Annotated in this window: 57 protein-coding genes and 1 tRNA gene (1 of these 58 only partly in view); 38 read left to right on the top strand and 20 right to left on the bottom strand. The window is 71.1% G+C overall.

Going from position 1 to position 56,013, the window contains the following annotated elements:
• On the top strand, positions 1-1,525 hold the 3' portion of the coding sequence (gene lon / locus ACIBTU_RS37130; protein ID WP_399131147.1) for an endopeptidase La. The gene continues 887 nt to the left of window position 1, outside the view; the window shows 1,525 of its 2,412 coding nt (coding positions 888-2,412); the start codon falls outside the window, past its left edge; its stop codon occupies positions 1,523-1,525.
• 66 nt (positions 1,526-1,591) lie between these two features.
• Here lon and ACIBTU_RS37125 read toward each other — a convergent pair whose 3' ends face one another.
• A complete protein-coding gene (locus ACIBTU_RS37125) occupies positions 1,592-2,419 on the bottom strand; it encodes a lysozyme (protein ID WP_399131146.1) in 828 nt (275 codons plus the stop codon).
• Between the two features lie 320 nt (positions 2,420-2,739).
• Between ACIBTU_RS37125 and ACIBTU_RS37120 the strand changes: the two genes are divergently transcribed.
• Positions 2,740-3,240: a MarR family winged helix-turn-helix transcriptional regulator gene (locus ACIBTU_RS37120; RefSeq protein ID WP_399131171.1), complete on the top strand. Its 501-nt coding sequence runs from the start codon at positions 2,740-2,742 to the stop codon at positions 3,238-3,240.
• A 16-nt stretch (positions 3,241-3,256) separates the two neighbouring features.
• Here ACIBTU_RS37120 and ACIBTU_RS37115 read toward each other — a convergent pair whose 3' ends face one another.
• Positions 3,257-4,045 carry a protein phosphatase 2C domain-containing protein gene (locus ACIBTU_RS37115; RefSeq protein WP_399131145.1) on the bottom strand — a complete coding sequence of 263 codons (789 nt, stop codon included), beginning with the start codon at positions 4,043-4,045 and terminating at the stop codon, positions 3,257-3,259.
• Positions 4,046-4,462: 417 nt separating this feature from the next.
• On the opposite strand from ACIBTU_RS37115, the gene ACIBTU_RS37110 reads away from it, so the two are divergent.
• From ACIBTU_RS37110 to ACIBTU_RS37090, 5 genes are read left to right on the top strand one after another with little or no spacing between them, the layout of a single operon-like run.
• Positions 4,463-7,348: a nitrate- and nitrite sensing domain-containing protein gene (locus ACIBTU_RS37110; protein ID WP_399131143.1), complete on the top strand. Its 2,886-nt coding sequence runs from the start codon at positions 4,463-4,465 to the stop codon at positions 7,346-7,348.
• Complete coding sequence (locus tag ACIBTU_RS37105; RefSeq protein WP_399131142.1) at positions 7,345-7,830, top strand: roadblock/LC7 domain-containing protein; 486 nt, start codon at positions 7,345-7,347, stop codon at positions 7,828-7,830. The genes ACIBTU_RS37110 and ACIBTU_RS37105 overlap by 4 nt, the downstream gene beginning before the upstream one ends.
• Positions 7,827-8,237, top strand: coding sequence for a DUF742 domain-containing protein (locus ACIBTU_RS37100; RefSeq protein ID WP_399131141.1), 411 nt, complete (start codon positions 7,827-7,829; stop codon positions 8,235-8,237). The genes ACIBTU_RS37105 and ACIBTU_RS37100 overlap by 4 nt, the downstream gene beginning before the upstream one ends.
• Positions 8,218-8,844, top strand: coding sequence for a GTP-binding protein (locus ACIBTU_RS37095; RefSeq protein WP_399131140.1), 627 nt, complete (start codon positions 8,218-8,220; stop codon positions 8,842-8,844). The genes ACIBTU_RS37100 and ACIBTU_RS37095 overlap by 20 nt, the downstream gene beginning before the upstream one ends.
• 54 nt (positions 8,845-8,898) lie before the next feature.
• Positions 8,899-10,152 carry a styrene monooxygenase/indole monooxygenase family protein gene (locus ACIBTU_RS37090; protein ID WP_399131139.1) on the top strand — a complete coding sequence of 418 codons (1,254 nt, stop codon included), beginning with the start codon at positions 8,899-8,901 and terminating at the stop codon, positions 10,150-10,152.
• A gap of 9 nt (positions 10,153-10,161) precedes the next feature.
• Here the strand turns inward: ACIBTU_RS37090 and ACIBTU_RS37085 are convergent, their stop codons facing one another.
• The 6 genes from ACIBTU_RS37085 to ACIBTU_RS37060 form a co-directional block, all read right to left on the bottom strand.
• Entirely contained in the window at positions 10,162-11,310 is a 1,149-nt protein-coding gene (locus ACIBTU_RS37085) for an NlpC/P60 family protein (RefSeq protein WP_399131138.1), read from the bottom strand.
• Between the two features lie 136 nt (positions 11,311-11,446).
• Positions 11,447-11,659: a hypothetical protein gene (locus ACIBTU_RS37080; protein WP_399131137.1), complete on the bottom strand. Its 213-nt coding sequence runs from the start codon at positions 11,657-11,659 to the stop codon at positions 11,447-11,449.
• Positions 11,660-11,770: 111 nt separating this feature from the next.
• A complete protein-coding gene (locus ACIBTU_RS37075) occupies positions 11,771-12,115 on the bottom strand; it encodes a hypothetical protein (protein WP_399131136.1) in 345 nt (114 codons plus the stop codon).
• On the bottom strand, positions 12,102-12,617 hold the full coding sequence (locus ACIBTU_RS37070; RefSeq protein WP_399131135.1) for an Imm50 family immunity protein: 516 nt from the start codon (positions 12,615-12,617) through the stop codon (positions 12,102-12,104). Before ACIBTU_RS37070 ends, ACIBTU_RS37075 begins: the two co-directional genes overlap by 14 nt.
• A 41-nt stretch (positions 12,618-12,658) precedes the next feature.
• A complete protein-coding gene (locus ACIBTU_RS37065) occupies positions 12,659-13,063 on the bottom strand; it encodes an SMI1/KNR4 family protein (RefSeq protein ID WP_399131133.1) in 405 nt (134 codons plus the stop codon).
• Positions 13,060-13,317, bottom strand: coding sequence for a hypothetical protein (locus tag ACIBTU_RS37060; protein ID WP_399131132.1), 258 nt, complete (start codon positions 13,315-13,317; stop codon positions 13,060-13,062). Before ACIBTU_RS37060 ends, ACIBTU_RS37065 begins: the two co-directional genes overlap by 4 nt.
• Before the next feature lie 57 nt (positions 13,318-13,374).
• Between ACIBTU_RS37060 and ACIBTU_RS37055 the strand changes: the two genes are divergently transcribed.
• On the top strand, positions 13,375-13,788 hold the full coding sequence (locus ACIBTU_RS37055) for a hypothetical protein (protein ID WP_399131130.1): 414 nt from the start codon (positions 13,375-13,377) through the stop codon (positions 13,786-13,788).
• A gap of 79 nt (positions 13,789-13,867) precedes the next feature.
• Here ACIBTU_RS37055 and ACIBTU_RS37050 read toward each other — a convergent pair whose 3' ends face one another.
• Together ACIBTU_RS37050 and ACIBTU_RS37045 are read right to left on the bottom strand one after the other, a co-directional pair.
• Positions 13,868-14,593 (bottom strand): TetR/AcrR family transcriptional regulator, encoded by a 726-nt coding sequence (locus ACIBTU_RS37050; protein WP_399131129.1) that lies wholly within the window; start codon positions 14,591-14,593, stop codon positions 13,868-13,870.
• A gap of 35 nt (positions 14,594-14,628) precedes the next feature.
• Positions 14,629-15,573, bottom strand: coding sequence for a diiron oxygenase (locus ACIBTU_RS37045; protein ID WP_399131128.1), 945 nt, complete (start codon positions 15,571-15,573; stop codon positions 14,629-14,631).
• Between the two features lie 119 nt (positions 15,574-15,692).
• Here ACIBTU_RS37045 and ACIBTU_RS37040 point away from each other — a divergent pair, with 119 nt between their 5' ends.
• Both ACIBTU_RS37040 and ACIBTU_RS37035 read left to right on the top strand, forming a co-directional pair.
• Positions 15,693-16,796: a ferritin-like domain-containing protein gene (locus ACIBTU_RS37040; RefSeq protein ID WP_399131127.1), complete on the top strand. Its 1,104-nt coding sequence runs from the start codon at positions 15,693-15,695 to the stop codon at positions 16,794-16,796.
• 63 nt (positions 16,797-16,859) lie between these two features.
• Positions 16,860-17,699 (top strand): hypothetical protein, encoded by an 840-nt coding sequence (locus ACIBTU_RS37035; protein ID WP_399131126.1) that lies wholly within the window; start codon positions 16,860-16,862, stop codon positions 17,697-17,699.
• A 24-nt stretch (positions 17,700-17,723) separates the two neighbouring features.
• On the opposite strand, the gene ACIBTU_RS37030 is transcribed toward ACIBTU_RS37035, so the two are convergent.
• From ACIBTU_RS37030 to ACIBTU_RS37005, 6 genes are all read right to left on the bottom strand, one after another.
• Complete coding sequence (locus ACIBTU_RS37030) at positions 17,724-19,196, bottom strand: penicillin-binding transpeptidase domain-containing protein (protein ID WP_399131125.1); 1,473 nt, start codon at positions 19,194-19,196, stop codon at positions 17,724-17,726.
• Positions 19,193-20,575 carry an FtsW/RodA/SpoVE family cell cycle protein gene (locus ACIBTU_RS37025; RefSeq protein ID WP_399131124.1) on the bottom strand — a complete coding sequence of 461 codons (1,383 nt, stop codon included), beginning with the start codon at positions 20,573-20,575 and terminating at the stop codon, positions 19,193-19,195. The genes ACIBTU_RS37030 and ACIBTU_RS37025 overlap by 4 nt, the downstream gene beginning before the upstream one ends.
• A 40-nt stretch (positions 20,576-20,615) precedes the next feature.
• A complete protein-coding gene (locus ACIBTU_RS37020; protein ID WP_399131170.1) occupies positions 20,616-21,026 on the bottom strand; it encodes an SH3 domain-containing protein in 411 nt (136 codons plus the stop codon).
• A gap of 135 nt (positions 21,027-21,161) precedes the next feature.
• Positions 21,162-22,433 (bottom strand): ATP-binding protein, encoded by a 1,272-nt coding sequence (locus tag ACIBTU_RS37015; RefSeq protein ID WP_399131123.1) that lies wholly within the window; start codon positions 22,431-22,433, stop codon positions 21,162-21,164.
• The gene (locus ACIBTU_RS37010) at positions 22,430-23,191 is read right to left on the bottom strand and encodes a hypothetical protein (RefSeq protein WP_399131122.1); all 762 of its coding nucleotides are present in this window, start codon (positions 23,189-23,191) and stop codon (positions 22,430-22,432) included. The genes ACIBTU_RS37015 and ACIBTU_RS37010 overlap by 4 nt, the downstream gene beginning before the upstream one ends.
• A 122-nt stretch (positions 23,192-23,313) precedes the next feature.
• The gene (locus tag ACIBTU_RS37005; protein WP_399131121.1) at positions 23,314-23,553 is read right to left on the bottom strand and encodes a hypothetical protein; all 240 of its coding nucleotides are present in this window, start codon (positions 23,551-23,553) and stop codon (positions 23,314-23,316) included.
• Between the two features lie 202 nt (positions 23,554-23,755).
• Between ACIBTU_RS37005 and ACIBTU_RS37000 the strand changes: the two genes are divergently transcribed.
• Positions 23,756-24,565 carry a nuclease-related domain-containing protein gene (locus ACIBTU_RS37000; RefSeq protein ID WP_399131120.1) on the top strand — a complete coding sequence of 270 codons (810 nt, stop codon included), beginning with the start codon at positions 23,756-23,758 and terminating at the stop codon, positions 24,563-24,565.
• Positions 24,566-24,879: 314 nt separating this feature from the next.
• On the opposite strand, the gene ACIBTU_RS36995 is transcribed toward ACIBTU_RS37000, so the two are convergent.
• Together ACIBTU_RS36995 and ligD are read right to left on the bottom strand one after the other, a co-directional pair.
• A complete protein-coding gene (locus ACIBTU_RS36995) occupies positions 24,880-25,770 on the bottom strand; it encodes an ATP-dependent DNA ligase (protein ID WP_399131119.1) in 891 nt (296 codons plus the stop codon).
• On the bottom strand, positions 25,767-26,648 hold the full coding sequence (gene ligD / locus ACIBTU_RS36990; protein ID WP_399131118.1) for a non-homologous end-joining DNA ligase: 882 nt from the start codon (positions 26,646-26,648) through the stop codon (positions 25,767-25,769). Before ligD ends, ACIBTU_RS36995 begins: the two co-directional genes overlap by 4 nt.
• Positions 26,649-26,729: 81 nt before the next feature.
• Here ligD and ACIBTU_RS36985 point away from each other — a divergent pair, with 81 nt between their 5' ends.
• Positions 26,730-27,788: a Ku protein gene (locus ACIBTU_RS36985; RefSeq protein ID WP_399131117.1), complete on the top strand. Its 1,059-nt coding sequence runs from the start codon at positions 26,730-26,732 to the stop codon at positions 27,786-27,788.
• Positions 27,789-27,809: 21 nt separating this feature from the next.
• Here ACIBTU_RS36985 and ACIBTU_RS36980 read toward each other — a convergent pair whose 3' ends face one another.
• Together ACIBTU_RS36980 and ACIBTU_RS36975 are read right to left on the bottom strand one after the other, a co-directional pair.
• Positions 27,810-28,970 (bottom strand): acyltransferase family protein, encoded by a 1,161-nt coding sequence (locus ACIBTU_RS36980; protein WP_399131116.1) that lies wholly within the window; start codon positions 28,968-28,970, stop codon positions 27,810-27,812.
• A 309-nt stretch (positions 28,971-29,279) separates the two neighbouring features.
• Positions 29,280-29,351, bottom strand: a tRNA-Arg gene (locus ACIBTU_RS36975).
• A 114-nt stretch (positions 29,352-29,465) separates the two neighbouring features.
• Here ACIBTU_RS36975 and ACIBTU_RS36970 point away from each other — a divergent pair.
• From ACIBTU_RS36970 to ACIBTU_RS36845, 26 genes are all read left to right on the top strand, one after another.
• Positions 29,466-29,951 carry a response regulator gene (locus ACIBTU_RS36970; protein ID WP_399131169.1) on the top strand — a complete coding sequence of 162 codons (486 nt, stop codon included), beginning with the start codon at positions 29,466-29,468 and terminating at the stop codon, positions 29,949-29,951.
• 119 nt (positions 29,952-30,070) lie between these two features.
• Positions 30,071-31,078 carry an ArgS-related anticodon-binding protein NrtL gene (nrtL, locus tag ACIBTU_RS36965; RefSeq protein ID WP_399131115.1) on the top strand — a complete coding sequence of 336 codons (1,008 nt, stop codon included), beginning with the start codon at positions 30,071-30,073 and terminating at the stop codon, positions 31,076-31,078.
• Between the two features lie 25 nt (positions 31,079-31,103).
• Positions 31,104-32,495, top strand: coding sequence for a diaminopimelate decarboxylase (gene lysA, locus ACIBTU_RS36960; protein ID WP_399131114.1), 1,392 nt, complete (start codon positions 31,104-31,106; stop codon positions 32,493-32,495).
• A gap of 103 nt (positions 32,496-32,598) precedes the next feature.
• Complete coding sequence (locus ACIBTU_RS36955; RefSeq protein ID WP_399131113.1) at positions 32,599-33,891, top strand: homoserine dehydrogenase; 1,293 nt, start codon at positions 32,599-32,601, stop codon at positions 33,889-33,891.
• Between the two features lie 14 nt (positions 33,892-33,905).
• Positions 33,906-34,964 carry a threonine synthase gene (gene thrC / locus ACIBTU_RS36950; RefSeq protein WP_399131168.1) on the top strand — a complete coding sequence of 353 codons (1,059 nt, stop codon included), beginning with the start codon at positions 33,906-33,908 and terminating at the stop codon, positions 34,962-34,964.
• Between the two features lie 287 nt (positions 34,965-35,251).
• Complete coding sequence (gene thrB / locus ACIBTU_RS36945; RefSeq protein ID WP_399131112.1) at positions 35,252-36,178, top strand: homoserine kinase; 927 nt, start codon at positions 35,252-35,254, stop codon at positions 36,176-36,178.
• 404 nt (positions 36,179-36,582) lie between these two features.
• Positions 36,583-38,598: a transcription termination factor Rho gene (rho, locus tag ACIBTU_RS36940; protein ID WP_399131111.1), complete on the top strand. Its 2,016-nt coding sequence runs from the start codon at positions 36,583-36,585 to the stop codon at positions 38,596-38,598.
• A gap of 290 nt (positions 38,599-38,888) precedes the next feature.
• Positions 38,889-39,989, top strand: a complete 1,101-nt coding sequence (locus ACIBTU_RS36935) for an LCP family protein (RefSeq protein WP_399131110.1) — start codon at positions 38,889-38,891, stop codon at positions 39,987-39,989.
• A 145-nt stretch (positions 39,990-40,134) separates the two neighbouring features.
• Positions 40,135-40,356, top strand: a complete 222-nt coding sequence (rpmE, locus tag ACIBTU_RS36930; protein WP_399131109.1) for a 50S ribosomal protein L31 — start codon at positions 40,135-40,137, stop codon at positions 40,354-40,356.
• A 105-nt stretch (positions 40,357-40,461) separates the two neighbouring features.
• Positions 40,462-41,538: a peptide chain release factor 1 gene (prfA, locus tag ACIBTU_RS36925; protein WP_399131108.1), complete on the top strand. Its 1,077-nt coding sequence runs from the start codon at positions 40,462-40,464 to the stop codon at positions 41,536-41,538.
• Positions 41,539-41,576: 38 nt separating this feature from the next.
• Positions 41,577-42,422 (top strand): peptide chain release factor N(5)-glutamine methyltransferase, encoded by an 846-nt coding sequence (prmC, locus tag ACIBTU_RS36920; protein WP_399131107.1) that lies wholly within the window; start codon positions 41,577-41,579, stop codon positions 42,420-42,422.
• Positions 42,423-42,469: 47 nt separating this feature from the next.
• Complete coding sequence (locus tag ACIBTU_RS36915) at positions 42,470-43,117, top strand: L-threonylcarbamoyladenylate synthase (protein WP_399131106.1); 648 nt, start codon at positions 42,470-42,472, stop codon at positions 43,115-43,117.
• Positions 43,114-43,785, top strand: coding sequence for a protein-tyrosine-phosphatase (locus ACIBTU_RS36910; RefSeq protein WP_399131105.1), 672 nt, complete (start codon positions 43,114-43,116; stop codon positions 43,783-43,785). The genes ACIBTU_RS36915 and ACIBTU_RS36910 overlap by 4 nt, the downstream gene beginning before the upstream one ends.
• A gap of 90 nt (positions 43,786-43,875) precedes the next feature.
• A complete protein-coding gene (glyA, locus tag ACIBTU_RS36905; protein ID WP_399131104.1) occupies positions 43,876-45,132 on the top strand; it encodes a serine hydroxymethyltransferase in 1,257 nt (418 codons plus the stop codon).
• Positions 45,133-45,313: 181 nt separating this feature from the next.
• Positions 45,314-46,639 carry an MraY family glycosyltransferase gene (locus ACIBTU_RS36900; RefSeq protein ID WP_399131103.1) on the top strand — a complete coding sequence of 442 codons (1,326 nt, stop codon included), beginning with the start codon at positions 45,314-45,316 and terminating at the stop codon, positions 46,637-46,639.
• A gap of 145 nt (positions 46,640-46,784) precedes the next feature.
• The gene (locus tag ACIBTU_RS36895) at positions 46,785-47,126 is read left to right on the top strand and encodes a hypothetical protein (protein ID WP_399131102.1); all 342 of its coding nucleotides are present in this window, start codon (positions 46,785-46,787) and stop codon (positions 47,124-47,126) included.
• Between the two features lie 385 nt (positions 47,127-47,511).
• Positions 47,512-47,949, top strand: coding sequence for a hypothetical protein (locus ACIBTU_RS36890; protein WP_399131101.1), 438 nt, complete (start codon positions 47,512-47,514; stop codon positions 47,947-47,949).
• 225 nt (positions 47,950-48,174) lie between these two features.
• Entirely contained in the window at positions 48,175-48,996 is an 822-nt protein-coding gene (gene atpB / locus ACIBTU_RS36885; RefSeq protein ID WP_399131100.1) for a F0F1 ATP synthase subunit A, read from the top strand.
• Positions 48,997-49,069: 73 nt separating this feature from the next.
• Positions 49,070-49,294 (top strand): ATP synthase F0 subunit C, encoded by a 225-nt coding sequence (gene atpE, locus ACIBTU_RS36880; protein WP_018521144.1) that lies wholly within the window; start codon positions 49,070-49,072, stop codon positions 49,292-49,294.
• Positions 49,295-49,336: 42 nt separating this feature from the next.
• Positions 49,337-49,882, top strand: coding sequence for a F0F1 ATP synthase subunit B (locus tag ACIBTU_RS36875; protein WP_399131099.1), 546 nt, complete (start codon positions 49,337-49,339; stop codon positions 49,880-49,882).
• Entirely contained in the window at positions 49,879-50,700 is an 822-nt protein-coding gene (locus tag ACIBTU_RS36870; protein ID WP_399131098.1) for a F0F1 ATP synthase subunit delta, read from the top strand. The genes ACIBTU_RS36875 and ACIBTU_RS36870 overlap by 4 nt, the downstream gene beginning before the upstream one ends.
• A 115-nt stretch (positions 50,701-50,815) precedes the next feature.
• Positions 50,816-52,408, top strand: coding sequence for a F0F1 ATP synthase subunit alpha (gene atpA, locus ACIBTU_RS36865; RefSeq protein WP_399131097.1), 1,593 nt, complete (start codon positions 50,816-50,818; stop codon positions 52,406-52,408).
• A gap of 20 nt (positions 52,409-52,428) precedes the next feature.
• Positions 52,429-53,346, top strand: coding sequence for a F0F1 ATP synthase subunit gamma (locus ACIBTU_RS36860; protein WP_399131096.1), 918 nt, complete (start codon positions 52,429-52,431; stop codon positions 53,344-53,346).
• Positions 53,346-54,782, top strand: a complete 1,437-nt coding sequence (gene atpD / locus ACIBTU_RS36855; RefSeq protein WP_399131095.1) for a F0F1 ATP synthase subunit beta — start codon at positions 53,346-53,348, stop codon at positions 54,780-54,782. The genes ACIBTU_RS36860 and atpD overlap by 1 nt, the downstream gene beginning before the upstream one ends.
• Before the next feature lie 114 nt (positions 54,783-54,896).
• A complete protein-coding gene (locus tag ACIBTU_RS36850; RefSeq protein WP_399131094.1) occupies positions 54,897-55,271 on the top strand; it encodes a F0F1 ATP synthase subunit epsilon in 375 nt (124 codons plus the stop codon).
• Between the two features lie 146 nt (positions 55,272-55,417).
• A complete protein-coding gene (locus ACIBTU_RS36845) occupies positions 55,418-55,873 on the top strand; it encodes a DUF2550 domain-containing protein (protein ID WP_399131093.1) in 456 nt (151 codons plus the stop codon).
• Positions 55,874-56,013: the final 140 nt, after the last annotated feature.

The following is a 56,013-nucleotide window of genomic DNA, read 5'->3' as shown; positions in this document are numbered from 1 at the left end:
CGACACCGTCCTCGAACTGCCGTGGAACGACCGCACCGAGGACGCCTACGACATCCAGGGCGCCCGCTCCGTCCTCGACGCCGAGCACTTCGGGCTCGACGACGTGAAGGAGCGCATCACCGAGTACCTGGCCGTGCGCAAGCGGCGCGCGGACCGCGGGCTCGGGGTCGTCGGCGGACGGCGCGGCGGCGCGGTGCTCGCGCTCGTCGGCCCGCCCGGCGTCGGCAAGACCAGCCTCGGCGAGTCCGTGGCCCACGCCATGGGCCGCAAGTTCGTCCGCGTCGCCCTCGGCGGCGTCCGCGACGAGGCGGAGATCCGCGGCCACCGGCGTACGTACGTCGGCGCGCTGCCCGGACGGATCGTGCGCGCGATCAAGGAGGCCGGGTCCATGAACCCGGTGGTCCTGCTCGACGAGATCGACAAGGTCGGCTCGGACTTCCGGGGCGACCCGGCGGCCGCCCTCCTCGAGGTCCTCGACCCGGCGCAGAACCACACCTTCCGCGACCACTACCTGGAGGTCGAACTCGACCTGAGCGACGTCGTCTTCCTGGCGACGGCGAACGTGCTCGAAGCCATCCCGGAGGCCCTGCTCGACCGCATGGAGCTGGTCCGCCTCGACGGCTACACCGAGGACGAGAAGGTCGTCATCGCCCGCGACCACCTGGTGCCCCGCCAGCTGGACCGTGCGGGTCTCGGCAAGGACGAGGTCGTCATCGGCGAGGACGCGCTGCGCAAGCTGGCCGGCGAGTACACGCGTGAGGCCGGTGTCCGCAACCTGGAGCGGGCCGTCACACGCGTGCTCCGCAAGGTCGCGGCCCAGCACGAACTCGGCGAGCGCGAGCTGCCGTTCACCGTCGCCGAGGGCGACCTGCGCGAGCTGGTCGGGCGGCCGCACCACGTGCCCGAGTCCGCGCAGGACCCGGCCGAGCGGCGCACGGCGGTGCCCGGTGTCGCGACCGGTCTCGCGGTGACCGGGGCGGGCGGCGACGTCCTCTTCGTCGAGGCGTCCCTCGCCGACCCGGAGACCGGCGCGGCCGGACTGACCCTGACCGGTCAGCTCGGCGACGTCATGAAGGAGTCCGCGCAGATCGCGCTCTCCTTCCTGCGCTCGCACGGCGCGGAACTGGAGCTGCCCGTCGCGGACCTGAAGGAGCGCGGCGTGCACATCCACTTCCCGGCGGGCGCGGTCCCGAAGGACGGGCCGAGCGCCGGCGTCACCATGACGACGGCCCTCGCCTCGCTCCTGAGCGGCCGGCAGGTCCGTACGGACGTGGCGATGACCGGTGAGGTGTCGCTGACCGGGCGCGTGCTGCCCATCGGCGGCGTGAAGCAGAAGCTGCTCGCCGCGCACCGGGCCGGGATCACGACCGTGATCATCCCGAAGCGCAACGAGCCGGACCTGGACGACGTCCCGGCCGAGGTCCTGGAGAAGCTGGACGTCCACCCGGTGACGGACGTCCGCCAGGTCCTGGAGCTGGCCCTCGCGCCCGCCTCGGCGAACCTGGAGGTTCCCGTCGCGGCGTGACGCCCGCAGACCGGAGGCCCGGCCCCACGTGGGGCCGGGCCTCCGGCATGTCGGTCGGCCGCCGGATCAGCCGAGGGCCAGCGCCTGGACGCGGTCCAGGGCGCCGTTGAACTTGTTGTGGTCGCCGACCGTCGGGCCGGAGGACGTGTACTGCCACATCGTGTAGTAGCCCCAGCCGGCCGGGAGCGTGCCCACGGTGGAGGAGTACCGGGCGATCCACAGCGGGTTGTACGCCGCGAAGCCGCCGTAGTTGCCGGTGCACTGGGTCCACCAGCTCGTCGCCGTGTAGATGACGGCGTCGCGGCCCGTGCGGGCCTTGTACTGGTTCAGGAAGTCACGGATCCAGGTGACCATCCCGCTCTGCGTCTTGCCGTAGCAGGCGGCGCCGTACGGGTTCCACTCGATGTCGAGCGCGCCCGGCAGCGTCTTGCCGTCCCGGGACCAGCCGCCGCCGTGGTCCACGAAGTAGTTGGCCTGGGTGGCGCCGCTCGTCGTGTCCGGCGTCGCGAAGTGGTACGAGCCGCGGATCATGCCGACGTTGTAGGAGCCGTTGTACTGCTGCGCGAAGTACGGGTTCGTGTAGTACGTGCCCTCGCTGGCCTTGACGTAGGCCCAGCGCACGCCGCTGTTCCAGAGGGTCGACCAGGCCACGTTGCCCTGGTGGCCGCTGACGTCGACGCCCTCGGTCTGGGTGGCGCGGGTCATGGGCGGCTCGCCGGTGTCGCCGTCGTGGGCGGCGACCCCCATGCCCATGTGGGCCTCACCGCGCTGGGGGACGTCGCCCGCCTGCGCCGCACCGGGCAGGGCGAGCAGGAGGGAGAGGGCTGCGAGCAGGGTGCCGGCCACGCCGAAGCGGGTCCGGCGACGCGTCGTTCCGGGTCTGTGCACGGGCATGTGCGTGCCTCCGTAGGCCTCGTGGGGGATCAGGTGGGTGGGCTGATCAGGGACCTGTGCCGTTCCGTGCCGGTCGCGCTGTGCCGTCGGGTGCCGCGGGTGGGGGTTCGCCTGCCGACCTGGTGGTGTGTCCGTTCCATGATGATGGTGTGGACATGCCATGCATCACGCTACGCACGTAGACCCGAGCGAGGGAAGAGGGCCTGGAGGGTGCCGTTGGTCTACTCCTGCGAAATACTGGCGGAGCTGCGGCGATGACGCGCGGCGGCGAGAACTTTCAGACAGGGAAACTCGGGGAACCTCAGTCCATGGCTGCTGACGTGCACGAAGACGGGAACGGCGGGCGACGGGGCGCGGAACAGGACGCGTCCTCCGAGGGCGCGCCGCAGGGCGTGGATCACGAGTTCCTCGCCCTGGAGCGGGAGTTGACCTACTTTCTGCGCCGCGCCCGCGCCAACTCCGGCGAGATGGCCCGGGAGGTGCACCCCGATCTCGAACCCTCCGCGTACGGGCTGCTCGCCCGGCTCGAGGAGTGCGGCGCCCAGCGCGCCACCGAGCTCGCCGGCTACATCGGGGTCGGCAAGGCGACGATGAGCCGCCAGCTGCGCGCCCTGGAGGAGCTCGGCTTCGTCGGCCGCGAGCCCGACCCGGCCGACGGCCGCGCCTGGCTCGTCTCGCTCACCGAGCGGGGCCGCGAGGACTTCCGCCGCGTCCGCGACGCCCGCCGCGCGCGGTACGTGCGTCAGCTGGCCGACTGGGACCGCCGCGAGGTCGCGGAGCTGGCCCGCCTGCTGCACCAGCTGAACGCGGGCGCCGAGTAGGCGTCGCGGCGGGCGCTCACAGCTCCGCGTACACCAGCGAGGCGTCGTCGTGCGTCTTGCTGCGCCGCAGATACGTACGGGCCCGCTCGTCCGCGTCCTCCAGGGCGCGGACCCGGGCCACCACGGCCTCGGCGCCCTCCTTGCGGATCAGGGTGAACAGGTCCGACCAGTCGCCCTCGTGGAACTTCTCCACCCAGCGCGTCACCCCGTCGGTCAGCGCGGCGAGCGCCCGGACCTCGGCGCGGGGGAGCGTGCCGGTCACCGCGCGGCGGGCGACGTCCGGGTCGGCGGCCGCGGTGAAGAAGCCGCCCTCCTTGTTGCGCACCGTCGCGTCGGCCACGGCATCGGAGACCAGGGAGGCGCGCGGCACCCGGTCGAGCCGGTCGTCGAGCAGCGCGGTGACCGTGCCGTCCGGCGCCTCGACGAGCAACGCCGAGTCGGACAGGACGAGATGCTCCAGGCGCTCCGCGTCCCAGCGCGCGAGCACGACGGTCGCCTGTGGCGTACGAGGGTGAGAAAGGTCACACGTGCCGCGATGGGCGTCCGCGGTCCGGGCGATCGCGGTGGCCAGGATGTCAAACAACGTCATATCCCGGCGCGAAGCGGACAGTTCCGCGAGGGCGCCGCCGAGGCGGGCCGTGAACCAGGGGACGGAATGCAGACAGCCGGCGTCGCCGGAGGGTGGCGTGACCCCGTCCAGGACCACGAGCGATCCACCCTGCCCGGATGCCGGAAGCGCTACCGATGCGTAGTCCTCGTTCGGGCGCTCGGGGTCACCGGGTTCCGTCGTCAGTTCGATGCGCATCCAGCCAGTCTGCCTGAGTCTGCACGGGGCCTTCACAGGTGTGGCGAACCTCGGTACGACCAGGTGACCTGGCGTGTGCGGCGCCGGAATTGGGGCGGAATGATCAGCTCCGGCGAGGCGTGGCGGGGCATCTTGCCAAAGCCTTCCGAAGACGTCCAACCGGCGCGCGGCGGACCCCCCGCGCCCGGGCCCGGGGAACTTGCTCGCCAACTCCCGCACGATGTTCACTCCTTCGGGTGGCGGGCCAGGTGATGTACGCCTCCTGCTCACCGGCACTGGAATGGTCTGGAGCCATACCAGACGGGCGCGCGTGTTGACGGAGCGTCACCCGTGCCCAGGGGTAGGACGAGTCAGGAATGCGAGCACCAGACGTTGCGGAAGACCTCCGGCGGTAACGGGTCCCTTGGCGTGGGCGGGGTGGGTGCGACGGGCTCCGTCACGGAGCACGGCACGTCCTCCGCGCCCGGTGGCACGGCGCCCTCCCCGGCCCCGACGCCCTCGCAGCCCCCGGCCCCGCCGGTCGGCAAGGGCCGCAAGGCCCGGGTGCGCAACCGGCTGATCGTCGCCGTCGCCGTGGTCGCCGCCGCGATCGCCGGCGCCGCGGCCCCCGCGATCCTCGCCGCCTCCGGCCAGGTGGGCGAGTCCCAGGGCCTCGTCGACGACGCCCAGCGCACCCAGAGCGCCCTCGCGCTGTCCCGTTCCCTGGCCGACGAGCGCGACGAGGTCACCGCCTTCATCGCCGCCGGACGCCCCGAGGGCAAGGGCCTCAGCGAGGAGCGCAGCGGCCGCGTCGACCGCCAGGTCGAGGAGCTGCGCGCCGACGCCGAGGGCCCGCTGACCCGCACCCTCGACGAGATCGCCGCCGTCCGCCGCGCCGCCCTCACCGGCAAGGACACCGCCCTCAAGGCGAACTCCGCCTACTCCGCCGCCATCGCCGGCCTGCACCGGCTCGCCGAGGACCTCGCCGACAGCACGCCTCCCCGGGCCGGAGCGGGCGTCCGCGCCTTCGCCGACCTGGACCGCGCCGTCGAGCAGGCCTCCGCCGCCCGCGGCCTGCTGCTCGCCGCGTACGCGGTGCCCCGGCCCACCTCCTCCACGACGGTCGTCGACCCCGTCACCGGGCTCCCCAAGACCGTCGTCTCGGACGCGGCGGGCGGCGGCGCCGAGGAGCGTGACGGGCTCACCGCCGCCGCCCAGCTCGCCCAGGTCCGCTCGCGGGCCGCGCTCGACGACTTCCGCGAGTCCGCCCCGGCCGCCACCGTCACCGCGTACGACTCGACGGTGAGCGGCCCCGAGGTCGAGCGGGCCGACAAGTACCTCGCCGCGCTCACCGACGCCCCCACGCTGTCCGCCGCCGAACTGGAGTACAGCAGCAAGAAGGTCGACGACGCGCTCACCGCGCGGGTCGACCAGATGCGGGGTGCCGAGGCCGGGCTCGGCGACCAGCGGATCAAGGACCTGGAGCAGCTGCGCGACGACGACGTCACGGCGCTGGAGATCCGGTTCGCGCTGGCCGGCTTCTGCCTGCTCGCCGCCGTCGGCTTCGCGATGGGCGCCGCCCGCTCGCTGACCCGGCCGCTGGCCGTGCTGCGGATCGGCTCCGCGCGCCTGGCCGCCGAGCCGGGCACCGGCGAGCCGATGAAGTTCACCGGGCGCAACGACGAGTTCGCCCAGGTCGTCCGCTCCGTCAACGCCCTGCACGCGCACGCCCTCGCCCTCCACGAGCGGCTCGGCAGCCTCGAGTCCGACCGCAAGCACCTCATCGGCGAGCGGCAGCGGATGGCCGACGACCGCGACGCGCTGCGCGCCGACCGCGAGGCCCTGCGCGCCGAGCTGGCCGACGCCGCCGACCGCCTGGACAAGGCCCGCCACTCCATCCACGGCACCTTCGTCAACCTCGCCCTGCGCACCCTCGGCCTCGTCGAGCGCCAGCTCGGCGTCATCGAGGGCCTGGAGGAGCGAGAGCAGGACCCCGAGCGCCTCGGCACCCTGTTCAAGCTCGACCACTTCGCCACCGTCATGCGCCGCCACAGCGAGAACCTGCTGGTCCTCGCCGGTGCCGAGCACGGCCAGCAGCACGCGGGCGCCGTCCCGCTGGTCGACGTCGTCCGCGCCGCCGTCTCCGAGATCGAGCGGTACGAGCGGGTCCGGATCGCCGCGCTGCCGCCGCACGCGCACGTCGCCGGGTTCGCCGCCGACGACCTCAGCCACCTCGTCGCCGAACTCCTGGAGAACGCGACCTCGTTCTCGCCGCCGGACGCCACCGTCGAGGTCTCCGGCTGGCTCCTGGAGAGCGGCGAGGTCATGCTCTCCGTCCAGGACGAGGGCATCGGCATGGCCGAGGACCGGATGCGGGAGCTCAACTCCCGGCTCTCCTCCTTCACCGCGGAGCAGGCCCACGACCCGGCGGACGCCGAAGGTCTCGGGCTCGGCCTCTACGTCGTCGCGCGGCTCGCCGCCCGGCACGGGATCCGGGTCCGGCTGCGCGAGCAGAAGCAGGGCGGTGTCGCCGCCGTCGCCGTGCTGCCCACCGCGCTGCTCGCCGCCGCGCCCTCCGTGTCGGCGCCGCCGGCCGTGCCGGTGCCGGGCGGCGCCCCGGCCGTGCACCTGCCCGGTTCCGAGGCCGAGGCCAACTCCAACGTGCTGGACGGCCGCAGCGCCGACGGCTCCGAGAGCGCGGACCCGCTCATCGCGGCGGCCGAGCAGGCCGTACGCAAGGCGGAGACCACCGAGCCCGTCGAGCCGCTCGCGCCGGTGGAGCCCGAGCCCGTGGCGACGGACGAGGCCGCACACGAGATCCCCGTGGAGCGTCCGGCCGAGACCACGATGGAGCTCATGGCACCGATACCGGCTCCCGCGGCCGCGCCCGTCACCGCCGGCGAGCCCGACGCGCACCAGCGCACCCCGGACGAGACCACGACCACCACCGGGACGCTGACCACGATCAGCACGCTCCCCGAGCCCGAGCCCGAGCTCGAAGCCGCGCACGAGATCCAGACCCGGCCGGAGCCCGACCACGCTCCCGAGCCGGCCACCGCCGAGGTGCCCCCGCAGCGCACCCCCGAGTCCGCCCCGGCGCACCAGCGCCTCACGGACAAGGGCCTGCCCAAGCGCACCCCGAAGGCCGCCGCCCAGGCGCCCGCCGCGAAGCCGCGCACCGGCTCCGTGGACGCGGACGCGCTGCGCCGCCGGCTCGGCGGATTCCACCGGGGGGCGCAGGAAGGCCGCAAGGACGTCGCGGCCGAGATCGAAGAACGTATCGGAGAAACCAAGGGGGACACCGCCGAGGAGGCAAGCAGTTGACTGCGCCCACCCCTGTATCCAGCGCACTCAGCAGCGCAGCGCGCAATCTGCACTGGCTGCTGACCAATCTGGTCGAGGAGGTGCCTGGGCTGTTCTCCGTCGCGGTCGTCTCGTCCGACGGGCTGCTCCTGCTCTCCTCCGACCCGGGGCACAACGCCGAGGGTCCCGCGGACCACAGCGGCGGCCCGAAGGGTTCCAGCGCCGACCTGGCCACGATCGTGTCCGGCATCGGCAGCCTCACCATCGGCGCCGCCAAGCTGATGGACGGCGGGGGCGTCAAGCAGACGATGGTGGCCATGGAGGAGGGTTCCCTCTTCGTCATGTCCATCAGCGACGGTTCTCTGCTCGGCGTGCACGCCACCCCGGACTGCGACATGAGCGTCGTCGCGTACCACATGGCGCTCTTCGTCGGCCGTGCCGGGCACGTCCTCACCCCCGAACTCCGCAGCGAACTGCGCCAGTCGATGGAGAGCACCCGATGACACCCGGCAGTACGAGTACCGGCAAACTCCCCGTACGCGGGTCCGACCGCAAGGCCGCCCGCGTCCGCCCCTACTCCCTGACCGGCGGCCGGACCCGCTTCGGGCACGTGCTGCTCGTCGAGACGTTCGTGGCGGCCCTCGAAGCGCCCGACGAGCGCCTCGAAATAGGGAAAGGCACGCTCGCGGGCGTCATGCCGGAGATGCGGGCCATCGTGGAGCTGTGCCGTCGCATGCGCACGGTCGCCGAGATCGCGGCGCTCCTCAAGATGCCCCTCGGTGTGGTCCGCGTCCTTCTGAGCGACCTCGCCGACCAGGGAAAGATCCGTGTGTACGGAACCGGTCACGGCCCGGGACAGCCGGACCGCGCGCTGCTCGAAAGGGTGCTGAGTGGACTCCGTCGTCTCTGACGTCACCGAACTCCTCGAGGACGAGGAGCAGTTGCAGGCCTGGCAGACCGACAGGAGCCGGGCCCCGATCGCCACGAAGATCGTCGTGGCGGGCGGGTTCGGCGTCGGCAAGACCACCCTGGTGACCGCCGTGTCGGAGATCCAGCCCCTCCAGACGGAGGCGCTGATGACCCGGGCCAGCGAGGACACGGACGATCTGTCCGCGACCCCCGAGAAGGCCACCACGACCGTCGCCATGGACTTCGGCCGCATCACGCTCGACGACGACCTGGTCCTGTACCTGTTCGGCACGCCGGGCCAGCAGCGGTTCTGGTTCATGTGGGACGACCTGGTGCGCGGCGCGATCGGCGCCGTCGTCCTGGCCGACACCCGCCGGCTGTCCGACTGCTTCCCGGCCCTCGACTACTTCGAGAGCTGCGGGCTGCCCTACGTCGTCGCGGTCAACCACTTCGACGGGTCCGAGGAGTTCGAGCCGGACGACGTGCGCGAGGCGCTCACCGTGCCGCCGCACGTCCCCGTCCTGGTCATGGACGCACGCCGCCGCATATCCGTGATCGAGACGCTGCTCTCGCTGGTCGGCCACGCGCTCGACGCCACCCCCGCGTAGACCCCGCCGGGTCACACCCCTTCATCATCAGTAAGCAAGTTAGAGGCAGTCGATATGTCGCGGAAGATACTCGTCGTCGGAGCCGGCCAGTCCGGTCTCCAGCTCGCCCTGGGCCTCCAGTCCCACGGGTACGAGGTCACTCTGATGTCCAACCGCACCGCCGACGAGATCCGCTCCGGCCGGGTCATGTCGACGCAGTGCATGTTCCACACCTCGCTCCAGCACGAGCGTGACCTGCAGCTCAACTTCTGGGAGTCGCAGGCCCCGAAGATCGAGGGCCTCGGCGTCTCCGTCGCCGCCCCCGGCTCGCACGACCCGGGCCCCACCCAGCGGGCCATCGACTGGGTCGGCAAGCTCGACGGCTACGCGCAGTCCGTCGACCAGCGCGTGAAGATGGCCGGCTGGATGGAGACCTTCGCCCAGCGCGGCGGCCAGCTCGTCATCCACGGCGCGGCCGTCTCCGACCTCGACTACTTCGCCCGCACCTACGACCTGGTGCTGGTCTCGGCGGGCAAGGGCGAGCTCGTCTCCATGTTCGGCCGCGACGCCTCCCGCTCCCCGTACACGGAGCCGCAGCGCGCCCTCGCCGTCTCCTACGTGCACGGTCTCGGCCCGCGCCCCGAGCACCCCGAGTTCGACGCGGTCCGCTGCAACATCGTGCCCGGTGTCGGCGAGATGTTCGTCATGCCGACCCTCACCACCTCGGGCCGCGCCGACATCCTGTTCTGGGAGGGCATCCCCGGCGGCCCCGTGGACGCGTTCAAGGGTGTCAAGGACCCCTCGGAGCACCTCGCGCTCACGCTGGAGCTGATGGAGAAGTTCCTGCCGTGGGAGTACGCCCGCGCCACGAAGGTCGAGCTGACCGACGCCAACGGCACGCTCGCCGGCCGCTACGCGCCGACCGTCCGCAACCCCATCGGCCGGCTCCCCTCGGGCGGCGCCGTCCTCGGTGTCGCCGACGTGGTCGTCGCCAACGACCCGATCACCGGCCAGGGCTCCAACTCGGCCTCCAAGTGCGCCGCCGCGTACCTCTCCGCCATCGTCGAGCACGGTGACAAGCCGTTCGACGAGGACTGGATGCAGTCCGCCTTCGACCGCTACTGGGACACCGCGCAGCACGTCACCAAGTGGACGAACGCGATGCTGCAGGCCCCGCCGGAGCACGTGCTGAACCTGCTCGGCGCCGCCGGCCAGCTCCAGCCCGCCGCGGACCGCTTCGCCAACGGGTTCAACGACCCGGCCGACTTCGAGAACTTCTTCTACGAGCCGGCCAAGACCGAGGCGTACCTCGCGTCGCTGACGCAGTAGCCCCTCTCTCTATTCGGTGGTGGACGGCGGCGCGCCCGGGTCGGAGTACCCGGTGTCGTCGCCGTCCGTCGCTCCCTCCGGCAGAGCGGGGGCCTTGTAGCCGGGCATCGGGTCCGCGCCGGGGTCCGGCCGGACCGCGCCGAGGACGGGGTTCGCCGCGATCGGGGACACCTTGACCTTCGCCCCGGGGCGCGGCGCCTGCACCACCATCCCGTCGCCGAGGTACATCGCGACGTGCGTGGCCTCGGGGAAGTACACGACGAGGTCCCCGGGCCGCAGCTCCCCGATCGGCACCCGGCGCAGCTGGGCCCACTGCTCCTGCGAGGTCCGCGGGATGGTCCGCCCCGCGTGCTCCCACGCCTGCGAGGTGAGCCCCGAGCAGTCGAAGGAGTCCGGCCCCTCCGCGCCCCACACGTACGGCTTCCCGATCTGCTCGACCGCGTACGACAGGGCCGCGTCACCGGCCTTCGAGGGCGAGCGCGGAGCCGAGCTCAGCGCCCCGGACGCCACGAACTCCCGCTGCGCGTCCGCCGTCCCCTTCTTCTCCAGCCGCGCCAGCTCGGCGAGTTGATCGGTGCTGAGCGAGGCGAGCAGCTCCTCGACCTCCTTGAGCCGCCCCTGAACGGCGTCCCGCTCCTTCCGCTTCCTCTCCGTGAGCTGCAACTGCCGGTCGAGCGCGGCCCGGGCGGTGGTGGCGAGCCCGTCCGTCTTCTTCTCCCGCCCCACCAGCCGGGCGATCGCGGCCTGCTGCTCCTTCGCCGCGCGCCGCAGCACATGCCCCTGATCGAGGGCGTGCTGCGGATCGCGGGCCAGCAGCAGGGTCACGTACGGGGAGATGTCACTGCTGCCCTGGTACTGCTCCCGCGCCATCCGCCCGGCCGCGACCCGGCTGCGGCTGAGGTCCCCCCGGGCCCGGGCCAGTTCTTCGCCGAGCTTGTCGGCGGCCTTCTTCCGCTCCTTCAGCTTCTCCTCGGTGGCGTTGTACACCTCGGTGGCCTGCTCGGCCTTCCGGTACAGCCCCTGAAGATCCGTCAGCAGCTCGGCCACCGGCCGCTCCTGCCCGGAGTCCGGACCGGGCGCCGCGCCCGCGGAAGCCGGCTGGAGCACCGCCCCCGCCACGGCCGCCGTGCACACCCACCGCACCAGCCTGCCTGACACCTCATCACCTCCGGTGCGGGCCAGCCCCTGTGCCCCGCACCGTGAACACCAGCAGACCGTCGTACGACCGGCGCGCGGAGCTGAGCGACCCGGCCCAACCCCGCCACCCGTACAGGTCCCGCCCGGCGAGCCGCCTTTACTCGGCGCCCTTCCTCTTGGACCACGGCCACCGGATCTCCCGCCCGGCCTTCCCGTCCGGCGCGAACACGTACCGCCACCGCGTCACGAGCTGCACGGCCTTCCCACTCGGCACGGGCTCCCGCACATACACGAGCACGGTCTGCCCGCCCTCCTCCTGGGGGACCGGCACCTTGTACACCTTGGGCGGATTCCCGGTAGCGGTCACCATCACAGCCAGCGTCCGCCCATCGAGCGGCCCCCCGACAAAGGGGATCTCTTCACTCTTCACGGCCCCAGTCTCTCCCGTCACAGCCGATACGGGTGGACCTCGGCCCCGGGATCAACGGCTCGGCCAGACGGGAAAGGTACGCGTACGGGCCACGGCGACGCCCGCCGCCCGGAATCTCAGCAACGACCCCTCGGACGCCACGACGACCCAGACGCCGTCCTCTCCGTCCTCTCCGCCGCCACCCGTGACCCGGACGGCCTTCCTGCCCGGATGCTCCCAGCCGCGCACCCGTACGTCCCGCGCCTCAGGGAACCGCAGAAAGAACTCGAAACCCTCGCTCCCGCGCTCGCGGGCGAAACCGAGGGTGACGGAGCGCTCCCGCTCGTCGAGGTGAACGTAGAACAGGTCGCTGCCATCCATCAGCTCCCGGAAGCCGTCGGCCTCAGAGCCGTTCATAGAAGGTCTTCTCGCTGGGGTCGGGGACGGTGGAATGACGCTTCGCGTCGACGGCACTGCGGAAGAGATGCGGTCCGTCGTCCGCCCCGCCGGGCCCGGCCCGGAACCCGCTGAGGTGCCCGGCCAGCACGTCAGTGTGACTGGTGAACCGTAGAAGGGAGCGGCCCTCACGGTCCGAGACCTCGACCCGCATCCGGTGCTCGCCGCCACCGAGCTCCGTCAGCGCGAACGACGCGAGGACCGGCGGATCCCACCCGTCCATCTCCAGCTCCTCCACCGCGAGGAACTGCAACTGCCCCTGCACGCTGTCGACCCCGGCGGCCGCCCACTCCTCCGGCAAAGGCAGGGGAGGCGCGGGCAGATCGAGCCGCAGCGTCAGGGTGGGCCCGCGCCAGTCGAGGTGCACGGAGCGGAGGCGGAGGGAGGCCAGGGGGAGCGGGGCGGTGCCGTAGAGCGGGGCGAGGAGGTCGCTGTTGCGTACGGAGAGGTGAGGGCTGGGCACGTGCGGGTCACCCTTCTGTCGCGGCGATCAGTCCGGTCGTCTCAATCATTCCGGTACCAGTCCTCGCCGTCGCTCTCCAGGGCGCTGCGGAGATAGCGGTCCAGCGAGGGCGCGACCCACGTGCGGCTGTCGGTCTCGTGGTCCCAGACGAAGACGTCGTCCCGCTCGGGGGTGCGGACGAAGGCGAACTGATCACCGCCGCCGTTGTCGCCGAAGAACATCAGGGCGTCGAACGGCATGTACAGATCACGGAAATCCGCCTGCGACCGGAACGACGCGTTGTCCTCGAGGATTCGCTTGGCGCTCCATACGTACTCGGTGCCGTAGTCGTCCTCGATGCCGTCCGTCTCCAGCAGCAGCTCCCGCAGTGCTGACGGGAGTTGTTGTCCGAGTTGCTCCTCGATGCGGTTCAGAGCCTCGGGGAGCGCCGGATCCTTCGGACTCATGGCGTGTCACGCAGGCGGCGTGCGATGTCGATGTCGACTTGGAGGGCGCTGAAGCGTGGCGGATCGCGGTCGGGGTCCAGGACCACGACGTGCAGCGTGTCCCCGACCTGCGGCGGGGCCACATTCGGGTCGCGCCACGACGGGTGTTTCACCTGATCGATGAATCCGGGCGAACCCTGTGCGTCCACGCGGGACCCGACGGGGGCCGCCCCGACGACCGTCACGTCGAGTTCCTCATGGGTACGGAATGTCATTTCGGTCCTCCGTAGATCGACACCCAGCTCCGCCCCTGCGTGAGTTCGTCGGGCACGATGCCCCGCACGGGCGGGAACACCATCCCGTCCACGCCGTCCGCGCAGTCGAGCGCCACCCCGCACGGCACACCGGCGGCCGGTACGGCCACGTCGAGCAGCCTCGCACCCAGCCTGTTCGTCGGAGAAGGCCAGGACGAAACGGATGCCGTTGAAGTCCGCGGTCAGCAGCCCGCGCTCCTCCTCCGGGCCCGGCTCGTCGCTCAGCGGCACCAGCACGGCGGTACGCCGGAACTCGCCCAGGAGACGGGCGAACTCCCGCTTCCGGGCCACCACTTCCGGGTCGTCGAGCGCGGCGGCGCCGGGAACGTCGTTCTGCGCCGCGGGAGCTTCCGGCGGTGCGGGTTCTTCCTGGGCGGGCACCGCCGCCGGTTCACCGACGCCCTGCGCCGGCTCTCCGGCCGCGTCGGCTGATGGCGCCGGATCGGCCGGCCCGCTCATCTCGGCGTAGTCGGCGAGGCGTGATCTAGGTGTCTTCTGCCGCCCGCAGCGGTCACTGCAAATGTGCGCCCTCGTCCGTCAGGCCCAGCACCCGCCGCACCAACCCCGCGACCGGCCCGTCCGGGGGCTCCAGCGTCAGGGCCCGGCGTACGGCTTCCGCGGTTTCGGGGTCGCGGGTCGCCGCCGCGGTCAGGATCGCCAGGAACTGGTCGACGAGGCCGTCGCGGAGGTCGTTCAGGGGTGGCTGCTTGTCCTCGTCCAGCCAGATCAGGGAGGCCGCCTCGACGGAGGTGATCCACATGCGGACCGTCATGCGCAGACGCGGGCCCGGTCCGGTGGCGGACAGATGGGCCAGGATGTGGGCGGCGGCCGCGCGGCGCACGCCGTCCACGATCGCCGTCGTCCGGGACGTCTCGACGACGCTGCCGCCCTGGAGCAGCGCGGCGAAGCCCATGTCGTGCTCGTCGACGAAGGCCAGATAGCGGTCCAGGGCGCGGGCCAGACGCGTGGTGAGCGGGCCCTCGGGCGGCTCGGCGAAACACTGCTCGAGCGCGTCCGCCGCCGTACGCAGCGCCGCCTCGTACAACTGCTGCTTGCCGCCCGGGAAGTAGCGGTAGACGAGCGGCCGGGAGACCCCGGCGGCCTCCGCCACGTCGTCGAGCGAGACCTCCTCGGGGGCCCGGTGCGCGAACAGGGACAGCGCCGCCTCCAGCAGCTGCGCGCGCCGCTCCTCGACGCTGAGCCGTCTGTAGGCGGGCGTACCGGTTGCCGAGGTCATGGTGCGAAGAGTAACCGGCATGTCCCGGTCCGTCCTCAGGCCAGCAGCCCGGAGGAGCGCCACAGTTGACGCCCGACACCGCGCAGCACGCCGAGGTCCTCCAGGAAGTCGGTGAGCCGCCGGGCGCCGGTCTGCATGACCTCGCGGCGGTGCCCGCTGGCCTTGACCTCGGCCAGGGCGCGCCGCCGGTCCAGGCCCACGTTCGTGTAGACCTCCGGGTTGATGAAGGCGATGGAGAAGACGCGGGCGAACTCCCCGGAGGTGAGCCGGGTGAACTCGCGCGACCAGCGCGGGGCCGTCACCATCTGGCGCCGCAGCTCCTCACGCGCGTACCGCACGTGCCGGGCCTCCTCGACGACATGGATGCGGGTGACCCCGCGGATCAGGGTCTGCACCCGCTCGTCCGGGAACGTCAGGCGCTGCATCCAGTCCAGGATCTCCTCGCCGAGCAGCGTCGCGGTGAACGAGCCGGGCGTCGTCGACACCGTCTTGAACAGGCGGCCCAGGTGGTGGTGGACGGGCGCCACCGGATAGTGCGGGGTGCCGCCGCGCGTGATGAGCCGGGCGAACATCTTCGAGTGCCGGCACTCGTCCTCGATCTCGGTCAGCGCGTACCGCACGTGCGCGCTCGTCGCCGCCTTGTCGTAGACGTGCCGGACCAGCAGCTGCATGAGGATCAGCTCGAACCAGATGCCGAGCGAGGCGAGCGCCGCCGCCTCGTGCCGGGACAGCGCGATCCGCTGCTCCTCGCTCATCCGCTTCCACAGGGGGGTGCCGTACAGCGACACGAGCTCCGGCGGCCAGAACCACTTGCCCTCCTCGAAGGGCGCGTCCCAGTCCAGCTCCACGTCCGGATCGAAGGAGTGCTTCGCGGAGGACTCCAGCAGCCGCTCGGCCACCCGCTCACGGCTCCTGAGCAGGCCGAGCGCGTCCCGCAGCCCTTCCAGCGCCGCGTCGTCGGCCGGTGTCGTGGTCGTCATCCCTGACTCCGCATCCCTGGGGGCGAGTTCACTCTTATGAGATGCCTTGTCAGCAAGGCCGTCAATGGTTTGCGCACGACTTGTTGACCCCGCGTCCAACAGCGTGTGAACCTGCCGGTATGTCGACGCACGAGCTCTACACCAGGGCCCCGAGCGACCTCAACTGGCAAGTACCGTCGGCCAGTTCGGCCCGCTTCAGCTGGGAATACGACGACGGACGCGACCGGCTGCTCGCCTTGTACCAGAAGGGCAAGGACAAGCAGTGGGACGGCGCCAAACGCATCGACTGGGACCTGGAGGTCGACCCCTGCGACCCCCTCGGCACCCCGGACGAGGCGATGTCCCTGTACGGCACGCCCCACTGGGCGAAGATGACCGAGCGGGACCGGGGGGAGCTGCGCAAGCACTACGCGTCCTGGCAGTTCAGCCAGTTCCTGCACGGGGAGCAGGGCGCGATGGTGTGCGCGGCGCGCATCGTCGAGTCCGTGCCCGACCTCGACGCCAAGTTCTACTCCGCGACCCAGACCATGGACGAGGCGCGGCACGCGGAGATCTACGGGCGCTTCCTCCACGAGAAGATCGGGATGCTCTACCCGATCGACGACAACCTCCAGGCACTGCTCGGCGACACCCTGCGCGACTCCCGCTGGGACATGCCCTACCTGGGCATGCAGGTGCTCATCGAGGGCCTCGCGCTCGCCGCGTTCGGCATGATCCGCGACACCACGGACAAGCCGCTCCCGAAGCAGATCCTCGCCTACGTGATGCAGGACGAGGCCCGTCATGTCGCGTTCGGGCGGATGGCGCTCCGTGACTACTACCAGCAGCTGACCGACGCCGAACTGCGCGAACGCGAGGACTTCGTCATCGAGGGCTGCTACCTGATGCGCGACCGGCTGCGCGGCGTCGAGGTCCTGGAGGACTTCGGCATCCCCCGGGCGCAGGCCGAGGAGTACACCGAGCAGTCCGAGTTCCTGGCCCTGTTCCGGCAGTTGCTCTTCTCCCGGATCGTGCCCTGCGTGAAGGACATCGGCCTGTGGGGCAAGCGGCTCCAGGAGGCCTACGTGGACCTCGGCGTCTTCGAACTCGGCGACTCGAACCTGGACCAGCTCATGGCCCAGGACGAGGAGGTCGCGGAGAAGCTGGACGCGGAGCGGTTCGCGGAGGAGGAGCGGGGGCGCGTGGAGGAGGTCGAGGCGGCGATCCGGGCCGGCGAGAGCTGAGGACCGGTCGAAGGGCTGGTCGGGCGGCACGGGGTGTCGGTGGCATGCAGTAGCGTCTCGATCGTGTCCACGCCACCTCCGCCCCAGCCCCAGCAGCCGAACCCGTACGGCCCGCCGCCGCAGCCGCAACCGCCGTACGGGCAGCAACCGCCGTACGGTCAGCAGCCCTACGGTCAGCAGCCGTACGGTCAGCCGCAGGCGTACCCGGGGTTCCCGCAGCAGCCGGGAACCCCCTACCCCGCCCCCTTCGGCGCCCCGCCGCCCCCGAAGAAGCGCACGGGCCTGATCCTCGGCATCGTCGCCGGAGTCGTGGCCCTCGGGATCGTCGGCATCGGCACGCTCGCGTACATCGGTTCCCGGGTCGGGGGCGGCTTCCCCGAGGCCGAGTACAAGCTGACGCTCCCGCAGACCGTGCTCGACGGGAAGTACGAGCTCGCGCAGGACATGTCCGAGGAGAAGGGCCAGGCGCTGGAGAAGGAGGCCGACGACTCCTGGGACGCGCGCGACACCAAGGCCGTCGTCGGGCAGTACACGCTCGGCGGCGACGCGTCCAAGGGCGTGCTCGTCGTGTCCGGCATGTACGGGCGGTTCAAGAACACCGACCAGGCGCGGGACAACATGATGAAGGGCGGCGGCGAGGCGGAGAACGCCGAGGTCGCCGTCGAACCCCGTGACTTCCACCCCGCCGGCAGCGACGTCACCATCACCTGCGAGGTGCTCACCCAGTCCAGTGGGGCGGGACAGCTGACCATGCCGATGTGCGGGTGGGTGGACGGCAACACCGGCGCGTCCATCGGCGAGGTCGACACGGAGTCGATGTCGAAGGACCCCGAGGACGTGGACCTGGCCGCTGCGGCGGCGACCGCCGCGAAGGTCCGCACCGAGCTCCGTCAGCGCCTCTGACCTGCCGGGACGACCCCGGGACCCTCAACCCCCCGCCGAGCGGAGCACCGCTTCCATGACCGCGCGGGCGATGGGCGCCGCGTTCCCGCCGCCGCTCACGTCCGCCCGGTTCGCCTCCGCGTCCTCCACCACCACCGCCACCGCGACCTCCGGCTGCGCGGCCCGGGCCGACTGGGCGTAGGAGATGAACCAGGCGTACGGCGTGCCCTCGTTGTTGACGCCGTTCTGGGCCGTGCCCGTCTTGCCGCCCACCGTCGCCCCGGGGATCCGCGCGTTCGTACCCGTGCCGTCCTCGACGACGTCGACCATCATCTTCTGGAGCTGCGACGCCGTGTAGGGCGACATGGCCTGGCGGTACGTACGGCTGCCCGTGGTGGAGATCGCGGTGCCGCCGCCCGTCGTCGTACGGTCGACGAGATGCGGCGCCATCACCGTCCCCCCGTTCGCGACCGCCGCCGCCACCATCGCCATCTGCAACGGCGTCGCCCGCGTGTTGAACTGCCCGATCGAGGACAGCGCCAGCTGCGACTGGTTCATGTCGGTGTCGAAGTTGGAGCGGGACACGATCATCGGGACGTGCACGCCGGGGTCGTTGAAGCCGAAGGCCCGCGCCGTCTCCACCATGTCGTCCAGGCCCACGGCGACCCCCAGCCTCGCGAACACCGTGTTGCACGAGATGCGCAGCGCGTCCTCGAGCGTCGCGTCCTCGCAGGCGGCGGAAGCCGACTCGTTGCCGAGCCGGGTCCTGGTCCCGGGCAGTGTGTACGGCACCGGCGTCCGGGTCGGTGTGCCGATCCCGTCCACCACCTCGTGCTCCAGCGCCGCCGCCGCCGTGACGACCTTGAACGTCGAACCGGGCGGATACGTCTCCCGGATCGCCCGGTTGAGCATCGGCCGCTCCGGATCCGCGTTCAGCCGCCGCCACGCCCGCTCCGCCGCCGTCCCCGTGCCCGCGAAGTCACCGGGGTCGTACGAGGGCGCCGTGACCAGCGCGAGGATCCGCCCCGTCGCCGGTTCGATGGCCGCGACCGCCCCCTTCTTCCCGCCGAGCCCCGCGTACGCCGCCTCCTGCGCCCCCGCGTTCAGCGTCGTCGCCACGTCCCCGCCCGGCTCCCGGGACCGCGACAGCTCCGGCCAGAAGGGGAACGGGGAGAGCAGCGGATCCGTACCCGACAGGAGGCCGTCCTCCGAGCCTTCCAGGAACGAGGAGCCGTACGTCTGCGAGGCGTACCCGGTGACGGGGGAGTACAGCGGCCCGTCCTTGTACGTGCGCTCGTACCGCAGCGCCTGCTTGCTGTCCCTGGCGCCGGTGACCGGATGGCCCTGCACGAGGATGTCGCCGCGCGGCTGCCCGTACTGCGCGATGCTGCCGCGTCGGTTGGCCGGGTTCGCGTCGAGGGAGCCGGACTGGAAGACCTGGACGCGGGTGGAGTTGACCAGCAGCGCCACCAGCAGGATCAGGCAGAAGACCGCGGCGCGGCGGATGTACCGGGTCACCGCCCGGCCCCCGGCCCGACGGCGGGCAGCGCTCTGCGGGCCGAGTCGCTGATCCGCACGAGGATCGCGACGATGACCCAGTTCGTGACGACGGACGAACCGCCCTGCGCGAGGAACGGCATCGCCATACCGGTCAGCGGGATCAGGCCCGTCACCCCGCCCGCGATCACGAAGACCTGCAGCGCCACGATCGAGGCGAGCCCCGTCGCGAGCAGCCGGCCGAACGGCTCGCGCAGTTCGAGTCCGGCCCGCAGGCCCCGCTCCACGAGCAGCGCGTAGAGCAGGTAGATCGCCGTCAGCCCGACCAGACCCAGTTCCTCGCCGGCCGTCGCCAGGATGAAGTCGGACTTCGCGGCGAAGCCGATCAGGATCGAGTGCCCGAGCCCGAGTCCGGTGCCGAGCATCCCGCCCGCGGCGAACGCGAACAGCGACTGCGCGAGCTGCCCCGGCCCGTCGCCCGCCGCGATCGAGGCGAACGGATGCAGCCAGATCTCGACGCGGCCGTGCACATGCGGCTCGAAGGAGGCGACGACGAAGGCGCCCGCCGCGGCGAGGAGCAGTCCGATCGCGATCCAGCTCGCCCGGCCCGTCGCCACGTAGAGCATCACGATGAACAGGCCGAAGAAGAGCAGCGAGGTACCGAGGTCCGTCTCCAGGATCAGGACGCCGACGCTGAGCAGCCAGATCGCGAGGATCGGCGCGAACACCCGCATCGTGGGGAGCTGGAGCTTCCAGATCCGGCGGCCGGTGTGGGTGAGCGCGTGGCCGTTCGCCGCGAGGTAACTGGCGAAGAAGATCGCGAGGAGCACCTTCGCGAACTCGCCCGGCTGGATGGAGAATTCACCGATCCGGATCCAGATGCGGGCGCCGTTCACCGCGGGGAAGAAGCCCGGCAGGATCATCAGGGCGAGCGCCGCCGCCACCGACAGGTACGCGTACCGCTGGAGCACCCGGTGGTCGCGCAGCAGCATCACGAAGACGATGAAGAGGGCGACGCCGATCGTCGACCACACCAGCTGGGTGGGGGCGGCCTCGTCGCGCGGGGTCTCCAGGTCGAGGCGGTAGATCAGCACCAGACCCAGCCCGTTGAGGAGCACCCCGATCGGCAGCAGCAGCGGATCGGCGTACGGGGCGCGCAGCCGGACCGCGATGTGCGCGAGGAGTGCGAGCACGCCGAGCCCGGCGCCGTAACCGGCGGCGCCGGGCGGGACCGCGTCGCTCCTGGCGAGGCCCACGGCGCAGTAGCCGTAGACGCTGAGCAGCACCGCCAGGACCAGCAGGGCGAGTTCGGTGCCCCGGCGTCCGGGGACGCGCACGGCGGGCACCGAGGGGGGAGCCTTCGTTCCCGGTGAGCCCGGTGTACCCGTGGGTGCGGTCATACCGGGAACGTAGCAAGCAAGTGCCGGATATCCGGTTATGTCAGCACCAGCGGGGCGCCCGCCCGATGTTGTCGATGTACTTCGCCGAGCCCCAGGCCCACGTGCCGTCGGTCAGCAGGTACCAGAGGTGGTTGCCCTCGACGTTGTCGCCGCCCGTCTTGCAGAAGATGGGGACGATCGCGTTGTACGGCTCCACGCGGACCACGCGGGAGCCCCGGGTGGGGGCGTCGCGCAGCAGGAGCCCGGACCTGGCCGTGACCCGGCCCTTGTAGACGGGCGCGTGGTGGCCACCGCCGCCACCGCCCCATTCGCCGCTACCGCTACCGCTATTGCTACCGCCACCGCCACTGCCCCAGTCGCCGTCCGCCAGGGCGGGCGACGCGGTCGCGGCGAGCGTCGCGACGGCGGCGACGGCTATGCCGATGCGGGTGCTGACGGTCCGTACGGACATGCGAGCCATGAGGTCTCCTCCTGGGACGGTCGTGAAGCGGAGCCGGAAAGCTCCCCACCGCCCAGCCAAGCCGCACCGCCTCCCGCGCGCACGGCGACCGCCGCCGCCGGGGTGAGCACCCGTACGGCCGAGTTCCTATCCGGGCCGTACGGCCGGCTCCTCGTACGGGAGGGTCAGCGTCGCCACCGCCCCGCCGTCCCGCGCGTTCGTGAACCGCAGGCGGGCGCCCAGGACTTCGGCCTGGCCGAGGGCGATCGTCAGGCCGAGACCGTGGCCGCGCGCCCCGCCCTCGGTGCGGAACCGCTGCGGGCCGTGCTCCAGCAGATAGTCCGGATAGCCCGCCCCGTGGTCCCGGACCGTGATGACCGGCCCGTCCACCGTCAGCTCGACCGGCGGGCCGCCGTGCCGGTGCGCGTTGGCCACCAGGTTGCCGAGCACGCGCTCGAGCCGGCGCCGGTCCGTCACCACGCACACGTCACCGACGACGGTCACCGCCGTCTCGGCGCCCGCGAAGCGCACCACCCGCTCGACCACCGGCTCCAGCCAGGTCTCGTCCAGGTCCACGCGCTCGCTGCGCGCGTCAAGCCGGGAGATCTCCAACAGGTCCTCGGTGAGCGTGCGCAGCGCCGCCACCCGGTCGCGCACCAGCTCGGTCGGGCGGCCCGGCGGCAGCAGCTCCGCCGCCGCGTGCAGCCCGGTCAGCGGCGTCCGCAGCTCGTGCGCCACGTCCGCCGTGAACCGCTGCTCGGTGAGGATCCGGCCCTGGAGCGACGCGGCCATACTGTCGAGCGCGACCGCGACGGCGGTCACCTCGTCCTGATGCCGTGCGGGGTCCTTCGTACGCGGATCGCCGACCCGCGCGTCCAGGTCCCCGGCGCTGATCTTGCGGGCGACCCGGGCCGTCGTGTGCAGCCGCCTCGTCACGCGGGTCACCGCGAACGCGCCGACGAGCAGCGTCGCGCCGATCGCCAGCACCGAGGAACCCAGGATCGCGTTGTCGAGGCCGTCGATGGTGCGGGCGCCCTGCGCGTAGTCGATCCGCACCGCCAGGGCCCGCCCGCCGGAGGCCGGCCCAGCCGCCCACATCGTCGGCGCCGCGTCGTGGTCGCCGATCATCGTGCCGCGCTCACCCCGCGCGGCGAGATCGTGCAGCGCGTCCGGCAGCTCCGCCGGGTCCACGCCCGCGCCGGGCGGCAGCCGGCCGCCCGACTCGTAGCGCCGCGCCGCGTCGTCCAGGAGCGACAGGGCGCGGTCACGGGCCTGGCTCACCGTCTGGTCCGTCACGGAGACATGCACGAGGACGCCGAGCAGCGCGGCCAGCGCGCAGCACATCACGGTGATGAACGCCGCCGCCTTCCAGGTCAGCGAGGCGGTCCAGGCGGGCGGCCGCAGCCGGCGGCGCCTCATGAGCGGCTCGGGTACGGAGACGGGGCGGCGGAGGGCGTCCCCGAGGGCGTGGCCGTCGGCGTGCCGGGCGGGCCGGTGCGGATGATCTCGTCCCGGGTCGGCAGCATCGCCTTCTGATGGCTGTCGTACGACCAGGAGGTGCGGTACTCGTACCCCGGCAGGTCGGCGGCGGCCCGGACCACGAGGATGCGGCCGGCCAGCTGCACGTTGATGACCGCGTCCTTGTCGTCCATGATCTGCGTCAGCCGGCCCTCGCGGTACACGTAGACCTGCGTGTAGAGCTGGCGCTTCGGGGCGCGCACCGCGACCAGCAGATCCGGCTTCCCGTCGCCCGTCAGGTCCGGGTAGTACGCCCTGAGCACCGGGCAGTCGGTCGTGCCGGTCGTGCCGGACGTGCCGGATCCGTGGGGCCCGGCGGTCGCGCACGCGTCGAGCCGGTCTACGACGTCGGCGTAGTCCTTGCGGTCCGCGTGCATGCGGGCGCGCACGACCGCCAGCGGGTCCACCTTCCGCAGGTCGCCACCGGGCACGTCGATCCCCTTGACGACGGCGGTCTCGCCCGCGCCGTAGTCGTCGGCGGGGCGGGTCGCGGGCGGCAGCTTCGGCCACAGGGTCCGCGGGCCCACCGCCGTCGGGGTCGGCCCCGCGCTCTCCAGACCGCCCGCGCTCCCGCAGCCGGTCAGGGCGGCCGCGCCGATCAGGAACAGCACGGCCCCGGGCACGGTGCGGGCAGCGCTGCCGAGGCGCCTGGACGTCACTGCACTCCTGCCTGTGTCCTCACGATGGCCGGCCCGTCCTTCGGACCGCTTCGGATCCTATGGGGGCGGAAGTCCTTTCTATTCACCCGGAGCAGGCTCCGCACCTCGGGGACCGGCGGCGGTCACTGGTCACTGCGTCCGCGCCGCACCGAGGCGTACACGAGCCCGCCGGCCCCGGCCGCCGTCATGGCACCGCCCGCGAGCACGAAGTACGGGTTGGGCCCCTCCACGGGCTGCTCGGTGGCGGACGGCTCCTCGTGCGCCGTCGCCGGCGTCTGCGCGACGGCCACGCCTGCGGGCGCGAGCAGCACGCCGCCGGTGACGACGGTGAGGGCGGCGCGGCGCAACAGGGCGGGACGCATGAGGGAACTCCGTAGGTCCGGCGGGTCATTTCCTTGCAAATTGAGCGAACACCCAAACCGTAGAAGCCGACCGTCACGACAGCTCGGCGGCCGTGTAACAGTGAGCCCGCGCTCTCCGCCCGATGCGATGAAGGCGCGCGGTCGCCTTCTTGCAGTGCGGCAGCCTTGCTGCTCCCATGGTCAGGGGGTGATGGGTATGGGTATGAGCGGAATGCGCGTCGTACCGACCTGGCGGCACGGCCAGGAGCGGCTCCATGTCATCGGGGAGGACGGGCGCGACGTCGCCTGGTACGACAGGGACGCGGCCCGGGTCACGCTGCTGGGGTCCGACGAGACGGTCCGCGAGGCGGTGCTCGCCGCGCTCGGCCCGTTCGTCACGGGCCAGGTCACGGTCGGCCCGCCGCCCGTGCCGACCCCCGCCGAGCTGGCCCGGCTCGGCCTCCACCCCGACGACGACCTCGCGCCGAACCGGCCCGGCGAGGCGCTCCTCGTCGACCTCGACCGCGATCCGCCGGCGCACGGGCTGCTCCGCACGGACCCGCGCCGGCACGCGCTGGCCGCGCAGCAGCGGGTGGGGGAGCTGCTCGACGGGTTCGACGGCGCGGGCTGGCGGGTCCTGCACTCGGTGCCGCTGCCCGGCGCCGCCCGCATCCATCACCTGCTGATCGGGCCCGGCGGCCTGTTCGCCGTCCACGTCCTGCCGGCCCGCAGGCGCCGGGTACGGATCGACGACCCGCTGGTCGGGGCCGGCCGCGGTGAGCCGCGTCCGCTGCTGCGCCGGGTCCGGTCGGACGCGTCCCGCGCCACGTTCGCCCTGACGGCCGAGGTCCGCCCGGCGCTGGTCCTGGTCGACCCCGCGGCCGTGGAGGTCCCGGCCCCGCCCCGCGACGTCCGCCTCCTGACCGACACGGACCTCTCGGCGCTGTCCCGCGCCGGGGGCCTCCTGAAGCCGGCGGACGTCGAGGCCCTCCACGCGATAGCCCGAGACCGCCACACCTGGCTCCGCCTCTGACCCGCCCCGCCCCGTCCCCTGTCCGCCGGTCCGTCCCGCGACTGCGGCCGCGGTGGGGGCTGGTCGCGCCCACGCGGCGGAGCCGCATATCGATACAGCCCCGCGCCCCTGAAATGCAGACCCTTCGGGTCGCATTTCCCCGAGAAAGGTGCGGGCCCGTCTCGGGCGAGGGAAGGCGCGGCGAAGCCGCTGCCTTCCAGGGAGAGGCTGCGCGCAGCGCATGCCTCAGGGGCGCGGGGAACTGCGCGACCAGCCCCCACCGGGGCCGCACCCGGCGACGCACCGCACCGCCCCCCACCGAATCCGCGCCCCGCTCACCGAAACCGCACCGCATCCGCGGAAAACGCCCCGTGCCGAGTGGACCGCTGCCGAACCTCCAGCACCGGACGCCCTTCCTCCGGCAGCACCCGGTACGCCACCTCACCCACCCCCACCGCGGTGACGACGGCCTCCCCACCGGCCGCCCGGGGCAACACCCGCCCCGCCTCCCCCCGAAGCCCCACGGACAACGGAGTCGTCAGCACCGGCGTCCCGTCCCCGGGCAGCACGACGACCAGCGCGCGCGGCCCGCTCAAGGACCCCGTGTACCCGACCACGACCGCGTCCCGCGTATCGCTGTGCCGCAGCTTCAGCCACCCCCGCCGCCCACCCGGGTACGGATCGCCGACCCGCTTGGCGACCAGCCCCTCGATCCCGCGCTCGGGCAGCGTCTCGTACCAGGTCAGGGCCGTCTCCCGGTCGGTCGTCGACGGCACCGCCTGCAACGGAGGCCCGAGCGGCCCCAGCACCTCGACCAGCCGCGCCCGCCGCTCTGCGTACGGCCGTCGCCGCAGGTCACCGCCGCCGTCCGCCAGCAGATCGAACGCCGCGTACGACGCCGGGAGCTCCCGCGCCAGCACCCGGGCCCGCGCCCCCGACGCGGCCGCCGCCCGCCGCTGCACCGCCGCGAAGTCGGTGCGCCCGTCGTGCCAGACGACGACCTCCCCGTCGAGCACGGTCCCGGCGGGCAGCGCGAGCGCCGCCGCGACGAGATCCGGGAACGCCCGCGCCACCAGCCGCCCCGAGCGGGCCTGGAGGACCACGTCCTCCGCCTCCCGGATCACCACCATCCGGTGCCCGTCGAACTTCGGCTCGAACGCCCAGTCCGTCCCGCCCGGCAGCGCGTCCACGGATCGCGCGAGCGCGACCTCGACCCGCGCGGTCACGGGATCCGCCCCGCGCGGTTGAGGTTGATGAGGGGGCCGAGCAGATCCCCGTACCGTTCGAGCCGGGGCGCGATGGCGTCGGCCAGGAAGACCAGCTCCCGCGCGTCCGTGCAGGACTCGACCTCCGCCCAGGTGACGGGCGCGGACACGGTCGGCTCGGGCCGGGCCCGCAGCGTGTAGGGGGTGGCGGTCGTCTTCGCGGCCGAGTTCTGGCTGTGGTCGACGAACACCTTCCCGGGCCGCAGTTTGCGCGCCATCCGGTGCACGACGAGTGCCGGAAGCTCTGCCTCCGCCTCCTGCGCGAGCGCCTTCGCGTAGGCGCTGACCCGCTCGGACGGCGTCGGCTCCAGCGGCGTCAGCAGATGCAGCCCCTTCGAGCCGGAGGTCTTCGCGTACGCGTGCAGCCCGTCCGCCGCCAGCCGCTCCCGCAGCCACACCGCGACCTCGCAGCACTGCACGACATCCGCCGGCGCCCCCGGATCGAGGTCGAACACCAGCCGGTCCGCCCGCCCCGGCGCGTCCGCCTGCCACTGCGGCGTGTGGAACTCCGTGACCAGGTTCGCCGCCCACATCAGCGAGGCGAGATCCTGGACGAGGATCTGCCGCGCGGGCCCCTGGGAGTGCGGCACCTGCGCGGTCTTCACCCAGGTGGGTGTGCCCGGCGGCACGTTCTTCGCGAAGAAGCGCTGCCCGTCCGGCCCGTCCGGATAGCGCAGGAAGGACACCGGCCGGTTGTACAGGTGCGCGAGCAGCGGGCCTGCCGTGGTCGCGTAGTAGTGCAGCAGCTCGCCCTTGGTGAACCCGGACGCGGGATAGATGACCTTGTCCAGATTGCTGAGCGTCAGCCGCCGCCCCTCCACTTCTGTGATGGGCGCCATACCGTAATACTCTGACAATCCGCCCCATCAGCAACTGTCCGGCAAACCTCGCAAACGGCGGCGCGAACCGGGAGGTACACCGTGCGCTCCATCTGGAACGGCGCCATCTCGTTCGGCCTGGTCAGCATCCCCATCAAGCTGGTCAACGCCACCGAGAACCACTCCATCAGCTTCCGCCAGATCCATCTGGAGGACGGCGGCCGCATTCGCTATCGCAAGGTGTGCGAGCTGGAGGAGAAGGAGGTCCCGGGCGCCGAGATCGGCAAGGGGTACGAGGAGGCCGACGGGTCGATCATCCCGATCACCGAGGACGACCTCTCCCAGCTGCCGATCCCCACGGCCCGCACGATCGAGATCGTCGCCTTCGTGCCGGCCGACCGGATCGACCCGCTCCAGATGGACACGGCGTACTACCTCTCGGCCAACGGCGTCCCCGCCGCCAAGCCGTACACCCTGCTCCGCGAGGCACTGAAGCGCAGCCAGAAGGTCGCCATCGCCAAGTTCGCCCTGCGCGGCCGTGAGCGCCTCGGCATGCTGCGCGTCGTCGACGACGTCATCGCCATGCACGGACTGCTCTGGCCGGACGAGATCCGGGCCCCCGAGGACGTGGCCCCGGACACCCAGGTCACGGTCCGCGACGCCGAACTCGACCTGGCGGACGCCCTGATGGACACCCTCGGCGAGGTCGACCTCGACTCCCTCCACGACGACTACCGCGACGCGGTCGAGGAGATGATCGCGGCGAAGGCCTCCGGCGGCGGCACCGAGGAGACCCCGTCCGCCCCCGCGGCCGAGGGCGGCGGCAAGGTCATCGACCTGATGGCGGCCCTGGAGAGCAGTGTCCGCGCGGCGAAGGAGGCACGCGGCGCCTCCGGCGACGAGGGCGAGGACGTGGCCGAGGTGACCCACCTCGCGAGCCGCTCACGCACGCCCGAGAAGCGGGCCCCCGCGAAGAAGACCACGACGGCGAAGAAGAGCGAGCCCGCGAAGAAGTCGACCGCGGCGAAGAAGTCCACGGCGAAGAAGACGGCGAGCACCCCGAAGAAACAGGCCGCCTCCGCGAAGAAGTCGACGAGCACGGCTACGACGAAGAAGACGACGGCGAAGAAGACCGCCCCGCGCAAACGCGCCTCCGCCTGACGCGGGGCGGGACGGCGCCGCTCACTTCCGCCGCGCGGCGCCCACCGGCTCTCTCCGGAACGCCCACTCCATCTTGGGCTCCATCACGAACCGGAACGTGCGCTGCACCGGCGTCGTGCACAGCACGGTGATGACGGCCATCGCGAACACCGTCACGACGATCTCGCCCCACGGCGTGTGCACCCACGCCACGTCGTACCAGTCGCCCCAGCGGGACCCCTTCGCGAGGAACCCGTGCAGCAGATACCCGTACAGCGTCCCCGCGCCCAGCGCCGTGAACCACAGCTTCCGCCCCGGCACCCACGCGAAGAAGCAGGCCACCAGAACGACCGAGCAGCCGAACATCGCCAGCGTCATCACGGCCCCGCTCCACCCGGGCGCCGCCAGCTCCTGCGCACTGTCCCGCCGGTAGAACCAGGCCGCGTTCATCCGCGGAGCGGCCCAGTACGCGAACAGCAGCGCCGCCGCGAACACCGGCACCGCCGCGATCCGTGCCTCCCTGCGCCGCACCAGACCGAAGTGCTCCTTCTTCAGGCACAGTCCGAGCACGAAGAACGGCAGGAACTGCAGCACCCGCTGCAGATCGAGATCGTCACCGATGTCGGGGGAGACGGAGGCGAGCGCGGCGATGGCGAGCGCCACCGGCAGTGGCCAGCGGATGACCTTCCACAGCGGCGTCGTGAGCCGCCACACGAAGAGCGCGCCCAGGAACCAGGTCAGGTACCAGGGGTCGAGCAGACTGATCGCGTGCTCCGGGTCGTCCCCGGCCGTCCGCTTGAAGAACGTGTACACCACTTCGAAGACGACGTACGGCACGACCACCCCGGTGACGAGCCGCTTCAGCCGCCCCGGACTCGCGTCGAACGACCGCGAGAAGTACCCGGAGATCACGATGAACGCGGGCATGTGGAACGTGTACACCATGATGTACAGCGCGGCCGCGGCCCGGCTGTCCCCGCGCAGCGGCTCCCAGGCGTGCCCCATGGCGACCAGCACGATCGCCAGGTACTTGGCGTTGTCGAAGAACGCGTCCCGCGCCTTGCCGGGCTTGGCCGCCCGGCCGCCGGCAGCCTTCGCGGACCCCGTGGGTCCCGTGGGCCTGGTGGGAGACGAGGGTGCCGCCGTGACGTTCTGGGCGGGCAGCGGGCTCCTGGCCGCCGCGACCCCGACCGGCTCGCTCACGATCCCTCCCGTATGAAACCCCGATCGATGGAACCTGAGCGCCCGATCGCGCATCTTCCAGGGTTTGCGAGGTTCAAATGGCTGCGAGACATCCAAGGCACCGTAGTCACCCCGAGTCCCCGCCGTAAACCCGAAGCCCCTCCGCGTGGCACGCCTCACTGTGCCGGGCAGCTGTGCCTAAGGGGCCGCCCTGCCCGCCGAGTTCGGCCCGGGCGGTCCGCCGGGCCCACTGCTCCGGCACATGAAAAAAGACCCCGTCCGCAGCGTTTCCGCTGTGAACGAGGTCTTCGTCAGGCACCCAATTCAAGGTGCCCCCGGCAGGATTCGAACCTGCGCACACGGCTCCGGAGGCCGTTGCTCTATCCCCTGAGCTACGGGGGCGTGCGCCTCGCGGTGCGGGGCGACGGGTAGAACCCTACCAGCTCCCACCGGCTCCTCATGAACAGGTATTTCGGTGCGTGAGCGTGCCGTCGAGCTCGCCTGTAGGGGGTGGAAGTGGGGAAAACCCGGACGCCGCGGGTGGGGCCGACCTACTCTCGAGTGGTGCCAGGCGCGTCCGGCCGGGTCCTTGTCGTCGATGACAACAAGGTGATCCGGCAGCTGATCAGGGTCAATCTCGAGCTGGAGGGCTTCGAGGTCGTGACCGCGGCCGACGGTGCCGAATGCCTGGAGGTCGTGCAGCAGGTGCGGCCCGATGTCATCACGCTCGACGTGGTGATGCCCCGCCTCGACGGCATGCGCACCGCCTCCCGGCTGCGCGCGGACACCCGGACCAGTGCCCTCCCCATCGTCCTGGTCAGCGCCTGTACGCAGTACGAGGTCGAGAGCGGGCTCGAGGTCGGCGTCGACGCCTTCCTGTCCAAGCCCTTCGAGCCGGCCGAACTGGTGCGTGTTGTCCGGCGGTTGGCCGAGCGCGGTCGCGCGCCGCGCCGGACGCGTCCCGTCAGCGGCTCAGAGGAGACCGAACGAGCCGGGCGGTAGAGAAGGGGAGAGAGTAAAGGGAAGGGGACCGGGCGGATGTCCGGGGAAGCGTCCGCATCGCGGACCATCCGCTAAACCGAGTCGCCTACCCACCCCCCTCCTCGCCTACGCTTGACCCCGTGACCCCCATCGAGCTCACTGACACCGTCCTGCGCGCCGTGCGCCGCGCGGTCGAGGACGGTGAGCTCGGCATGGGCGCGGTCGAGAGCGTGGACTCCGGGCGGGCCCGCGTCGTGGTCGAGCGGCCACGGCCCGGCGGGCACGGGGACTACGCCACGAACGTCGCACTGCAGCTCGCCCCCGCCGCCGGCCGGCCCCCGCGCCAGGTCGCCGAGATCCTGTCCGCGCGGCTCGCGGACAGCCCGGGGATCGAGGCCGTGGACATCTCCGGCCCCGGGTTCCTCAACGTCGTGCTCCGGCCGGGCGGCTCCCCGCTCGTCGCGGACGTGCTGCGCCGCGGCTCCTCGTACGGGCACTCCGACGCGCTGCGCGGGGAGCGGATCGTCCTGCGGATCCCGCGCGAGCCCCGCGCCGAGACCGTCGCCGACGCCGTCGCCCGCATCGCCCGCACCCAGGGCGCCGAGGTGACCGTCGAGCACGCGGCCCGCGCCGACGAGGTCACCCTGCGCCCCGTGCCCGCCGACCCGCACGGCCTCGGGACCGATGCCGGCCGCTGGGCCCTGCTGCACCCCGCCGCCCACGACCATGCCCGCACCACCACCCCGGAGGACCGCGCCGCCCACCTGGCCCAGCGCGAGTCCAACCCCCTCTTCCGCGTCCGCTACGCCCACGCCCGCACCGCCGCCCTCGGGCGGAACGCCGCGGACCTGGGCTTCACCGCCGAGCCCGGCGACGTACCGGACCAGGAGCCGCTGCTCGGCCTGCTCGCCGACCACCCCCGCGTCCTGCTCGCCGCCGCCCGGCACCGCGCCCCCGACCGGCTGGCCCGGCACCTCGTCTCCGTCGCCGACGCGTTCCTGACCGACCTGCACCCCGCCACGCTGCCGATCGGCGGGGAGAAACCCTCGGCCGCCCACCGTGCCCGGCTCGCGCTCGCCGAAGCCGCCGGGACGGTGCTGGCCGGCGGCCTGACCCTGCTCGGCATCGACGCCCCCGCACATCTCTAAGAACAGAAGTGAGCGCACCGCAGCCATGAGCCGTTCCGCACACCCCGCAGGCCCCCGCCACGCCGACGTCCTGCCCGAGGGTCACTACACCGCTCCGCCCGCCGACCTGAACGCGCTGGACGCCAAGGTCTGGGCGCGCACCGTCCGCCGCGCCGAGGACGGCGGCGTCAGCGTCGGCGGGGTCGAAGTGGCCCGGCTCGCCGAGGAGTTCGGCACCCCGGCGTACTTCCTCGACGAGGCCGACTTCCGCGCCCGGTGCGCCGCCTGGCGCGACGCGTTCGGCCCCGACGCCGACGTCTTCTACGCCGGCAAGGCCTTCCTGTCCCGCGCCGTCGTGCGCTGGCTGCACGAGGAGGGGCTCAACCTGGACGTCTGCTCCGGCGGCGAGCTCGCCACCGCGCTGTCCGCCGGGATGCCCGCCGACCGCATCGCCTTCCACGGCAACAACAAGTCGGAGGCGGAGATCACCCGCGCCGTCGAGGCCGGCGTCGGACGCATCGTCCTCGACTCCTTCCAGGAGATCGTGCGCGTCGCCCACATCGCCGAGAGCCTCGGCAAGGTGCAGCGCGTGCAGATCCGCGTGACCGTGGGCGTCGAGGCCCACACCCACGAGTTCATCGCCACCGCGCACGAGGACCAGAAGTTCGGCATCGCGCTGGCCGACGGCCAGGCCGCCGAGGCCGTGCGCCGCGCCCTCAAGCTCGACGGCATCGAGCTCATCGGCATCCACAGCCACATCGGCTCGCAGATCTTCGACATGGCCGGCTTCGAGGTCGCCGCCCGCCGCGTCGTCGGACTGCTCGCCGAGATCCGCGACGAGCACGGCGTCGAGCTCCCCGAGATCGACCTCGGCGGCGGCCTCGGCATCGCGTACACCAGCGACGACGACCCGCGCGAGCCGCACGAGATCGCCAAGGCGCTGAACGAGATCGTGACGCGCGAGTGCGAGGCGGCCGCGCTGCGTACGCCCCGCATCAGCGTCGAGCCGGGCCGCGCCATCGTCGGCCCGACCGCCTTCACGCTCTACACGGTCGGCACGGTCAAGCCGCTGGAGGGCCTGCGCACGTACGTGTCCGTGGACGGCGGCATGTCCGACAACATCCGCACCGCGCTGTACGACGCCGAGTACACGGTCGCACTCGTCTCGCGCCGCTCCGACGCCGAGCCCGCCCTGGTCCGGGTCGTCGGCAAGCACTGCGAGAGCGGTGACATCGTGGTGAAGGACGCGTTCCTGCCCGCGGACGTCGCTCCGGGCGACCTGATCGCCGTACCGGCCACCGGCGCGTACTGCCGCTCCATGGCAAGCAACTACAACCACGCGCTCCGCCCGCCCGTCGTCGCCGTCCGGGACGGCGAGGCGCGGGTGATCGTCCGCCGCGAGACGGAGGAAGATCTCCTGCGCCTCGACGTCGGATAATGAAATACCTGTCTCATCATCCGGACCGGGGACAGAAACCCCGGTCCGGTGCGTGAGACTGGACCCACCGTAGGTACAGAGAAGTAGAGGGAAACGAGGTCGGATGATGCGTACGCGTCCGCTGAAGGTGGCGCTGCTGGGCTGTGGGGTAGTCGGCTCAGAGGTGGCGCGCATCATGACGACGCACGCCGACGACCTCACAGCCCGGATCGGCGCCCCGGTCGAGCTCGCGGGTGTCGCCGTGCGGCGTCCCTCCAAGGTCCGTGAGGGCATCGACCCGGCCCTCGTCACCACCGACGCCACCGCGCTCGTCAAACGCGGCGACATCGACGTGGTCATCGAGGTCATCGGAGGGATCGAGCCCGCCCGCACCCTCATCACCACCGCCTTCGAGCACGGCGCCTCCGTCGTCTCGGCCAACAAGGCGCTGCTCGCCCAGGACGGCGCGGCCCTGCACGCCGCCGCCGTCGAGCACGGCCGCGACCTGTACTACGAAGCGGCCGTGGCCGGCGCGATCCCGCTGATCCGCCCGCTGCGCGAGTCCCTCGCGGGTGACAAGGTCAACCGCGTGCTCGGCATCGTCAACGGCACCACGAACTTCATCCTCGACAAGATGGACACCACGGGCGCCGGCTACCAGGAGGCCCTGGACGAGGCCACCGCGCTCGGTTACGCGGAGGCCGACCCGACCGCCGACGTCGAGGGCTTCGACGCCGCCGCCAAGGCCGCCATCCTCGCCGGGATCGCCTTCCACACCCGCGTCCGCCTCGACGACGTGTACCGCGAGGGCATGACCGAGGTCACTGCCGCCGACTTCAAGTCGGCGAAGGAGATGGGCTGCACCATCAAGCTGCTCGCCATCTGCGAGCGCGCCGCCGACGGCGAGTCCGTCACGGCCCGCGTGCACCCCGCGATGATCCCGCTCGACCACCCCCTGGCCTCCGTGCGCGGCGCCTACAACGCCGTGTTCGTCGAGTCCGACGCCGCGGGGCAGCTCATGTTCTACGGCCCCGGCGCCGGTGGCGCGCCGACCGCCTCGGCCGTGCTCGGCGACCTCGTCGCCGTCTGCCGCAACCGCCTCGGCGGTGCGACGGGCCCCGGCGACTCCGCGTACACGCAGCTGCCCGTCTCGCCCATGGGAGACGTGGTCACGCGGTACCACATCAGCCTCGACGTGGCCGACAAGCCCGGCGTTCTCGCGCAGGTGGCGACGGTCTTCGCCGAGCACGGTGTCTCCATCGACACCGTGCGCCAGTCGGGGAAGGACGGCGAGGCCTCCCTCGTCGTCGTCACCCATCGCGCGGCGGACGCGGCCCTCACCGGGACCGTGGACGCGCTGCGTCAGCTCGACACCGTGCGCGGTGTCGCCAGCATCATGCGTGTTGAAGGGGAGTAGCAGGGATGACCGGAATGACCCACCAGTGGCGCGGCATCATCGAGGAGTACCGGGACCGGCTCCCGGTGACCGACACCACGCCGGTCGTGACACTGCGCGAGGGCGCCACGCCGCTCGTCCCGGCCCAGGTGCTCTCCGAGCGCACGGGCTGTGAGGTCCACCTGAAGGTCGAGGGCGCCAACCCGACCGGCTCCTTCAAGGACCGCGGCATGACCATGGCCATCACCAAGGCCAAGGAGGAGGGCGCGAAGGCCGTCATCTGCGCCTCCACCGGCAACACGTCGGCGTCCGCCGCCGCCTACGCCGTGCGCGCCGGCATGGTCTGCGCCGTGCTCGTCCCGCAGGGCAAGATCGCGCTCGGCAAGATGGGCCAGGCGCTGGTCTACGGCTCGAAGATCCTCCAGGTCGACGGAAACTTCGACGACTGCCTGAACCTGGCCCGCGCGCTGTCCGAGAACTACCCGGTGGCGCTGGTCAACTCGGTCAACCCGTACCGCATCGAGGGCCAGAAGACCGCCTCGTTCGAGATCGTCGACGCCCTCGGCGACGCGCCCGACATCCACGTCCTGCCGGTCGGCAACGCGGGCAACATCACGGCGTACTGGAAGGGCTACAAGGAGTACGCCGCCGACGCGGTGTCCACGCGCACCCCGCGCATGTGGGGCTTCCAGGCCTCCGGCTCCGCGCCGATCGTGCGCGGCGAGGTCGTCAAGGACCCGTCGACGATCGCGACCGCGATCCGTATCGGCAACCCGGCCTCGTGGGACTACGCGCTGGCCGCCCGCGACGAGTCCGGCGGCCTCATCGACGAGGTGACGGACCGTGAGATCCTGCGCGCCTACAAGCTGTTGGCGTCCCAGGAGGGTGTCTTCGTCGAGCCCGCGTCCGCCGCGTCCGTCGCCGGCCTGCTGAAGGCGGCCGAGCAGGGCAAGGTCGACCCCGGCCAGAAGATCGTCTGCACCGTCACGGGCAACGGCCTGAAGGACCCGGACTGGGCCGTCGCCGGCGCCCCGCAGCCGGTCACCGTCCCGGTCGACGCCGCCACGGCCGCCGAGCGCCTCGGCCTCGCCTGACCGCTCAGGTCCTACGTCCTTACGCCCAGCTGACTTCGCGTCAACTGGGCGTATCGGCACAGGGGGTGCACAGGGGGCTTACGACACGCATCGTGCGCCTCCTGTGCGCCCTATGTCGCCACAGATCCTTCCTTCGATAGGCTGTACAGAACCCGCCCACCGCACCTGCCGTGGTGCTGCCGCCGTTCCCTCGTACGCGGCCCGGGTTGTGACGTACTCCCTCACCAGACATCGGAAGTCTCGGGTAGTTCCCGAACGTCCCGCAGCTCAAGGAGAGTCATCTAACGATGGCCGGTCCCGCGTTCCGCGCCGCCGCCGTCAGGGTGCGCGTCCCCGCCACCAGCGCCAACCTCGGCCCGGGATTCGACTCCCTCGGCCTCGCGCTGGGGCTCTACGACGACGTGGTCGTCAGGGTCGCCGACTCCGGGCTGAACATCGACATCGCGGGTGAGGGCTCCGAGACCCTGCCGCGCGACGAGTCGCACCTGCTCGTACGGGCTCTGCGCACCGCCTTCGACGCCCTCGGCGGGCAGCCGCGCGGCCTCGAGATCGTCTGCGCCAACCGCATCCCGCACGGCCGCGGCCTCGGCTCCTCCTCCGCGGCCATCGTCGCCGCGGTGGTCGCCGCCCGCGCCGTGACCATAGGCGGTGACACGCGGCTCGACGACGCCGCGCTGCTCGCCCTCGCCTCCGAGATCGAGGGCCACCCCGACAACGTGGCGCCCTGCCTGCTCGGCGGATTCACCATCGCCTGGACCGAGGCCGGCACCGGCCGGGCCGTGCGGCTCGACGCCGCGCCGACCGTCGTCCCGGTGGTCTTCGTGCCCGGCAAGCCCGTGCTCACCGAGACCGCCCGCGGTCTCCTCCCGCGCACCGTCCCGCACGTGGACGCCGCCGCCAACGCGGGCCGTGCGGCCCTGCTCGTCGAGGCCCTCACCCGACGCCCCGAACTGCTGCTGCCCGCCACCGAGGACCGGCTGCACCAGGAGTACCGGGCCCCCGCGATGCCGGAGAGCGCCGCGCTCGTCGAGCGGCTGCGCGCGGACGGCGTGCCCGCGATGATCTCCGGGGCCGGACCCACGGTCATCGCCCTGGTGGAGGACGCGACGGCCGACAAGGTCGCCCGTCTCGCCGGCGACGGCTGGGCCGCGAATCGGCTGGCCCTGGACTCGGACGGGGCGTGCGTACTGCCGCTCGGCTCGAATCCCGACTGAACGGACGCTTCTGGTTGCCGGATGGAGAGAGGGGGAATATTTGTTGGATCCGGTAGTGTTAACCTCAAGTCTGCACCCGACCCCACCATGGCGAGGTGCTGTGTGTCCCTGTCAGGGACGACCATTCTTCCGGGAGCCTTTCCAGCAGTTCCGTGCAGTGTCCTCGTACGTCGGGACGTGGCACTGACGGCTGTAGAGCATGCTCCGGAACCGGCGTGACCGAGCCGCGTGACACAGAAATTCAGTGCACCCGCGGAATCCGGAATCGCTGTCACCAATGAATTCTTCCGCCATTTAGGCGGACAACCGCCCCGGCACGGTCCGTACAGGCAGGACCATCGCCGGACAGCACAACCGGTCGCCGAGCCAGACAGGCCGACGTCCGCTCCAGGGAAGGACCCTTCGTGAGCGACACCACCGATCTGATGGGCGTGACTGCCGACAGCTCTGCTGCCGCGCCCGCCGCGTCCTCTGCGGACGCCTCTGCCGCGCCCGCCTCCCGGCGGCGCCGCGGCACCGGCCTCGACGGCATGGTGCTGGCCGAGCTTCAGCAGGTCGCCTCGGGCCTCGGCATCAGGGGCACCGCGCGGATGCGCAAGAGCCAGCTGATCGAGGTCATCAAGGAGGCGCAGGCGGGCGGCTCCGCCCCCGCGAAGAGCGCCGACGCCGCCGAGACGAAGCCGAAGCGCCGCGCCACCTCCAAGGCCCGTACCGGCGACGACGCCGCGGCCGACACCGGTTCCGCGAAGGCGGACGCCAAGGCGGAGAAGGCCGAGGCCGGCGACAGCAAGGCCAAGAAGGCCGCCGCCCAGCAGCAGATCGACATCCCGGGCCAGGGTGCGGGCGACGAGCAGCCGACCGGTGAGCGCCGCGGGCGCCGCCGCGCCACGGCCGAGGCGGGCAGCCCCGAGGCCGCCGCCGAGGGCGACACCAAGACCGAGACCAAGGGCGACGCCGGCCAGGACAACGCCGCCGGCGAGGGCCGTCGCGAGCGCCGCGACCGTCGTGACCGGGGCGAGCGCGGAGAGCGTGGCGAGCGCGGTGAGCGGGGCGGTCGTGACCGTGACCGCCGCGGCGGCAAGGGCGACGACCAGGGCGGCAAGGACCAGGGCGGCCGTCAGCAGCAGCCGCAGGGCGGCGGCCGCGGCCGGGACAACGGACCGCAGGACGACGACGACTTCGAGGGTGGCCGCCGTGGCCGCCGCGGCCGTTACCGCGACCGTCGTGGCCGTCGTGGCCGCGACGAGTTCGGCGCCGAGCCGCAGGTCTCCGACGACGACGTGCTGATCCCCGTCGCGGGCATCCTCGACATCCTCGACAACTACGCGTTCATCCGGACCTCCGGCTACCTGCCCGGCCCGAACGACGTGTACGTCTCCCTCGCCCAGGTCCGCAAGAACGGTCTGCGCAAGGGTGACCACGTCACCGGCGCCGTGCGCCAGCCGAAGGAGGGCGAGCGCCGCGAGAAGTTCAACGCCCTTGTGCGGCTTGACTCTTCGAACGGCATGGCGGCCGACTCCGGTCGCGGGCGACCGGAGTTCAACAAGCTGACGCCCCTCTACCCGCAGGACCGGCTCCGTCTGGAGACCGACGCGGGCATCCTGACCACCCGCATCATCGACCTCGTGTCGCCGATCGGTAAGGGCCAGCGAGGCCTGATCGTGGCCCCGCCGAAGACCGGCAAGACCATGATCATGCAGGCGGTCGCCAACGCGATCACGCACAACAACCCCGAGTGCCACCTGATGGTCGTCCTGGTCGACGAGCGTCCGGAAGAGGTCACCGACATGCAGCGGTCGGTCAAGGGCGAGGTCATCTCCTCGACCTTCGACCGCCCGGCCGAGGACCACACCACGGTCGCCGAGCTCGCCATCGAGCGTGCCAAGCGTCTGGTGGAGCTGGGTCACGACGTCGTCGTGCTGCTCGACTCCATCACCCGCCTCGGCCGCGCGTACAACCTGGCGGCGCCGGCCTCCGGCCGCATCCTGTCCGGTGGTGTCGACTCGACCGCCCTGTACCCGCCGAAGCGCTTCTTCGGTGCGGCCCGCAACATCGAGGACGGCGGCTCGCTGACCATCCTCGCCACCGCGCTGGTGGACACCGGGTCCCGCATGGACGAGGTGATCTTCGAGGAGTTCAAGGGCACCGGCAACATGGAGCTCAAGCTCGACCGCAAGCTCGCCGACAAGCGCATCTTCCCCGCGGTGGACGTCGACGCGTCCGGTACCCGTAAGGAAGAGATCCTGCTCGGCAGCGACGAGCTCGCCGTCGTCTGGAAGCTGCGCCGGGTGCTGCACGCGCTCGACTCGCAGCAGGCGATCGAGCTCCTCCTGGACAAGATGAAGCAGACGAAGTCCAACGCGGAGTTCCTGCTGCAGATCCAGAAGACGACGCCGGCCCCGGGCAACGGCAACGACTGACCCGGATCCGCTCCAAGGGCTGAGCCCCGCCGCATCACGCGGCGGGGCTCAGCCCTTTTCGCGTCCCCGTGGGCGCGGCCCGGAGACCTTCACCACATGTGTAAGGATGCGCGCCCTGTGTGAAGCAACGGGCGGTCCGCCGTAAAAGCGCAGGTCAGAGTGGGTCGACCCGCGGCGCCCTTTACGTTCCGTACGCAGATGTGCACAAGTCGGCCACAGGGTGCTGTGCAACCCTTCAGGGCGGTCCGACCGTCACAACGAGTGAACAGACCGAACCCAGCGAGGAGCACATGCCGGACATCGACAAGAACCCCGGGCGCCGGCGCGCCAAAGGGCGCCGCCGCAAGCCGCGCAGCACGGGCGGCAAGGCCCTGCGCGTCGTGGCGTGGAGTGCCGCGGGAGTCGTCGTCCTCGGTGGCACCGGTCTCGGCTACGTGTACTTCAAGCTCAACGGCAACCTGAAGAGCGTCGACATCAACGCGGTGCTCGGCACCGACCGTCCCGACGACGTCGACAACGGCTCGCAGGACATCCTCGTCCTCGGCTCCGACAGCCGGGCCGGTGCCAACAAGAAGATCGGCGGCGGCCTGGACGAGGGCTCGGCCCGCTCGGACACCGCGATGGTCGTCCACCTCTACAAGGGGCACAAGAAGGCCAGCGTCGTCTCCATACCCCGCGACACCCTGATAGACCGGCCGGAGTGCACGGACGCCGACGGCACCGCGCACCCGGCCGCCTCCCAGGTCATGTTCAACTCCGCCTACTCCACGGGCGGCGCCGCCTGCGCCGTGAAGACCGTGGAGTCGGTCAGCGGCATCCGTATGGACCACTACATCGAGGTCGACTTCAGCGGCTTCCAGCGGCTGATCGACGACCTCGGCGGCGTCGAGGTCACCACCAGCAAGCCCATCGACGACCCCGACAGCCACCTCAAGCTCGACGCGGGCACCCACCGGCTGACCGGTCAGCAGTCTCTCGGCCTGGTCCGCACCCGGCACGGCGTCGGCGACGGCAGCGACCTCGGCCGCATCCAGCTCCAGCAGGCGTTCATGAAGGCCCTGATGGACCAGGTCAAGCAGGTCGGCGTCTTCACGAACCCGAAGAAGCTCTACGACCTCGCCGACACCGCCACCAAGACCGTGACCACCGACTCGGACCTCGGCTCCGTGCCGAAGCTCACCGCGTTCGCGAACGGACTCAAGGGCCTCGGCTCGAACGCGATGCACATGGTCACGATGCCGGTCCAGTACGACCCGGCCGACGCCAACCGCGTCCTGGTCGACAAGGACAAGTCCGACCTGGTCTGGAAGGCACTCAGGGCCGACCGGCCGGTGCCGAGGAGCGCGACGAAGGACACCGCGACCGGCACCGCCGACGGCGTCGTGAAGTGACCCCGAGAGGCCCGCGGGAATAGTTTCGGCCTCACCCCGGTTTTGGGGGATGCGGCCAGTCCTGGCAGACTGGTACGTCGGCCCCGGTTCACGCTCCCGCATCCCGCGTCTGCGACCCGGCGCCCTCCCGAACCTAGGAGACACCTTGAAGCGCGACATCCACCCCGAGTACGTCGAGACGCAGGTCAGCTGCACCTGTGGCGCGTCGTTCACCACCCGTAGCACGATCCAGTCCGGCACCGTCCGTGCCGAGGTCTGCTCCGAGTGCCACCCGTTCTACACGGGCAAGCAGAAGATCCTCGACACCGGTGGCCGCGTGGCCCGCTTCGAGGCCCGCTTCGGCAAGGCTCCCGCTGCCAAGAAGTAGCGAGGCTACAGCGCCGGTCTCCGGTGCCCCTGTCGTGGGGGCACCGGGACCGGCGCTTTGCGGTGCAGCCCCTTTTTTGACCCCCGTAGCAAGCAGGAGCCGGAGATGTTCGAGGCCGTCGAGGACCTGATCGGTGAGCACGCCGATCTGGAGAAGAAGCTCGCGGACCCGTCGGTGCACGCCGACCAGGCCAACGCGCGCAAGCTCAACAAGCGCTACGCCGAGCTCACCCCGATCGTCGCGACCTACCGCTCCTGGAAGCAGACCGGCGACGACATCGAGACGGCCCGTGAACTGGCCGCCGACGACCCGGACTTCGCGGCCGAGGTCAAGGAACTCGACAAGCAGCGCGAGGAGCTCACCGAGAAGCTGCGGCTCCTCCTGGTGCCCCGCGACCCGTCCGACGACAAGGACGTGATCCTCGAGATCAAGGCCGGCGCCGGCGGCGACGAGTCCGCCCTGTTCGCCGGGGACCTGCTGCGCATGTACCTGCGCTACGCGGAGCGCGTCGGCTGGAAGACCGAGATCATCGACTCCACCGAGTCCGAGCTGGGCGGCTACAAGGACGTCCAGGTCGCCGTGAAGACCAAGGGCGGCAACGGGGCGACCGAGCCCGGCCAGGGCGTCTGGGCCCGCCTCAAGTACGAGGGCGGCGTCCACCGCGTCCAGCGCGTGCCCGCGACCGAGTCGCAGGGCCGCATCCACACCTCCGCCGCCGGCGTCCTCGTCACGCCCGAGGCCGAGGAGGTCGATGTCGAGATCAACATGAACGATCTGCGCATCGACGTCTACCGCTCCTCCGGCCCCGGCGGCCAGTCCGTCAACACGACGGACTCCGCCGTCCGCATCACGCACCTCCCCACCGGCGTGGTCGCCTCCTGCCAGAACGAGAAGAGCCAGCTGCAGAACAAGGAGCAGGCGATGCGTATCCTGCGCTCCAGGCTCCTCGCCGCGGCCCAGGAGAAGGCCGAGGCCGAGGCCGCGGACCAGCGCCGCAGCCAGGTTCGAACGGTCGACCGCTCCGAGAAGATCCGTACGTACAACTTCCCGGAGAACCGCATCTCGGACCACCGCGTCGGATTCAAGGCGTACAACTTGGACCAGGTGCTCGACGGTGAGCTCGACGCCGTGATCCAGGCGTGCGTCGACGCGGACTCGGCCGCGAAGCTCGCCAACGCGTAACACCCCTGTACGCCCACAGCTCAGCCCGGAGGACCAGCGTGAACCTGCTGCTCGCGGAAGTGGCCCAGGCCACCCAGCGGCTGGCCGACGCCGGCGTGCCCTCGCCGCGCAACGACGCGGAGGAGCTCGCCGCCTTCGTGCACGGCGTCAAGCGGGGCGAGCTGCACACCGTCAAGGACGCGGACTTCGACGCCCGGTACTGGGAGGTCACCGCCCGCCGCGAGGCGCGCGAGCCGCTCCAGCACATCACCGGGCTCGCCTACTTCCGCTACCTGGAGCTGCAGGTCGGACCCGGCGTCTTCGTGCCCCGCCCCGAGACCGAGTCGGTCGTCGGCTGGGCCATAGACGCCGTACGCGCCATGGACGTCGTCGAGCCCCTCATCGTCGACCTGTGCACCGGGTCCGGCGCCATCGCGCTCGCCCTCGCCCAGGAGGTGCCGCGCTCGCGCGTCCACGCCGTGGAGCTGTCCGAGGACGCCCTCAAGTGGACCCGCAGGAACGTCGAGGGGTCCAGGGTCGACCTGCGCCAGGGCGACGCCCTGGACGCCTTCCCCGACCTCGACGGCCAGGTCGACCTGGTGGTCTCCAACCCGCCGTACATCCCGCTCACCGAGTGGGAGTACGTGGCGCCGGAGGCCCGCGACCACGACCCCGACATGGCGCTGTTCTCCGGCGAGGACGGGCTCGACCTGATCCGCGGCATCGAGCGCACCGCCCACCGGCTGCTGCGCCCCGGCGGCGTCGTCGTCATCGAGCACGCCGACACCCAGGGCGGCCAGGTCCCGTGGATCTTCACCGAGGAGCGCGGCTGGGCCGACGCCGCGGACCACCCGGACCTCAACAACCGGCCGCGCTTCGCGACCGCCCGCAAGGCGATGCCGTGAGCACCGACCACACTTCCGTACAGGCACTTGAGCAGGAGGCCCGCTAGATGGCACGGCGTTACGACACCAACGACGCGACGGACCGCGCCACCGGTCTGCGCGAAGCCGCGTCCGCCGTCCGCCGCGGCGAGCTGGTCGTGCTGCCCACCGACACCGTCTACGGCATCGGGGCCGACGCGTTCACCCCCGAGGCGGTCGGTGACCTCCTGGAGGCCAAGGGCCGCGGCCGCAGCATGCCCACCCCGGTCCTGATCGGCTCGCCGAACACGCTGCACGGCCTCGTCACGGACTTCTCCGAGATGGCCTGGGAGCTCGTCGACGCGTTCTGGCCCGGCGCGCTCACGCTCGTCGCCCGGCACCAGCCGTCCCTGCAGTGGGACCTGGGGGAGACGCGGGGCACCGTCGCCGTGCGCATGCCGCTGCACCCGGTCGCCATCGAGCTGCTCACCGAGGTCGGCCCCATGGCCGTCTCCTCCGCGAACCTGACGGGCCACCCGGCCCCCGAGAACTGCGACGCCGCCCAGGAGATGCTCGGCGACTCCGTCTCCGTGTACCTCGACGGCGGCCCCACCCCGGGCATCGTCCCGTCCTCCATCGTCGACGTCACCGGCAAGGTGCCGGTCCTGCTGCGCGAGGGCGCGCTGACCGCCGACGAGTTGCGCAAGGTGGTACCCGATCTCGAGGTGGCGAATTGACAGCCCCTGAGACGGGGCGTGGCATAGGCACCGCGTACGGGGAGCCGATCGTGCTCCCCGGCGACTGCTTCCGCATCCTCCACGTCAGCACCGGCAACGTGTGCCGCTCGCCGATCACCGAGCGGCTGACCCGGCACGCCCTCGCGGACCGGCTCGGCGACCCGCTGGCCGGCGGGCTGATCGTGGAGAGCGCGGGCACCTGGGGACACGAGGGCGCGCCCATGGAGGCCAACGCCGAGACGGTCCTCACCGACTTCGGCGCCGACCCCTCCGGCTTCGTCGGCCGCGAGCTCCTCGACGACCACGTCATCCGCGCCGACCTCGTCCTCACCGCGACCCGGGACCACCGCGCCCAGGTCATCTCCATGGGCCACAGCGCGGGCCTGCGCACCTTCACCCTGAAGGAGTTCACGCGCCTCGTGCAGGCCATAGACCCGGCGACCCTGCCCGACCCCCGGGACCTCCCCGCGGGCGGCGTGGTGGAGCGCGCACGGGCCCTGGTGCGTGCCGCGGCGGCTCTACGCGGGTGGCTTCTCGCGCCGAGCGTCGAGGCGGACGAGGTGTACGACCCGTACGGCGCACCCCTGCCGTTCTTCCGCTCGGTCGGCTCGGAGATCAGCGAGGCGCTCGACCCCGTCGTCAGCGCGCTCACCGGCGTCACCAGGTAGGCCCCTTCGGCCGCGCCGAGCCCAGGCGCACCACGGCCCCCGGCCCTACATTGGAGGCACCCCTTCCACCCGCGAGGCCGGGAGCCGAAGATGCCGGTGATCACAGACCCTGCCCCTCTGGCCGAGCTGCTGCGCCACGATCCCGAGATGGCCGAGGTCATCCTCGCCGAGGCCGCGCGCCAGGCCGACTCGCTCCAGCTGATCGCCGCCGAGAACTTCACCTCGCCCGCGGTCCTGGAGGCCCTCGGCTCGCCGCTGGCCAACAAGTACGCGGAGGGGTATCCCGGCGCCCGTCATCACGGCGGCTGCGAGCTCGTCGACATGGCCGAGCGCATCGCCGTGGAGCGCGCCAAGGCCCTGTTCGGCGCCGAGCACGTCAACGTCCAGGCGCACAGCGGCTCCTCCGCCGTCCTCGCCGCGTACGCCGTGCTGCTGCGCCCCGGCGACACCGTCCTCGCGATGGGGCTGCCCTCCGGCGGTCACCTCACGCACGGCTCCCCGGCGAACTTCTCGGGCCGCTGGTTCGACTTCGTGCCCTACGGGGTCGACCCGGAGAGCGGACTGATCGACTACGACCGGGTGCACGCCATCGCCCGCGCCCACCGCCCCAAGGCGATCGTCTGTGGCTCGATCTCGTACCCCCGGCACATCGACTACGCGGCCTTCCGCGCCATCGCCGACGACGTGGGCGCCCACCTCATCGCCGACGCCGCGCACCCCATCGGGCTCGTCGCCGGGGGAGCGGCGCCCAACCCCGTCCCGTACGCCGACATCGTCTGCGCCACCACGCACAAGGTGCTGCGCGGGCCGCGCGGCGGGATGCTGCTGTGCGACGCGGAGCTCGCGGACCGGGTGGACCGCGCGGTGTTCCCGTTCACCCAGGGCGGCGCGCAGATGCACACGATCGCGGCGAAGGCCGTCGCGTTCGGAGAGGCGTCGACCCCGGCGTTCAGCGGGTACGCGCACCAGGTGGTGGCCAACGCGCGGGTGCTCGCGGGCGCGCTGGAGGCGGAGGGCTTCGGCGTCACCACCGGCGGCACCGACACGCATCTGGTCACCGTCGACCCGTCCCCGCTCGATGTCCCCGGACCGCTCGCCCGCGGCCGGCTCGCCTCCGCCGGTATGGTCCTCGACACCTGTGCGCTGCCCTACGGCGACGGGCGCGGCCTGCGCCTGGGCACCGCGGCCGTCACCACGCAGGGCATGGGCGAGGCGGAGATGGCCCGGATCGCGGTGCTCTTCGCCGGGGTCGTACGGGACGATCTCGACCTGCGTGTGGCCCGGGAAGAGGTCCGTGACCTGGCCGGATCCTTTCCCCCGTATCCGGCTTCGTACCAGGCGTCGTAGCCCGCGCGAGACGGGGTAGGCGTCCCCGCGGGACCACCCGGAGGCGGGTGCCCGAGTGCCACGGTGGCGTCACAGGGACGTCACTCGTGCAACCATCGTCGCTACCCGGAAGTCCTCACTCCCAACCACGCGAAGCTAGGGTGTGGGGCTGAGATGGCCAGCGATACCTGTGGGGAAGCCCGTGCGTGAATACCTGCTGACGCTCTGCATCACGGCCGCGGTGACCTATCTGCTCACAGGCCCGGTGCGGAAGTTCGCGATCGTGGCCGGCGCGATGCCGGAGATCCGGGCACGAGACGTGCACCGGGAACCCACGCCGCGGCTCGGCGGTATCGCCATGTTCTTCGGACTGTGCGCGGGCCTGCTGGTCGCGGACCACCTCACCAACCTCGACCAGGTCTTCGACTCGTCGAACGAGCCGCGCGCCCTGCTCTCGGGCGCCGCGCTGATCTGGCTGATCGGTGTCCTCGACGACAAGTTCGAGATCGACGCCCTGATCAAGCTCGGCGGCCAGATGATCGCCGCCGGCGTCATGGTCATGCAGGGCCTGACGATCCTGTGGCTGCCGGTCCCGGGCGTCGGCACGGTCTCGCTGACCCAGTGGCAGGGCACGCTCCTCACGGTCGCGCTCGTCGTCATCACCATCAACGCGGTGAACTTCGTCGACGGCCTCGACGGCCTCGCCTCCGGCATGGTCTGCATCGCCGCCGCCGCGTTCTTCCTGTACGCGTACCGCATCTGGTACGGCTACGGGATCGAGGCCGCGGCCCCCGCGACGCTGTTCGCGGCGATCCTCATGGGCATGTGCCTGGGCTTCCTCCCGCACAACATGCATCCGGCGCGCATCTTCATGGGCGACTCCGGCTCGATGCTGATCGGCCTGGTCCTCGCGGCCGGCGCCATCTCCATGACGGGGCAGATCGACCCGGACGCGCTGCGCCTCAACCTCGGCGGCAGCACCCGGGACACGACCCACGCGATGCTCCCCGTCTTCATCCCGCTGGTGATGCCCCTCACGGTCATCGCGATCCCGTTCGCCGACCTGGTCCTCGCGATCGTGCGCCGCACCTGGAACGGCCAGTCGCCCTTCGCCGCCGACCGCGGCCACCTCCACCACCGGCTCCTGGAGATCGGCCACTCGCACTCCCGCGCGGTGCTGATCATGTACTTCTGGTCGGCGCTCATCGCCTTCGGCACGGTCGCGTACTCGGTGCACTCCGCGTCGGGGATGTGGGTGATGCTGACGATCGTCGCCCTGAGCTTCGTGGGCCTGGTCCTCCTCCTGCTCCCCCGCTTCACCCCCCGCGCCCCGCTCTGGGCCCAGCACCTGGTCCCGCCCCGCTACCGCCGCAGGCCCCCGCAGCCGGACGCCCAGGACGCGGCCCCGGACGCCCCCACCACCCCCGAGCCCGAACCGACCCCGGTCCCCGCCGGCGTCAACGGAGCGACCGCGATCGGCGGCCGCTCGCGCTTCATGGACCGGCGCAAGGCGGAGTCGTCGCGCTGAACCCTGAGCGACCCGTTGCACACGAGGCGTGAGTGAATTCCTGGTCCGTGACGGACTTCCTGCGATAGCAATGTGCATGCCATTGGGGGAGTGCCGCCCCTGACCAGGGCGGTGCGTCCCACTCGTTCATGAGTGGAGGTATGACATGCGCAAATCTGTAGCGCTGGGAGTGGCTGTCGTGGCGTTCAGCGGTTCGCTGGCGTTCACGGGAGCGACCGCTGTGGCCGCACCTCAGGTGCAGGCCGTTCCGTCCGGAGAGGTCAGCGTCCTGGGTGCCGTGCCGGGCTGCGTCAAGGTCAAGAGGACCACGCAGGACGAGGGGTACAAGACCTACAAGGTCACGAACAAGTGCTCCGGCACGAAGAAGCTCAAGGGCCTCTTCAAGTACGGCTACGACTCCGCGTGCACACCGGTGAAGAAGAACAAGACGGCCCTGCTCTCGTCCATCCAGCCTTGGGTCGGGTGGGACAAGGTCGTGACCTGCTGACGCCGGCGCGCGCCGTGTGACGGCTTCTGAGCGGTAGTTGACGCCCCTGGGATCCCTTGTTCGGATCCCGGGGGCGTCAACATGTCGGCAGGGCGCCCCTGGGTTTGCGCGGCGGCATCGGCGGCTGGCGAGAGTCAAATTGCCCCAATACAGGAAAAAACAGCAACGCGCATGCACAGACGGGCGAGTTCCCTCTCATGTGTGACGGTTGGCACACCATCTAGGTAAAGACCGCATCAAATAGTTTGTGATACCGTTCACGAGAACCGGGGATAGCGCCGAAAGACCGTAGTGCGACGGTCCGTTGGCCCGAAGAACCCTCTCGACCCCGGACTACGCTCGTCCATGACGACACCTGCCCCCACCAGCAAGCGGAGCTGCCGCCATGCCGTCCAATGACGCACGGACTCTTGTACACATCGCTGTGCCCACAGCTGCCGTCGGCGCTCTCGCCGTCGTGATCAGTGCTGTGGTCGCCGGCGGCAAGGGTGCGCTCGGTGCGGTCATCGGCACGCTGGTGGTCATCGCCATCATGGGCGTGGGGCTCGTGGTGCTCGAACGCACTGCTAAATCGCTTCCGCACCTGTTCCAGATGATGGGACTCATGCTGTACGCGGCGCAGTTGCTGCTCATGGTGGTCTTCATCGCACTGTTCAAGGACGCGACGTTCTTCAACCCGAAGGCGTTCGCCATCACGCTGGTGGTGGCCACGCTCACGTGGATCGCCGCGCAGACGCGCGCCCACATGAAGGCCAAGATCCTCTACGTCGAACCCGATGAGCAGAAGGGCGACAAGCCCGAGAACACGGGGTCGAAGTCGTGAACCGTAGGGGCGGGATAAAGGCGGGTTCGCGACCCTGCTATCGTCCGGTGCCAACTGCGGCATCGCGGACGCGGGCATCCGAGCTGACGCCTGCACCAGCGCGAGGCTCGAAGCCCAACTGCCGCCCCCACATCCGTAACACCAGTCCCGTGCCGAACTGCGGCCCTGCGCCGCGCCGACACAACGAGGTTGCCGTACCTATGCGCCACGCTGAAGGAGCCCGCGGTGAGTGCTGACCCGACGCAGGTGCTCGCCTTCGAGACCGACTGCCACCTTTTTGACGGGTGTGCCTTTCCGGCTCCTGGCCTGCACTCGTTCATGTTCGAGCCCCTCTGGGGCGACGCGGACAGCAACTTGTACTTCAACAAGACGATGCTGCTGGCGCTGCTCGGCTCGATCATCGTCGTGGGCTTCTTCTGGATGGCCTTCCGCAAGCCGAAGGTCGTCCCGGGCAAGCTCCAGATGGTGGCCGAGGCCGGCTACGACTTCGTGCGCCGCGGCATCGTCTACGAGACGATCGGCAAGCGCGAGGGCGAGAAGTACGTACCCCTCGTCGTCTCGCTCTTCTTCTTCGTCTGGATGATGAACCTCTGGTCGATCATTCCGATCGCCCAGTTCCCGGTCACGTCGATCATTTCGTACCCCGCGGTCCTCGCTGGGATCGTGTATGTCACGTGGGTCTCGCTGACGTTCAAGCGGCACGGCTTCGTCGGCGCGTTCAAGAACTTCACCGGCTTCGACAAGTCGCTCGGTCCGGTCGCCTACCTGGCCGCCTTCATCGAGCTCTTCTCGAACCTCCTGGTCCGCCCGTTCACGCACGCGGTCCGACTGTTCGCGAACATGTTCGCCGGTCACACCCTGCTGCTGCTCTTCACGATCGCCAGCTGGTACATGCTGAACGGCATCGGCATCGCCTACTCCGGTGTCAGCTTCATCATGGTCATCGTGATGACCGCCTTCGAGCTGTTCATCCAGGCTGTCCAGGCGTACGTCTTCGTTCTGCTGACGTGCACCTTCATCCAGGGCGCGCTCGCCGAGCACCACTGATCAAGCCCTGCTCCACCCCTTAGTCGTCCGGTGGCCAACCCCCACCGGTCCGTAAAGAGAAGGAAGAACTGGCATGTCCCAGACCCTCGCTGCTGTCACCGGCGACCTCGGCTCCGTCGGTTACGGTCTCGCTGCCATCGGCCCCGGCGTCGGCGTCGGCATCATCTTCGGTAACGGTACCCAGGCTCTTGCCCGTCAGCCCGAGGCCGCCGGCCTGATCCGTGCCAACCAGATCCTCGGCTTCGCCTTCTGTGAGGCGCTCGCCCTGATCGGTCTGGTCATGCCGTTCGTCTACTAGACGAACCGGACGACCAAGCCTCATTAGACGAAAGGCACTGATGTGAACCCCCTGGTTCAGCTGGCAGCGGAAGGTGCGGAGAACCCGCTCATTCCGCCGATCCCTGAGCTCGTGATCGGCTTTATCGCCTTCGTCATCGTCTTCGGCTTCCTCGCCAAGAAGCTCCTCCCGAACATCAACAAGGTTCTGGACGAGCGTCGCGAGGCCATCGAAGGCGGTATCGAGAAGGCCGAGGCCGCTCAGACCGAGGCCCAGAGCGTGCTTGAGCAGTACAAGGCTCAGCTCGCCGAGGCCCGGCACGAGGCCGCGCGGCTGCGCCAGGAGGCGCAGGAGCAGGGCGCCGCTCTCATCGCCGAGATGCGTGCGGAAGGCCAGCGGCAGCGTGAGGAGATCATCGCCGCAGGTCACGCCCAGATCGACGCCGACCGCAAGGCCGCCGCTCAGGCGCTGCGTCAGGACGTTGGCCAGCTGGCCACCGACCTGGCCGGCAAGCTGGTCGGCGAGTCCCTCGAGGACCACGCCCGGCAGTCGCGCACGATCGACCGCTTCCTCGACGAGCTCGAGGAGAAGGCAGAGGCTGCTCGATGACGGCCCACGGAGCGAGCCGCGAGGCTCTCGCCGCCGCGCGTGAGCGCCTGGACGCGCTGACCGACTCCACGTCGGCCGACGCCAAGGCGCTGGCCGGCGACCTGGCCGCGGTGACCGCGCTGCTCGACCGCGAGGTGTCGCTGCGTCGGGTCCTGACCGACCCGGCGCAGGCCGGTGACGCCAAGGCCGAGCTGGCGACCCGCCTGCTCGGCGGCCAGGTCAGCGGCCCGGCCGCCGACCTGGTGGCCGGTCTGGTCCGCTCCCGTTGGTCGGCGTCCCGCGACCTCGTCGACTCCCTCGAGGAGCTGGCGGACATCGCGGACCTCACCGCGGCGCAGAAGCGCGGTGAGCTGGACGACGTCGAGGACGAGCTGTTCCGCTTCGGACGGATCGTCGCCTCCAACATCGAGCTGCGTGCCGCGCTGACCGACAAGGCCGCTTCGGCCTCGGTGCGTGGCGAGCTCGTGACGCGCCTCCTCGGCGGCCGGGCCATGCCCACCACCGAGCGTCTGGTCGAGCGTCTTGTGACCGCGCCTCGTGGACGTAGCCTGGAAGGGGGACTCGAGTCCCTCTCCAAGCTCGCCGCCGAGCGCCGGGAGCGCATGGTGGCGGTCGTCACCACCGCGGTCCCGCTGAGCGACCCGCAGAAGCAGCGCCTGGGTGCGACCCTGGCGAAGCTCTACGGCCGCCAGATGCACCTCAACCTCGACGTGGACCCCGAGGTCCTCGGCGGGATCAAGGTGCAGGTGGGCGACGAGGTCATCAACGGCTCGATCGCGGACCGCATCGAGGAGGCCAGCCGCCGTATGGCCGGCTGACCGACTCACCACGTACTACCTACGGCCCTAGTTGGCCGTGCAGAGAATTCCTGGGGGCTGACCCCAGACCCCCCAAGAAGACTTTCGGGCCCAACAAGGAGAGCAGGGAACCCAGATGGCGGAGCTCACGATCCGGCCGGAGGAGATCCGGGACGCGCTGGAGAACTTTGTCCAGGCGTACAAGCCGGACGCGGCCTCGCGCGAGGAGGTCGGTACGGTCACCCTTGCCGGCGACGGCATCGCGAAGGTCGAGGGTCTGCCCTCGGCCATGGCCAACGAACTGCTGAAGTTCGAGGACGGCACCCTCGGTCTCGCCCTCAACCTCGAGGAGCGCGAGATCGGTGCGATCGTCCTCGGCGAGTTCAGCGGCATCGAGGAGGGTCAGCCGGTCTCCCGTACCGGTGAGGTCCTCTCGGTAGGCGTCGGCGAGGGCTACCTGGGTCGCGTCGTCGACCCGCTCGGCAACCCGATCGACGGCCTCGGCGAGATCGAGACCAGCGGTCGCCGCGCCCTCGAGCTGCAGGCTCCGGGCGTCATGGCCCGCAAGTCGGTGCACGAGCCGATGGAGACCGGCTACAAGGCCGTCGACGCGATGACCCCCGTCGGCCGTGGTCAGCGTCAGCTGATCATCGGTGACCGCCAGACCGGCAAGACCGCCCTGGCCGTCGACACGATCATCAACCAGCGTGACAACTGGCGCACCGGCGACCCGAAGAAGCAGGTCCGCTGCGTCTACGTCGCCATCGGTCAGAAGGGCTCCACCATCGCCTCCGTGCGTGGTGCGCTCGAAGAGGCCGGCGCGCTGGAGTACACGACCATCGTCGCCGCCCCGGCGTCCGACCCGGCCGGCTTCAAGTACCTGGCGCCGTACACCGGTTCGGCCATCGGTCAGCAGTGGATGTACGAGGGCAAGCACGTCCTCATCATCTTCGACGACCTGTCGAAGCAGGCCGACGCCTACCGCGCCGTGTCCCTGCTGCTCCGCCGCCCGCCGGGGCGCGAGGCCTACCCGGGTGACGTCTTCTACCTGCACTCGCGTCTGCTCGAGCGCTGCGCGAAGCTCTCGGACGAGCTGGGTGCCGGTTCGATGACGGGTCTGCCGATCGTGGAGACCAAGGCGAACGACGTCTCGGCGTTCATTCCGACCAACGTCATCTCCATCACCGACGGTCAGTGCTTCCTCGAGTCCGACCTGTTCAACGCCGGTCAGCGCCCCGCGCTGAACGTCGGTATCTCGGTCTCCCGCGTGGGTGGTTCCGCCCAGCACAAGGCCATGAAGCAGGTCTCCGGTCGTCTCCGTCTGGACCTGGCCCAGTACCGCGAGCTGGAGGCCTTCGCCGCCTTCGGTTCCGACCTGGACGCCGCGTCGAAGGCGCAGCTGGAGCGCGGTCAGCGTCTGGTCGAGCTGCTCAAGCAGGCTCAGTACCAGCCGATGGCCACCGAGGACCAGGTCGTCTCCGTCTGGGCCGGCACCACCGGCAAGATGGACGACGTGCCGGTCTCCGACATCCGCCGCTTCGAGAAGGAGCTCCTGGAGCACCTGCACCGCAAGGAGCAGGGCCTCATGACCTCCATCAAGGAGGGCGGCAAGATGTCGGACGACACGCTTCAGGCCGTCGGCGAGGCCATCGCGGACTTCAAGAAGCAGTTCGAGACCTCGGACGGGAAGCTTCTCGGCGAGGACGCTCCGGCCGCCGCCGGTAAGTGACGACGGAAGGGACCTGACTCATGGGAGCCCAGCTCCGGGTCTACAAGCGTCGCATCCGATCCGTCACCGCGACCAAGAAGATCACCAAGGCGATGGAGATGATCGCCGCCTCGCGTGTCGTCAAGGCGCAGCGCAAGGTGGCGGCCTCCACGCCGTACGCGACCGAGCTCACGCGCGCGGTCACGGCGGTGGGGACCGGGTCGAACACCAAGCACCCGCTGACGACCGAGGCGGAGACGGCGAGCCGTTCCGCGGTGCTGCTCCTCACGAGCGACCGCGGTCTGGCCGGCGCTTTCAACTCCAACGCCATCAAGGCGGCGGAGCAGCTCACGGCGCGTCTCGAGGCCGAGGGCAAGCAGGTCGACACGTACATCGTCGGCCGCCGCGGTCTGGCCCACTACAACTTCCGCGAGCGCAAGGTCGCGGAGTCGTGGTCGGGCTTCACCGACGAGCCCACGTACGCGGACGCCAAGACGGTCGCGGGCCCGCTGATCGAGGCCATCGAGAAGGACACGGCCGAGGGCGGCGTGGATGAACTCCACATCGTCTACACCGAGTTCGTCTCGATGATGACGCAGACGGCCATCGACGGCCGGCTGCTGCCGCTCAGCCTCGAAGAGGTGGCGGAGGAGTCGTCCACGAAGGACGAGATCCTGCCGCTGTACGACTTCGAGCCGTCGGCGGAGGACGTCCTCGACGCCCTGCTGCCCCGGTACGTCGAGAGCCGTATCTACAACGCGCTGCTGCAGTCGGCTGCTTCCAAGCACGCCGCCACGCGCCGCGCGATGAAGTCGGCGACCGACAACGCGGGAGAGCTCATCAACACGCTCTCCCGACTTGCCAACGCGGCCCGCCAGGCCGAAATCACCCAGGAAATCAGCGAGATCGTCGGTGGCGCCAGCGCCCTGGCCGACGCGAACGCGGGGAGTGACAAGTAATGACGACCACTGTTGAGACCGCGACGGCCACGGGCCGCGTCGCCCGGGTCATCGGCCCGGTCGTCGACGTGGAGTTCCCCGTCGACGCGATGCCGGAGATCTACAACGCCCTGCACGTCGAGGTCGCTGACCCGGCGCAGGACGGCGAGAAGAAGACCCTGACGCTCGAGGTCGCCCAGCACCTCGGTGACGGCCTGGTCCGCGCCATCTCCATGCAGCCCACCGACGGTCTGGTCCGCCAGGCCCCGGTGACCGACACGGGTGCCTCCATCACCGTGCCGGTCGGTGACTTCACCAAGGGCAAGGTGTTCAACACCCTCGGCGAGGTCCTGAACGTCAACGAGACGTACGAGGGCGAGCGCTGGGGCATCCACCGCAAGGCTCCGAACTTCGACGAGCTCGAGTCGAAGACCGAGATGTTCGAGACCGGCATCAAGGTCGTCGACCTTCTCACCCCGTACGTCAAGGGTGGAAAGATCGGCCTGTTCGGCGGTGCCGGCGTCGGCAAGACGGTGCTCATCCAGGAGATGATCTACCGCGTCGCCAACAACCACGACGGTGTCTCCGTGTTCGCCGGTGTCGGTGAGCGCACCCGTGAGGGCAACGACCTCATCGAGGAAATGGCCGACTCGGGCGTCATCGACAAGACCGCGCTTGTCTTCGGTCAGATGGACGAGCCGCCGGGCACCCGTCTGCGCGTGGCCCTCGCGGGTCTGACCATGGCGGAGTACTTCCGCGATGTGCAGAAGCAGGACGTGCTGTTCTTCATCGACAACATCTTCCGCTTCACGCAGGCCGGTTCCGAGGTGTCGACCCTTCTCGGTCGTATGCCCTCGGCCGTGGGTTACCAGCCGAACCTGGCCGACGAGATGGGTCTCCTCCAGGAGCGCATCACGTCGACCCGTGGTCACTCGATCACCTCGATGCAGGCGATCTACGTCCCCGCGGACGACCTGACCGACCCGGCCCCGGCCACCACGTTCGCCCACCTCGACGCGACGACGGTTCTCTCCCGTCCGATCTCCGAGAAGGGCATCTACCCGGCCGTGGACCCGCTGGACTCCACGTCCCGCATCCTGGACCCCCGCTACATCGCGGCGGACCACTACAACACCGCCATGCGCGTCAAGACGGTGCTGCAGAAGTACAAGGACCTCCAGGACATCATCGCGATCCTCGGTATCGACGAGCTCGGCGAGGAGGACAAGCTCACCGTCCACCGCGCCCGTCGCGTGGAGCGCTTCCTGTCCCAGAACACCCACGTCGCCAAGCAGTTCACCGGCGTCGACGGGTCGGACGTCCCGCTGGACGAGTCGATCGTGGCCTTCAACGCGATCATCGACGGTGAGTACGACCACTTCCCGGAGCAGGCGTTCTTCCTGTGCGGTGGCATTGAGGACCTCAAGGCCAACGCCAAGGAGCTCGGCGTCTCCTGAGCCTCGTGCTCTCTGGGAGGGCCGGGTGTGTCCCGGCCCTCCCGCAACGCCCACTAGACTTTGACCCAACACCCGGCAGCGAATGCCGCCGGGTGGTGACCCGAGGAGCCCACCTTGGCTACTGAGCTGCACGTCGAGCTCGTCGCCGCGGACCGGAGTGTCTGGTCCGGCGAGGCCACCCTGGTCGTCGCACGCACCACGTCCGGCGACATCGGCGTCATGCCCGGTCACCAGCCGCTGCTCGGTGTGCTGGAGTCGGGCCCCGTGACGATCCGTACGAGCGACGGAGGGACGGTCGTGGCTGCGGTCCACGGCGGTTTCATCTCGTTCGCGGACAACAAGCTGTCGTTGCTGGCCGAGATCGCCGAGCTGTCGGACGAGATCGATGTCCAGCGTGCGGAGCGGGCGCTGGAGCGCGCGAAGTCGGACGCGGACGCGTCCGCCGAGCGGCGCGCCGATGTCCGACTGCGTGCGGTGGCGGTTCGCTGACCTCAGCGAGCCCCAGGACGTGCCTCAGCCGCGGCCCGGTCCGGAGTTGATCTCCGGACCAGGTCGCGGCTGAGGCGGTATACAACTGTTTTTGCTGTTCCGTTATCAGGCGTTGGATCCGTCGCGAAGCGAGGAGGTCGGTACAGATGGTCCTCGTTGTCGCGTTGTGTGTGGTCGCGGTCGTCGTCCTCGTACTGCTGGGGCTGTTCGTCTTCGGGTTGCGGCGGCGGCTGATCCAGCGCTCGGGCGGTACGTTCGACTGCTCGCTGCGGTGGGACGCGCCGGCCCGCGAGGCGGACGACGCCTCCGGCAAGGGCTGGGGATACGGCATCGCCCGCTACAACGGGGACCGGGTCGAGTGGTTCCGCGTCTTCTCCTACGCGCCCCGGCCGCGGCGGGTTCTGGAGCGGGCCGCGATCGAGGTCACCGGACGGCGGGCCCCCGAGGGCGAGGAGGAGCTCGCGCTCCTGTCCGACGCCATTGTTCTGGCCTGTACGCATCGAGGCGCTCGGCTTGAGCTGGCCATGAGCGAGGATGCGCTCACCGGTTTCCTCGCGTGGCTGGAGGCGGCGCCTCCGGGGCAGCGCGTGAACGTGGCCTGAGCTTTCAGGTACCGGGTCTTCGGCTGCGGGTTTCGTCGTGGGGGGGGGGGGGGGGGGGGGGGGGGGGGGGGGGGGGGGGGGGGGGGGGGGGGGGGGGGGGGGGGGGCGCGGGGGGGGGGGGGGGGGGGGCGGCGGCGCGC

The sequence above is a fragment of the Streptomyces sp. NPDC050145 genome (assembly GCF_044460245.1).
In the GTDB taxonomy this organism is placed as follows: Bacteria; Actinomycetota; Actinomycetes; order Streptomycetales; family Streptomycetaceae; genus Streptomyces.
This window is presented reverse-complemented; position numbering and strand designations above follow the sequence as displayed.

Excerpts from the sequence above, each read along its gene's own strand:
- ACIBTU_RS37125 (WP_399131146.1), bottom strand. The coding sequence starts at position 2,419 with ATGCCCGTGCACAGACCCGGAACGACGCGTCGCCGGACCCGCTTCGGC.
- ACIBTU_RS37115 (WP_399131145.1), bottom strand. The coding sequence starts at position 4,045 with ATGCGCATCGAACTGACGACGGAACCCGGTGACCCCGAGCGCCCGAAC.
- ACIBTU_RS37100 (WP_399131141.1), top strand. The coding sequence starts at position 7,827 with ATGACACCCGGCAGTACGAGTACCGGCAAACTCCCCGTACGCGGGTCC.
- ACIBTU_RS37090 (WP_399131139.1), top strand. The coding sequence starts at position 8,899 with ATGTCGCGGAAGATACTCGTCGTCGGAGCCGGCCAGTCCGGTCTCCAG.
- ACIBTU_RS37080 (WP_399131137.1), bottom strand. The coding sequence starts at position 11,659 with ATGGTGACCGCTACCGGGAATCCGCCCAAGGTGTACAAGGTGCCGGTC.
- ACIBTU_RS37075 (WP_399131136.1), bottom strand. The coding sequence starts at position 12,115 with ATGAACGGCTCTGAGGCCGACGGCTTCCGGGAGCTGATGGATGGCAGC.
- ACIBTU_RS37065 (WP_399131133.1), bottom strand. The coding sequence starts at position 13,063 with ATGAGTCCGAAGGATCCGGCGCTCCCCGAGGCTCTGAACCGCATCGAG.
- ACIBTU_RS37060 (WP_399131132.1), bottom strand. The coding sequence starts at position 13,317 with ATGACATTCCGTACCCATGAGGAACTCGACGTGACGGTCGTCGGGGCG.
- ACIBTU_RS37055 (WP_399131130.1), top strand. The coding sequence starts at position 13,375 with ATGCCCCGCACGGGCGGGAACACCATCCCGTCCACGCCGTCCGCGCAG.
- ACIBTU_RS37050 (WP_399131129.1), bottom strand. The coding sequence starts at position 14,593 with ATGACCTCGGCAACCGGTACGCCCGCCTACAGACGGCTCAGCGTCGAG.
- ACIBTU_RS37045 (WP_399131128.1), bottom strand. The coding sequence starts at position 15,573 with ATGACGACCACGACACCGGCCGACGACGCGGCGCTGGAAGGGCTGCGG.
- ACIBTU_RS37040 (WP_399131127.1), top strand. The coding sequence starts at position 15,693 with ATGTCGACGCACGAGCTCTACACCAGGGCCCCGAGCGACCTCAACTGG.
- ACIBTU_RS37025 (WP_399131124.1), bottom strand. The coding sequence starts at position 20,575 with ATGACCGCACCCACGGGTACACCGGGCTCACCGGGAACGAAGGCTCCC.
- ACIBTU_RS37020 (WP_399131170.1), bottom strand. The coding sequence starts at position 21,026 with ATGTCCGTACGGACCGTCAGCACCCGCATCGGCATAGCCGTCGCCGCC.
- ACIBTU_RS37015 (WP_399131123.1), bottom strand. The coding sequence starts at position 22,433 with ATGAGGCGCCGCCGGCTGCGGCCGCCCGCCTGGACCGCCTCGCTGACC.
- ACIBTU_RS37005 (WP_399131121.1), bottom strand. The coding sequence starts at position 23,553 with ATGCGTCCCGCCCTGTTGCGCCGCGCCGCCCTCACCGTCGTCACCGGC.
- ACIBTU_RS37000 (WP_399131120.1), top strand. The coding sequence starts at position 23,756 with ATGAGCGGAATGCGCGTCGTACCGACCTGGCGGCACGGCCAGGAGCGG.
- ligD (WP_399131118.1), bottom strand. The coding sequence starts at position 26,648 with ATGGCGCCCATCACAGAAGTGGAGGGGCGGCGGCTGACGCTCAGCAAT.
- lysA (WP_399131114.1), top strand. The coding sequence starts at position 31,104 with ATGAGCCGTTCCGCACACCCCGCAGGCCCCCGCCACGCCGACGTCCTG.
- ACIBTU_RS36955 (WP_399131113.1), top strand. The coding sequence starts at position 32,599 with ATGATGCGTACGCGTCCGCTGAAGGTGGCGCTGCTGGGCTGTGGGGTA.
- thrC (WP_399131168.1), top strand. The coding sequence starts at position 33,906 with ATGACCCACCAGTGGCGCGGCATCATCGAGGAGTACCGGGACCGGCTC.
- thrB (WP_399131112.1), top strand. The coding sequence starts at position 35,252 with ATGGCCGGTCCCGCGTTCCGCGCCGCCGCCGTCAGGGTGCGCGTCCCC.
- ACIBTU_RS36935 (WP_399131110.1), top strand. The coding sequence starts at position 38,889 with ATGCCGGACATCGACAAGAACCCCGGGCGCCGGCGCGCCAAAGGGCGC.
- prfA (WP_399131108.1), top strand. The coding sequence starts at position 40,462 with ATGTTCGAGGCCGTCGAGGACCTGATCGGTGAGCACGCCGATCTGGAG.
- ACIBTU_RS36915 (WP_399131106.1), top strand. The coding sequence starts at position 42,470 with ATGGCACGGCGTTACGACACCAACGACGCGACGGACCGCGCCACCGGT.
- glyA (WP_399131104.1), top strand. The coding sequence starts at position 43,876 with ATGCCGGTGATCACAGACCCTGCCCCTCTGGCCGAGCTGCTGCGCCAC.
- ACIBTU_RS36895 (WP_399131102.1), top strand. The coding sequence starts at position 46,785 with ATGCGCAAATCTGTAGCGCTGGGAGTGGCTGTCGTGGCGTTCAGCGGT.
- ACIBTU_RS36890 (WP_399131101.1), top strand. The coding sequence starts at position 47,512 with ATGCCGTCCAATGACGCACGGACTCTTGTACACATCGCTGTGCCCACA.
- atpE (WP_018521144.1), top strand. The coding sequence starts at position 49,070 with ATGTCCCAGACCCTCGCTGCTGTCACCGGCGACCTCGGCTCCGTCGGT.
- ACIBTU_RS36870 (WP_399131098.1), top strand. The coding sequence starts at position 49,879 with ATGACGGCCCACGGAGCGAGCCGCGAGGCTCTCGCCGCCGCGCGTGAG.
- atpA (WP_399131097.1), top strand. The coding sequence starts at position 50,816 with ATGGCGGAGCTCACGATCCGGCCGGAGGAGATCCGGGACGCGCTGGAG.
- ACIBTU_RS36860 (WP_399131096.1), top strand. The coding sequence starts at position 52,429 with ATGGGAGCCCAGCTCCGGGTCTACAAGCGTCGCATCCGATCCGTCACC.
- atpD (WP_399131095.1), top strand. The coding sequence starts at position 53,346 with ATGACGACCACTGTTGAGACCGCGACGGCCACGGGCCGCGTCGCCCGG.
- ACIBTU_RS36845 (WP_399131093.1), top strand. The coding sequence starts at position 55,418 with ATGGTCCTCGTTGTCGCGTTGTGTGTGGTCGCGGTCGTCGTCCTCGTA.